Raw genomic sequence first — 57,671 nt, forward strand, 5'->3', positions numbered from 1 at the left:
GTTTGTGTGGGGGTGTATCGCCTTCGGAATTGCGCCCGCGGTTTTGTTTACTAAAAATTTCCCCAAAACGACCCCCCCCACAACCCCCCCGGCCCGGGGGGGGGGGGGGCCCCCCCCCCCCCCCCCCGCGCCGAACCCTCACGAGCTACGCCCAGGGCAGCGGCGGCCCGGTACGGGCCGGGGTCTCGGCCAGCGCCGCGAGGGCGATCCGCACGCCCTCGGCCAGCTGCGGGTCCTCGCCGGCCGCCCAGTGGTGCGGGGCGAACGGCACCTCGACGTCCGGATCGACGCCGTGGTTCTCCACGCCCCAGCCGTAGTTCTCCAGCCAGTACGCGTACTTGGGCTGGGTGACCAGGGTGCCGTCGACCAGCCGGTACTGGCTGTCGATGCCGATCACCCCGCCCCAGGTGCGGGTGCCGACCACCGGGCCGATCCCGAGCGCCTGGATGGCGGCGTTGACGATGTCGCCGTCCGAGCCGGAGAGCTCGTTGGCGAGCGCGACCACCGGCCCGCGTGGGGCGTCCATCGGGTAGGGCACCGGGTGGTCGGTGTCCCGGATGACGTTCCAGCCGACGATCCGGCGGGCCAGCTTCTCGATCACCAGCTGCGAGGTGTGGCCGCCCCGGTTGTCCCGGACGTCGACGATCACGCCCTCCCTGGCCATCTCGGTGCTCAGGTCCCGGTGCAGCTGGGCCCAGCCGGCCGTCTGCATGTCCGGGATGTGCAGGTAGCCGAGCCGGCCGCCGGACAGCTCGCGCGTCGCGGCCCGCCGCCCGGCCACCCAGTCGTGGTAGCGCAGCGCCTCCTCGTCGGCGAGCGGGACGACCACCGGGTGGCGCTGGCCGGTGCCGTCCTTGCCGGCCACGGTCAGCTCGACCGGCTGCCCGGCGGTGCCGGCCAGCAGCGGCGCCGGGCCGGTGACCGGGTCCACCGGGCGGCCGTTGACGGCGAGCACCGCGTCGCCCGGGCGGACCGCGGCGCCGGGCGCGGCCAGCGGCGAGCGGGCCCTCGGGTCGGAGGACTCGCCGGGCAGGATCCGGGCGATCCGCCACTGGTCGCCGTCCTTCACCAGGTCGGCGCCGAGCAGGCCCTGGCGCCGGGCCGGCTCGGTGTAGCGGCCGTACGGGATCACGTAGGCGTGCGAGGTGCCGAGTTCGCCGTGCACCTCCCAGAGCAGGTCGACCAGTTCGTCGTGCGAGCCGACCCGCTCGACCAGCGGCCGGTAACGCTCCAGCACCCCGGCCCAGTCCACGCCGCCGAGGTCGGGGCGCCAGAAGTTGTCCCGCATCAGCCGGCCGTTCTCGGCGTACATCTGCCGCCACTCGGCGGCCGGGTCGACGCTCACCCGCAGCCGGGCGAGGTCGACGGTGGTCTCGTCGTCCTCGCCGCCCGCCTTGTGGTCGGCCGGGACGATCCGCAGCTCGTCCTCGTCCAGCACGGCCACCCGGGTGCCGTCCCCGCTGACCGCGAACCCGTCGACGCCATGCACCAGTTGCTCGGCGCGGCGCTTCCTGAGGTCGAAGCGCTCCAGCACCGGGCGGGGCCGCTCGTCGTCCAGGGAGGCCGCCTCGTCGCCGAGTTCGCCGAGCAGCGGCACCCTGGTCCACAGCACGCCGTCCTTGGCGGCGCACAGCGTGTGGAACCGGCCGCCCTCGACCGGGAACGGGACGATCCGGTCGGCGATGCCGTCCAGGTCCACCCTGGTCGCCGGCGCGGCCGAGGCCGCGCCCTCCTCACCGTCCGCCTTGCGCGGGCCGGGCTCGTCCTCCTCCCCGCCGAGCGGCCGCCCGGCCCGCTGCGGCCCGAACGGGGACGGCGTGTCGGCGGCCAGCGTGATCAGGTACGGACGGCAGCCGTTCGGGAAGGACAGGTCGAAGACATGCGCGTCGTAGACCGGGTCGAAGTTGCGCACCGACAGGAAGGCCAGGTAGCGGCCGTCCGCGGTGAACGCGGGCGAGGTGTCGATGAAGCGCTGCTGGGTGATCTCGCTGACGGTGCGGGTGGCCAGGTCGGCCAGCACGATCTGGCGCAGCGAGTACGGCCCCACCCCGTGCACCGGGCGGGACCAGGCCAGCCAGGCCGAGTCCGGGCTGAACGCCAGTCCGCTGACCTCGCCGTCGGTGCTGCGCTCCAGCTCGTGCACGGCTCCGTCGGCCAGCGCCACCAGCAGCACCCGGCCGTCGTGCACGCCGAGCGCGGCCTGCTTGCCGTCCGGGGAGACCACCAACGAGTTGACCCGGCCGAGCCGCCCGGCGGCCAGCCGGCGCCGCTCGGCGCCATGGACGGCCGGGGCGTACTCCAAGGCGTCCTCGCCCTCGGCGTCGGACACCCACAGCACGCCCTGGCCGCCGTCCTCACCCGGCACCACCCGGGCCAGCCGCGCGCGCACGCCCGGGGTCTCGTCCAGCACCCGGGCCGGGCCCTCGCGGTGGGTCAGCCAGTGCACGCCGCCGCGCACCACCACGGCGCCGGCCCGGCCGGTGCGGTCGGGCGCGACGGACTCCAGCCAGTGCGCGGTGTGCACCGGGCGGGGCCGGCGGCCGGTGCGCGGGCCGGCCAGCCGGATGTCCAGGCGGCGCGGCTCGGCGCCGTCCAGGTCGTCCAGCAGCCAGAGGTCGCCGGCCCGGTGGAGGACCACCCTGGTGCCGTCGGTGGTGGCGTTGCGGGCGTAGAAGCCGTCCGGGTCACCGGTGTGGCGGCGCAGGTCGGAGCCGTCCGGGCGGCTGGACCACAGCTCGCCGACACCCTCGTGGTCGGACAGGAAGGCGATCCGACTGCTTTGCAGCGAACCGGCCACCCACAGCGGGGAGTCGAGCTGCCCGTCCAACTCCTCGTGCACGCGGGTGAACTGGTCCTGCCCCAGCCACAACTTGCCGGCCCGGCCGCCCCGGTAGCGCTTCCACCAGGCCGGCTCGCGGTTGTTGACGGTGACCAGCAGCACGCGGTCCCCGTCCGGCTCGAAGGCGAGCCCGCCGACCGGCCCGTACGGCAGCCGCACCGGCTCGCCGCCGTCCAGCGGCACCGCGTGCGCCCAGCTGCGGCGCACGCTGGCCTCGCCGGCGCTGGTGGTGGCGATCGGGCGGCCGTCGGCCGTCCAGCCCTGCACCCGGGTCTGCTCGCTGCCCCAGTGGGTGAGCCGCCGGGACGGCCCGCCGTCCACCGGCACCACGTGCACCTCGGGGGCGCCGTCCCGGGTGGAGGAGAAGGCGATGTGCCGCCCGTCCGGCGAGAACCGGGGGTGGTGCACCGGAAGGTGATCGGCCGTCAGCCGCCAGGCCCGCCCGCCGTCCAGCGGGGCCAGCCAGACGTCGTCCTCGGCGACGAAGGTGACCAGGTCACCGTGCAGATGGGGATGGCGCAGATAGGCGCCCGCAGAGGTGCTCAGGGAGTCCGTCACTCGGCCAGCGTAGGCAGGTACGGGTACGAGCCGCTCCGTTTTCGGCAAGTCCCCGAGGGCGTGCGGGGGCTACGACCAGCGGGCGTCACGACCAGCGGGCGTCACGACCAGCGGCCGGTGCGCCCCAGCAGCAGCGCCCCGGCGGCCACCCCGGCGGTGGAGGTGCGCAGCACCGACGGGCCCAGCCGGTACGGCTTCGCGCCCGCCTCGGCGAAGGCGGCCAGCTCCTCCGGGGAGACGCCGCCCTCCGGGCCGACCACCAGCACGATGTCCCCCGCCCCGGGCAGCGCGGCGTGCGCCAGCGGCTCGGCACCCTCCTCGTGCAGCACGGCGGCGAAGGAGGCCCGCGCCAGCAGCGGGGCCAGCTGCCTGGTGGTCATCGGCTCGCGTACCTCGGGGAAGCGCAGCCGGCGGGACTGCTTGCCCGCCTCCCGGGCGGTGGCCCGCCACTTGGCGAGCGCCTTGGCTCCGCGCTCGCCCTTCCACTGGGTGATGCAGCGCGAGGCCGCCCAGGGGACCACCACGTCCACGCCGACCTCGGTCATGGTCTCCACGGCCAGCTCGCCGCGGTCGCCCTTGGGCAGCGCCTGGACGACGACGATCCGCGGCGCCGGCTCCGGCTCCCGGCGCACGGCGGCCACCGTGACGTCGATCGCGTCCTTGCCGAACACCTCGGCGACCACCCCGTCCACCCCGAGCCCCAGCCCGTCCGCCAGGGTCACCGCCTCACCGGCCGCCAGCCGCTTCACCGCGGCCGCGTGCCGCCCCTCCGCCCCGTCCAGGCGCACCAGCGCCCCGGGCGCGGCGGCGGCGATCCGCTCGGTCTCGACGACGAAGACGGGGGCGGTCATGGGGTGGTCCTCCGGAGGGTGGGCGGAACGGGAACGCGAAGGGGGTGCCGGGTCAGGACCTGTCTCTCGGGACCTGAACCCGGCACCCCCTCCCGGACGGCTTACCGGCCGTTGAAGGCGTCCTTCAGACGCGAGAACAGGCCCTGCTGGCCCGGCGCGAACTGGCCGGACGGGCGCTCCTCGCCGCGCAGTATGGCGAGCCGGCGCAGCAGTTCCTCCTGCTCGGCGTCGAGCTTGGTGGGCGTCTGAACCTCGACGTGCACTATCAGGTCGCCCCGGCCGCCCCCGCGCAGGTGGGTGATGCCCCGGCCGTGCAGCGGGATCGACTGGCCGGACTGGGTGCCGGGCCGGATGTCGACCTCCTCCAGCCCGTCTAGGGTCTGCAGCGGCACCTGGGTGCCGAGCGCGGCGGCCGTCATCGGGATGGTGACGGTGCAGTGCAGGTCGTCCCCGCGCCGCTGGAAGACGCTGTGGGTGGTCTCGGCGATCTCGACGTACAGGTCGCCGGCCGGGCCGCCGCCGGGGCCGACCTCGCCCTCGCCGGCCAGCTGGATCCGGGTGCCGTTGTCGACACCGGCCGGGATCTTGACGGTCAGGGTGCGGCGGGCGCGGACCCGGCCGTCGCCGGCGCACTCGGGGCACGGGGTCGGCACGACGGTGCCGAAGCCCTGGCACTGCGGGCAGGGGCGGGAGGTCATGACCTGCCCCAGGAAGGAGCGGGTGACCTGGGAGACCTCGCCCTTGCCGCGGCACATGTCGCAGGTCTGCGCGGAGGTGCCGGGGGCCGCGCCCTCGCCGTTGCAGGTGGTGCAGGTGACGGCGGTGTCGACCTGGAGTTCCTTGGTGGCGCCGAAGGCGGCCTCCTCCAGGGTGATCTCCAGCCGGATCATGGCGTCCTGGCCGCGGCGGGTGCGCGAGCGCGGGCCGCGCTGGCCGGCCGCGGCGCCGAAGAAGGCGTCCATGATGTCGGAGAAGCCGAAGCCCGCCGCGCCGGCGCCGAAGCCGCCCGCGCCCCCGCCGCCCGGTGAGAGCGGGTCACCGCCGAGGTCGTAGACCTGGCGCTTCTGCGGATCGGAGAGCACCTCGTAAGCGGCGTTGATCTCCTTGAACCGCTCCTGCGTCTTCGGGTCCGGGTTGACGTCCGGGTGCAGTTCGCGTGCCAGGCGCCGGAACGCCTTCTTGATCTCGTCCTGCCCCGCATCCCGTCGGACGCCGAGTACCGCGTAGTAGTCCGTGGCCACCAAATGCTCCGCTTGTTCCGCCTGTAGTAGTGCGACTGGACACCGCCGTTAGACATCTAACAGCGGTTGCTTGCTACGACTCGGCCAGGATCTGCCCCACGTACCGTGCCACCGCCCGCACCGCCCCCATTGTGCCCGGGTAGTCCATCCGGGTCGGACCGATCACACCGAGTTTGGCCACGCTCTCGTCGCCCGAACCGTAGCCGACCGACACCACCGAGGTGGAATTCAGCCCTTCGTACGCAATCTCCCGCCCGATCCGGACCGTCATTCCGGCGTCCCCGGTCTCACCCAGGAGGCGGAGCAGGACGACCTGCTCCTCCAGGGCCTCCAGGACCGGCTGGATGGTGAGCGGGAAGTCGTGGCCGAAACGCGTCAGGTTGGCCGTGCCGGCCAGCATGATCCGCTCCACGTTCTGCTCGGCCAGCGCCTCGAACAGGGTCGCCAGGACCGTACTGACGGTCGGCCGGTCGATCTGCTCGAACGTGGCCGGCAGCTCCTCCAGCAGCGCCGGGACGTCCGGCAGCCGCTGGCCGGCGGCCCGGACGTTGATCCGCGCCCGCAGGTCCGCCAGGACCGTCTCGCCGACCGTGCCCGGGCAGTCGACCATCCGCTGCTCGACCCGGCCGGTGTTGGTGATCAGGACCAGCATCACCTTCGCCGGGGCCAGCGCCACCAGCTCGATGTGCCGGACGGTGGAGCGGGTCAGCGAGGGGTACTGCACCACGGCGACCTGCCGGGTCAGCTGGGCGAGCAGCCGCACCGTGCGGGCGACCACGTCGTCCAGGTCGACGGCGCCGTCCAGGAAGTGCCGGATCGCCCGGCGCTCCGGGGCGCTCATCGGCTTGACCTCGGCGAGCTTGTCGACGAACAGCCGGTAGCCCTTGTCGGTGGGGATGCGCCCGGCGCTGGTGTGCGGCTGGTGGATGTAGCCCTCCTCCTCCAGCGCCGCCATGTCGTTGCGCACGGTCGCCGGGGAGACTCCGAGGTTGTGCCGCTCCACGAGGGCCTTGGAGCCGACCGGCTCCTCGGTGCCCACGTAGTCCTGGACGATGGCACGCAGAACGGCGAGCTTGCGGTCGTCCAGTTGGCGGACCTCACCGGCCATGGGCACGCACCTCCGTCTTCGCACGTTGTCCGTCTGTGATGCTGCGGGCCGCTCCGGGAGGACCCCGACCCTGGCACTCTGCGCACACGAGTGCCAAAACCGTATCTGCCAGTGTAAGGCCCGGGTCCTGTCCCAGGAACGGCCCGGCCGGAGTGATCCTGCCCGCAGTCCCAGGGCACGGCCCCTTCCGCCGCAACTCGCGGCGCGGGGGTGGTGCCCTGGGGCCGTCCGGGTGGCAGCATCGAAAGCGACGGCGAACGGAGGAGCAAGAGATGTCGAGCTCGGGCCAGCACACCCGTTTCGCGCCCGACCGCGGCCTGACCAGCCGCATGGTCGCGACGATGTTCGTGATCGGGCTGCTGTACGTCGGTTTCACGGGCCTGCTGATCGCGCTGCTGCGCGGGGCCTGGCCGCTGATCGTGCTGATCTCCGGCGGGCTGTTCGTGGCCCAGTTCTGGTTCAGCGACAAGATCACCGAACGGGCGATGGGCGCCCGCCAGGTGACCGAGGAGCAGTACCCCCAGCTGCACGGCACCATCGACCGGCTCTGTGCCCTGGCCGACATGCCCAAGCCCCGCGTGGCGGTCGCCGACAACGACATGCCGAACGCCTTCGCCACCGGCCGCAACCCGCAGAACGCCGTGGTCTGCGTCACCACCGGCCTGCTGCGCCGGCTCGAACCCGAGGAGCTGGAAGGCGTCCTGGCGCACGAGCTGTCGCACGTCGCCCACCGGGACGTCGCGGTGATGACCATCGCCGGCTTCCTCGGCGTGCTCGCCGGGGCGATGACCCGGGTCGCCATGTACGGCGGGTTTATGGGCGGCGGGCGCAACAACAACGACCAGAACGCGGCCATCGCGGCGCTGATCATCCCCCTGGTGTCGATGGTCGTCTACGCGATCAGCTTCCTGCTCACCCGGCTGCTCTCCCGCTACCGCGAGCTGGCCGCCGACCGGGCCGCCGCGCAGCTCACCGGCCGGCCCAGCGCCCTGGCCTCGGCCCTGACCAAGGTGACCGGGCAGATCGCGGCCATCCCCACCGAGGACCTGCGCAAGTCGCAGCCGTACAACGCCTTCTACTTCGCCCCCGCGCTCAGCGCCCGGGAGACCGCCTCCCAGCTGCTCTCCACCCACCCGACGCTGGAGAAGCGGCTGGCGCAGCTGGCGAAGATCTCCGAGCAGCTCGGCCGCTGATTCCCGTTGAGGAAAGGACCACCGTGGGATTCCTGGACGCCCTGTTCGGCCGCAGCAAGCCCGTCAAGCCCGACCTCGACCAGCTGTTCGGCGTGCCGTCCGCCGCGCTCACCCTGGAGGCCGGGGCCGGGTTCCTCCCCACCGGGCTCGGCTCGGTCTGCTTCGCGGCCGTCGAGGGCGCGGCCTTCGTCCAGGTCGAGCAGCAGGTCCGGGCGCTGCTGGACGCCGACACCGAGCGCGGCGGCGTACCGGTGGAGGCCTCCAAGGACGGCTACGGCTACTCCTGGCTGCTCGCCCGGCACCAGCCCGGGGAGCTGCCGGAGCTGGTGAACGACCTGCACGCGGTCAACAGCGAGCTGGAGGCGAACGGCTTCGGGCCGCAGTTGCTCTGCTCGCTGGTCTGCTTCCGGAACGGGCAGGGGCAGTCGCTGGCCCTGGTCTACCTCTACAAGCGCGGCAGCTTCTATCCCTTCGCCCCGATGCCCGGTGGCGGGGAGCGGCGCAACAGTCCGCTGGAGCTGCAGGTCAACGCGATGCTGGGGAACGACCTGCGGCTGGAGAAGGACCTGAGCCGCTGGTTCCCGGTCTGGGGCGCGCCGGGCCTCTGACGGTCCGTCCGCCATCCCTATGATCACCCGTATGCGCAGCCGCCAGTACGGACCCGACCTCACCCCGCCGTGGAAGAAGCAGACCCCCGCACCGGAGGTGCCCGCCGAACGGGACCTGGTGGTCGAGGAGGCCGCCACCGGCTTCTGCGGGGCGGTGGTGCGCTGCGAGAAGACCGCCGAGGGGTTCACCGTCACCCTGGAGGACCGCTTCGGCAAGCACCGGGTCTTCCCCCTGGTCCCGCGCGGCTTCCTGCTGGAGGGCAAGGTCGTCACCCTGGTCCGCCCCACCGGCCCGGCGCCCGCCCGCGCGCCCGGCCGCACCGCCTCCGGCTCGATCGCCGTCCCCGGCGCCCGCGCCCGGGTCGCCCGCGAGTCCCGCATCTACGTCGAGGGCCGGCACGACGCCGAACTGGTCGAACGCGTCTGGGGTGACGACCTGCGCATCGAGGGCGTCGTCGTCGAATACCTGCGCGGCATCGACGACCTCCCGGCGATCGTCGCCGACTTCGCCCCCGGTCCCGGCCGCCGCCTCGGCGTCCTGGTCGACCACCTGCTCCCCGGCACCAAGGAACACCGCATCGCCGCCCAGGTCACCGGCGACTCGGTGCTGGTCGTCGGCCACCCCTACATCGACGTCTGGCAGGCCGTGAAGCCGTCCAGCGTCGGCATCCCGGCGTGGCCTGCCGTCCCCAGGGGAGAGGACTGGAAGGAGGGCACCTGCCGCCGCCTCGGCTGGCCGGTGGACACCCCGGCCGCCTGGAAGCACATCCTGTCGAAGGTGAACAGCTACAGGGACCTGGAGCCCGAGCTACTCGGACGGGTCGAGGAGCTGATCGACTTCACGACCCTGCCGGAGTGAGGTAGGTCAGACGTATCGACCGCCCCGCGTTCGAAGACGACGAGGCCGGGCTGGGGTTCGCTGGCCTGGCCGGGGATCCCCAACCGCCCGGAAGCTGCTGCTGAATCGCCAGGACGATGAGGTTGTGGACCATGTCAGGCCCCGCCGTCATCACGATTTCCCCCCGGATGAGCTCGGCCTTGACGCCTTCCGGCACCTCCAGGTTCTCGAAGATCCCGGTCATCCGATCATCGATGGCGGTCATCGCACGCTCCCTCCGGCGGCTGACACCCACGTCAACGGATGTCAGTCCACCAGGTCACGCACGACCGCGTCCGCCAGCAACCGCCCCTGGAGGGTGAGGGCGGCGCGGCCCGCCTGGTACGGCCCCGGGGCGAGGAGGCCGGCGGCCAGGGCCCGGACGGCGGCCTTGCGGCCGGTGTCGGTCAGCAGGTCCAGCGGGACGCCGTCGACCAGGCGCAGTTCCAGCAGGATGCGCTCGACCCGGCGGTCCTCATCCGACAGGAGTTCGCGGCCCAGCGCCGGGGTGCGGCCCTCGGTGAGGGACTGGGCGTAGGCGGCGGGGTGCTTGGCGTTCCACCAGCGGACGCCGCCGACATGGCTGTGGGCGCCGGGGCCGGCGCCCCACCAGTCGGCGCCGGTCCAGTAGAGCTCGTTGTGGCGGCAGCGGCCCTCGGGGGTGGTGGCCCAGTTGGAGACCTCGTACCAGGAGTAGCCGGCCGCACTGAGCGCCTGCTCGGCGATGAGGTAGCGGTCGGCGTGCACGTCGTCGTCGATCATCGGCAGTTCGCCGCGCTTGACCCGGGCGGCCAGCCGGGTGCCCTCCTCGACGATCAGGGAGTACGCGGAGACGTGGTCCGGTCCGGCGCCGATCGCCGCGTCCAGGGAGGCCCGCCAGTCGTCGTCGGACTCGCCGGGGGTGCCGTAGATCAGGTCGAGGTTGACGTGCTCGAAACCGGCCGCGCGGGCCTCGGCCACGCAGGCCTCGGGGCGGCCCGGGGTGTGGTGGCGGTCGAGCAGCTGGAGGACGTGCGGGCGGGCGCTCTGCATGCCGAAGGAGATCCGGTTGTAGCCGCCCTCGCGCAGCTCGGCCAGGTACGCCGGGTCGACGGACTCCGGGTTGGCCTCGGTGGTGACCTCGGCGTCCGGGGCGAGCCCGAACTCCTCGCGCAGCGCGGCGAGCATCTTCACCAGGTCGCGGGCCGGCAGCAGGGTCGGGGTGCCGCCGCCGAGGAAGACGGTCCGCACCGGGAGGTCCGTATCCCCCAGCACCTTCCGGGCCAGCCGGATCTCGGCGACCACGTTGTCGGCGTAGGTCTCCTGCGTGGCAGCGGCCCCACGCCCAGCCTGGGCACGCAGCTCGGTGGCCGTGTAGGTGTTGAAGTCGCAGTAGCCACAGCGGCTGGCGCAGTACGGCACGTGCAGGTAGAAGCCGAACGGCCGTTGCCCCAGCCCGGTGAGGGCGTGCGCGGGCAGAGAACCGTCGGACGGCACCGGTTCGCCGTCGGGGAGTGCGGAGGGCATGACCCCATTGTCCCGTACGGCCGGCGAACCCCGCGCGGACCGTACGGGAGCCGGGCTCAGGCCTCGTTGGCGCCCGCGTACATCGCGGCCACCGCGTCGGCGTAGGTCTGCTCGACCACCGGGCGCTTGATCTTCAGGCTCGGGGTGAGCTCGCCGTGCTCGATGTCGAGGTCGCGCGGCAGCAGGTGGAACTTCTTGATCGTCTGCCAGCGCTGGAGGTCGGCGTTGACCCGCTTCACGAAGCCCTCGATCAGCTGGCGCACGGCCGGCTCCCCGGCCAGCTCGGCGTAGGTCCGGCCGGCCAGGCCGTGCTCGGCGGCCCACGGCATCAGCACCGACTCGTCCAGGCCGATCAGCGCGGTGCAGAAGTTGCGGCCGTTGCCGATCACCAGGATGTTGCTGACGAACGGGCAGACCGCCTTGAACTTGCCCTCGACCTCGCTGGGCGCCACGTACTTGCCGCCGGAGGTCTTGAACAGGTCCTTCTTGCGGTCGGTGATCCGCAGGAAGCCGTCGGCGCTCAGCTCGCCGATGTCCTCGGTGTGGAACCAGCCGTCCGGCTCCAGGACTTCGGCGGTCTTGTCCGGCAGGTTGTGGTAGCCGCGCATCACGCCGGGGCCGCGCAGCAGGATCTCGCCGTCCTCGGCGATCCGCACCTCGGTGCCGGGCAGCGCGCGGCCCACCGTGCCGATCCGTACGTCCTCCTCGCGGTTGACGCAGGAGCCGGCGCTGGTCTCGGAGAGGCCGTAGCCCTCCAGGATCGGCACCCCGGCGCCGAGGAAGAAGTAGCCGATCTCGGGAGCGAGCGCCGCGCTGCCGGAGACGGCCCCGCGCAGCCGGCCGCCGAAGGCCGCCCGGATCTTGGCGTACACCAGCTTGTCGGCCAGCGAGTGCTGCACCCGCAGGGCCAGCGGGGCGCTGCCGACGCCGGTGGCGACCCGGCTCTCCTGGACCGCCCGGGCATGCTCGCGGGCCACCTTGGCGGCCCACATGAAGATCTTGTACTTGGCGCCGCCCTCGGCCCGGGCCCGGCCGGCGATGCCGTTGTAGACCTTCTCGAAGATGCGCGGCGCGGAGGCCATCACGGTCGGCCGGATGACCGGCAGGTTGTGGACGATCCGGTCGACCCGGCCGTCCACCGCCATCACGTGGCCGGTGGCGATCTGCCCCGAGATCAGCGTCTTGCCGAACACGTGCGACAGCGGCAGCCACATGAACTGGACGTCGTCGGAGCGCAGCAGCCCGCTGGCCTCCTGTGCCCGGCCCTCGTACGCCCAGCAGTCGTGCACCAGGCGCACGCCCTTGGGGCGGCCGGTGGTACCGGAGGTGTAGATGAGGGTGGCCAGCTGCTCCTTGTCGAGCGCGGCCACGGCCTTCTCGATCGCGTCCGGGTGCTGCTCCAGGTACTCCGCGCCGCGCTGCTCCAGCTCGGCGAGGGTGAGCAGTTCCAGCCCGGCCGTCGCGGGGGTCTCCTCGGGGGCGTCGAAGAGGATGACGGTGCGCAGCTCGGGCAGGTGCTCGATCTGCTCGACGGCCTTGGCCAGCTGGGCGGCGTTCTCGGCGAACAGCGCCTTGGAGCCGGAGTTGGAGAGGATGAACGCGGTCTCGTCGGCGTTGGTGCTGGGGTAGACCGTGGTGATGGCGGCGCCCGCGCACATGGCCCCGAGGTCGGCGATGATCCAGTCGAGCCGGGTGGAGGAGGCCAGCGCGACCCGGTCCTCCGCCTGGATGCCGAGCGCCATCAGGCCGGCCGCCACCGCCTTGACCCGTACGGCGGTCTGCGCCCAGGTCAGCGAGCGCCACTGCTCGGCGCCCGGGGCGCCGTCCGCGGCGTGCTCGTCCACCGGAGCGGGGTAGCGGTAGGCCTCGGCGTTCGGGGTGGCGGCGACGCGCTCCAGGAACAGGTGGGCGACGGAGGCGGGACGCCCGGCGACGATGTCGGCACTGCCGGAGTCGATCAGGGACTGCGCGGAACTCAACGAGGACCTCCGGGGGCGGGTGGCCGTCTGAGGGATTGCGGCGCCCGTGGGGGCGGTCGCCGGGCCCCGGTTCACCTGAGCGGTACCGGCTGGTAACAAGGGCGTAGTCAGCAGCCTAGGGGGAAATCGGTCATTCCGTAAGGGGGAGGATCCAGCTGGCACGGCGTCGCGGCGCCGGTGCCCGGGCGCGGGGCCCGCGGACGGCCCGTCCGCACCCGGATCCGTGGGAGGGCTTGGCAAAGGCCCGGCAAACCTCAGCCGGACAGCCCCCGAATCGTCTGTGCGACGCCACAGAACCACGAGAATTGGGATGCGAACCCGACCGGCGACGACAAGAGTGTGCCCGTGCTGATCAGACTCCTCCGGGCGTACCTGCGCCCATATTCCCGACCGATCACCTTGCTGGTGGTACTCCAGCTGGTGTCCACCCTCGCGGCGCTCTACCTGCCGACGCTCAATGCCGACATCATCGACAGCGGCGTGGTCAAGGGAGACACCGGCTACATCATGCGCGTGGGCGCGGTGATGATCGGCGTCACCCTGGTCCAGGCCCTCTGCTCGATCAGCGCCGTCTACTTCGGCGCCCGCACGGCGATGGCCTTCGGCCGGGACCTCCGGGCCGCCGTCTTCGACCGGGTGCAGAGCTTCTCCGCCCGCGAGGTCGGCGAGTTCGGCGCGCCCTCCCTGATCACCCGCACCACCAACGACGTCCAGCAGGTCCAGATGCTGGCCCTGACGAGCTTCCTCCTGATGGTGGCCGCGCCGATCATGTGCGTCGGCGGCATCACCATGGCGCTCAACCAGGACGTCCCGCTGTCCGGCCTGCTGCTCGCCGTCGTCCCCGCGCTCGGCATCGTCGTCACATTGCTGGTCCGCGCGCTGCGGCCCAAGTTCCGCAGCATGCAGAAGAAGATCGACACCGTGAACCGGGTGCTGCGCGAGCAGATCACCGGCATCCGGGTGATCCGCGCCTTCGTCAAGGACGACCACGAGCAGGCCCGCTTCGCCACCGCCAACGAGGACCTCACCCAGGTCGCCCGGCACGTCGGCCGACTGATGTCCGTGATGTTCCCGGCCGTGATGCTGGTCGTGAACCTCTCCAGCGTCGCGGTGCTCTGGTTCGGCGCCCACCGCATCGACAGCCACGACATGGAGATCGGCGCGCTGACCGCCTTCCTCTCCTACCTGATGCAGATCCTGATGAGCGTCATGATGGCCACCTTCATGTTCATGATGGTGCCCCGCGCCGAGGTCTGCGCCGAGCGCATCGAAGAGGTCCTCGGCACCAGCTCCAGCGTCATCCCGCCGTCCGCGCCGATCACCGAGGTGCTGCGCCGCGGCAACCTGGAACTGCGCGACGTCGACTTCCGCTACCCCGGTGCCGAGGCCTCGGTGCTGCGCGGCATCGACCTCACCGCCCGCCCCGGCGAGACCACCGCCATCATCGGCTCCACCGGCAGCGGCAAGTCCACCCTGCTCGGCCTCGTCCCCCGGCTCTTCGACGCCACCGGCGGGCAGGTCCTGCTGGACGGCGTGGACGTGCGCGACCTCGCCCCCGAGGCGATCGCCGAGAGCGTCGGCATCGTCCCGCAGAAGCCCTACCTGTTCTCCGGCACCGTCGCCAGCAACCTGCGCTACGGCCGTCCCGACGCCACCGACGAGGAGCTCTGGCACGCCCTGGAGATCGCCCAGGCCAAGGAGTTCGTCGAGAAGCTGGCCGAGGGCCTGGACGCCCCGATCGCCCAGGGCGGCACCAACATCTCCGGCGGTCAGCGCCAGCGCCTGGCCATCGCCCGCGCGCTGGTGCGCAAGCCCGTCGTCTACCTCTTCGACGACTCCTTCTCCGCGCTCGACTACGCCACCGACGCCAAGCTGCGCAAGGCCCTCGCCCACGAGACCGCCGACGCCACCGTCCTGATCGTCGCCCAGCGCGTGTCCACCATCCGCGACGCCGACCGGATCATCGTCCTCGACGAGGGCGCGGTCGTCGGCGCCGGCACCCATCGTGAACTGATGGCCGACAACCCGACGTACCGGGAGATCGTGCTCTCCCAGCTCACCGAGCAGGAGGCGGCATGACCAGCCCAGGAAAGCCCGCCGGGAAGCCCTCGGGCAAGCCGGAGGACAGACTCCCCAGCGACTCGCAGGCCGCCGCCGCCCGCCGCGGCCCGGCCGGACCGGGTCGCTTCATGGGCGGCCAGGGCGCCGAGAAGTCCATGGACTTCAAGGGCTCCGGCAAGCGCGTGCTCGGCCTGCTGCGCCCCGAGCGCACCCTGCTGATCGGCGTCCTGCTGCTCGGCGTGGTCGGCATCGGCTGCGCCGTCATCGGCCCCAAGATCCTCGGCGAGGCCACCGACCTGATCTTCGCCGGCGTCGTCGGCGCCCGCTTCCAGCCCGGCACCTCCAAGACCGAGGTCATCGCCGGGCTGCGCGCCCACGGCGAGGGCGGCGTCGCCGACCTGCTCTCCGCCGTCGACTTCACCCCCGGCCACGGCATGGACTTCGGCGCCATCGGCTCCATCCTGCTCTGGGTGCTCGGCATCTACGTCGCCTCCGCCGTCCTCGGCATCATCCAGGGCCGCCTGGCCACCAAGGCGATCCAGTCGGCCGGCTACCGGCTGCGCCAGGACGTCGAGGCCAAACTGGCCCGGCTGCCGCTGAGTTACTTCGACAAGCAGCCGCGCGGCGAGGTGCTCAGCCGGGTCACCAACGACATCGACAACATCGGCCAGTCCATGCAGCAGACCATGGGACAGGTGGTCAACTCGCTGCTCACCGTGGTCGGTGTGCTGGCGATGATGTTCTGGATCTCCCCGCTGCTCGCCGTGATCGCGCTGGTCTCGGTGCCGCTGTCGGTGGTCGTCGCCGCCAAGGTCGGCAAGCGGGCCCGGCCGCAGTTCGTCCAGCAGTGGCGGTCCACCGGCCAACTCAACGCCCACATCGAGGAGATGTACACCGGCCACACCCTGGTCAAGGTGTTCGGCCGGCAGCACGAGTCCACCGAGACCTTCCGCGAGCACAACGAGGCGCTCTTCCAGTCCAGCTTCCGGGCCCAGTTCATCTCCGGGATCACCCAGCCCGCGATGATGCTGATCGGCAACCTGCAGTACGTACTGGTCGCGGTCGTCGGCGGTCTGCGGGTGGCCAGCGGCTCGCTGTCCATCGGCGACGTGCAGGCCTTCATCCAGTACTCCCGGCAGTTCAGCCAGCCGCTCACCCAGGTCGCCAGCATCGCCAACCTGGTGCAGTCCGGGGTCGCCTCCGCCGAGCGCGTCTTCGAGCTGCTGGACGCCCCCGAGCAGAGCCCCGAGCCGGCCATGCCCGAGAAGCCGGACGCGGTCCGCGGCCGGGTCGCCTTCCATGACGTGTCCTTCCGCTACGACCCGGACAAGCCGCTCATCGAGGACCTCTCACTCAAGGTCGAGCCCGGCCAGACCGTGGCCATCGTCGGCCCCACCGGCGCCGGCAAGACCACCATGGTCAACCTGCTGATGCGGTTCTACGAGGTCAGCGGCGGGCGGATCACCCTGGACGGGGTGGACATCGCCGCGATGTCCCGCGAGGACCTGCGCTCGGGCATCGGCATGGTGCTCCAGGACACCTGGCTGTTCGGCGGCACCATCGCCGACAACATCGCCTACGGCGCCCAGGGCGCCACCCGTGAGCAGGTCGTCGAGGCCGCCAAGGCCACCCACGTCGACCGCTTCGTCCGCACCCTGCCGGACGGCTACGACACCGTCCTCGACGACGAGGGCACCGGCGTCAGCGCGGGCGAGAAGCAGCTGATCACCATCGCCCGGGCGTTCCTCGCCCAGCCGTCCATCCTGATCCTGGACGAGGCGACCAGCTCGGTCGACACCCGTACCGAGGTACTGATCCAGCGGGCCATGGCCCGGCTGCGCACCGGCCGCACCAGCTTCGTGATCGCCCACCGGCTCTCCACCATCCGGGACGCCGACGTGATCCTGGTGATGGAGAACGGCTCGATCGTGGAGCAGGGCTCGCACGACGAGCTGATCTCCGCCGGCGGCGCGTACGCCCGGCTGTACCAGGCGCAGTTCGCGGAGGCCGTGACCGAGGTCGGCTGACGCGTCCTCATGTGAGGGGCCGGGACGGGACTCACCCGTCCCGGCCCTTCGCGCGCCCAGGTCTTCGCAGAGGGCGGCGGCGTTCGCTACCGTGACCCCCGTGACCGCCCAGCCCGCAGCCCCCGACGCCTTCGAGACGAACCGCCGCTACCTGGGCTCGGTCGCCTACCGGCTGCTCGGCTCCTTCACCGACGCCGAGGACGTCCTCCAGGACGCCTGGCTGCGCTGGCAGGCCGCCGACCGCGCCGCCGTCGCCGACCCGCGCGCCTTCCTCACCACCGTGGTCACCCGGCTCTGCTACGACCAGCTCGGTTCCGCCCAGGCCCGCCGCGAGGCCTACTACGGCGAGTGGCTGCCGGAGCCGTCCGTCTCCTACGCGAGCGTCCCCGACTCCCCCGCCGAGCTGGCCGAACGCGGAGAGTCCGTCTCGCTCGCCCTGCTCGCCGTCCTGGAGCAGCTCAGCCCGGCCGAGCGGGCCGCCCTCGTACTGCACGACGTGTTCGCGGTCGGTTTCGAGGACATCGCCGCCTGCCTGGACCGCACCCCCGACGCCACCCGCCAGCTCGCCTCCCGGGCCCGCCGCCGGGTCAAGGACGGCGGCGGGCACTGCGACGGCGCCGACCCGGCCGAGCACCGCCGGGCCGTCGAGGCGTTCGCCTCCGCCTGCACCGAGGGCGACATCCTGGGCCTGATGGAGGTCCTCGACCCGGACGTGGTCTGGCACGCCGACGGCGGCGGCATCGTCCGCGCCGCCGCCCGCCCGGTGCGCGGCGCCGACAAGGTGGCCCGGCTGGTGGCCGGCCTGGTAGACAAGTGGTTCACCCCCGAGTTCGGTCTCGGCTACGCGACGGTCAACGGCGAGCCGGGCCTGCTCTGGTACGAGAAGGCCACCGGCACCGTCACCGGCGTGGTGGCCTTCGCCCTGACCGACGGGCGGATCACCGAGGCGTACGTCGTGGTCAACCCCGAGAAGCTCACTCGGATCAGCCCGGTCACGGCACCCTGACACGGACCCCCGCGAACCCGTGACGCAGATCACCGTCACATCCTGACCGGCCGCGTCGTCCCCCTCCCGAACAGCGCTCCACCGGAGCGACCTCGCGAGGAGGCGGACGAGATGAGCAGCACCACCAGCACCGGCAAGCGGATCGTCGTACTGGGCGCCGGGTACGCCGGACTCGCCGCGGCCAAGGGCGCCGGACGGCACCACACCGTCACCCTGGTCGCCCCCGAGGAGCGGCTCCTGCACCGCATCCGCCAGCACGAGACCGCGGCCGGCCGCGGCCGCGACTGGCCCGCCATCGGCGAACTGGCCCGCGGCCGCCGGATCGATCACCGCCGGGCCCGGGCCGTCGACGTCGACCCGGCCGGACACGAGGTCGTCCTGGACGACGGCACCACCCTCGACTACGACACCCTGGTCTACGCCCTCGGCAGCCGCACCGCCTGGCACGGCGTCCCCGGCGCCGCCGAGCACGCCCACCCCGTGGAGCGCGCCGCCGAGGTGCGGCGCCTGATCCGCGGGGCCGACCGCCCCGGCACCCTGGCCGTCGTCGGCGGCGGCGCCACCGGCATCGAACTGGCCACCGAACTCGCCGAGGCCCACCCCGAGCGGCGGGTGCGGATCGTCGCGGCCGGGCAGGTCGGCGGCACCTACTCGCCCAAGGGCCGCACCCACATCCGGCGCGTCCTCGACCGGCTCGGCGTCGCCGTCCACGACAACGCCACCGTCACCGAGGTCACCCCGGACGGGCTGCGCACCACCGCCGGCCCGATCGGGGCCGACCTCACCGTGTGGGCGGCCTCGATGGAACCGCACCCGCTGGCGGCCGAGGCCGGACTGGCCGTGGACGAGCACGGCCGGGCCCTGGTCGACGACCACCTGCGGTCGCTCTCGCACCCGGACGTCCACGTGGTCGGCGACGCCGCCGCGGTCACCGTCCCCGGCGTCGGCACCCTGCGGATGGGCTGCGCCACCGCGCTGCCGCAGGGCCAGTACGTCGGCAAGCTGCTCGACGGGCGCACCTCGAAGCCGTTCTCGTTCAAGTACGTCGTGCAGTGCCTGAGCCTCGGCCGGCGGGACGGGCTGCTGCAGCTGGTCCACCCGGACGACTCGATGAAGCCCACCGTCTTCACCGGCACCGCAGGGCGGCTGGCCAAGGCCGGGATCGTCAGCGTCGTCCTCAACGCGCTCAAGTAGCCAGCGGGGCGTCCTACGCGAACGGCGTCCTGCGGGAACGCGGAAGGGCCCGGGCGGGTGCCCGGGCCCTCCTGGTGCCGCTCGCCGCTACTTCTTGTCCTTCGGCGTCTCGGCGTCGGTGGACAGCGCGGCGATGAAGGCCTCCTGCGGGACCTCCACGCTGCCGACCATCTTCATCCGCTTCTTGCCTTCCTTCTGCTTCTCCAGCAGCTTCCGCTTGCGGGAGATGTCACCGCCGTAGCACTTGGCGAGGACGTCCTTGCGGATCGCGCGGACCGTCTCGCGGGCGATCACCCGGGAGCCGATGGCGGCCTGGATCGGCACCTCGAACTGCTGGCGGGGGATGAGCTTCTGCAGCTTGCCGGCCATCATCACGCCGTAGCCGTAGGCCTTGTCCTTGTGCACGATCGCGGAGAACGCGTCCACCGCGTCGCCGTGCAGCAGGATGTCGACCTTGACCAGGTTGGCGCTCTGCTCGCCGATGGGCTCGTAGTCGAGCGAGGCGTAGCCGCGGGTCTTGGACTTCAGCTGGTCGAAGAAGTCGAAGACGATCTCCGCGAGCGGCAGGGTGTAGCGCAGCTCGACCCGGTCCTCGGACAGGTAGTCCATGCCCTGCAGGCTGCCGCGACGGGACTGGCAGAGCTCCATGATCGCGCCGACGAACTCGTTCGGCGCCAGGATGGTGCCGCGCACGACCGGCTCGAAGACGTCCGCGATCTTGCCGGAGGGGAACTCGCTCGGGTTGGTGACGGTGTGCTCGCTGCCGTCCTCCATCACCACCCGGTAGATCACGTTCGGGGCGGTGGAGATCAGGTCGAGATTGAACTCGCGCTCCAGGCGCTCCCGGATGATCTCCAGGTGCAGCAGGCCGAGGAAGCCGCAGCGGTAGCCGAAGCCCAGCGCGACCGAGGTCTCCGGCTCGTACACCAGGGCAGCGTCGTTGAGGCGCAGCTTGTCCAGGGCGTCGCGCAGCAGCGGGTAGTCCGAGCCGTCCAGCGGGTAGAGGCCGGAGAACACCATCGGGCGCGGGTCCTTGTAGCCGCCGAGCGGCTCGGTGGCGCCCTTGTGCTGCGAGGTGATCGTGTCACCGACCTTGGACTGCCGGACGTCCTTCACACCGGTGATGATGTAGCCCACCTCGCCGACGCCGAGGCCGTCGGCGACCTTCGGCTCCGGCGAGATGACACCGATCTCCAGCAGCTCGTGGGTGGCGCCGGTGGACATCATCTGGATGCGCTCGCGCTTGGTGAGCTGGCCGTCCACGACACGGACGTAGGTGACCACACCGCGGTAGGCGTCGTACACCGAGTCGAAGATCATCGCGCGGGCCGGGGCGTCCGCGACGCCGACCGGGGCCGGGATCGTGTTGACGATGTGGTCCAGCAGGTCCTCGACGCCGAGGCCGGTCTTCGCGCTGACCTGGAGCACGTCGGAGGGGTCGCAGCCGATGATGTGGGCGATCTCGGCGGCGTACTTCTCCGGCTGGGCGGCCGGCAGGTCGATCTTGTTCAGCACCGGGACGATCGTGAGGTCGTTCTCCAGCGCCAGGTACAGGTTGGCGAGGGTCTGTGCCTCGATGCCCTGGGCCGCGTCGACCACCAGGATGGTGCCCTCGCAGGCCGCCAGGGAGCGGGACACCTCGTACGTGAAGTCCACGTGGCCCGGGGTGTCGATCATGTTGAGGATGTGAGTCGTCCCGGCGTCCGGCCCGGTCTTCGGGGCCCACGGAAGGCGGACCGCCTGCGACTTGATGGTGATGCCGCGCTCGCGCTCGATGTCCATGCGGTCGAGGTACTGGGCGCGCATCTGCCGCGGGTCGACGACGCCGGTGATCTGCAGCATCCGGTCTGCGAGCGTCGACTTGCCGTGGTCGATGTGGGCGATGATGCAGAAGTTGCGGATCAGCGCCGGGTCGGTACGGCTGGGCTCTGGCACATTGCTGGGGGTCGCGGGCACCTTGGTCCGATTCTCCGTTGGTCCGGGGCCGGGGGTGTCCCGATCATCGCTGACCGGCTATCCCGGGGACCGGACAGTCTCGTCCGATCGAAATAGTTCCTCCCATCTTCCCACGACCGCGGCACCGGACGTCGTTCGGGCACCTCGGAGCCTTCCGCCGCACGCCCGTGAGGCGGCAGGATGGCCGTTCATGATCCTGGAAAGCGCACTGCTCGACGTCCTGCCCGGCCGGGAGGAGGAGTTCCTCGCCGCCTTCGCCGAGGCCCGTCCGCTGATCGCCGTCCAGCGGGGCTTCCGCTCCCTGGAACTTCGCCGCTGCCTCGACGAGGGACGCGGCTCGCGCTTCCTGCTCCAGGTGGAGTGGGAGACGCTCGCCGACCACACCGAGGGGTTCCGCGGCTCGGCCGAGTACCAGCGGTGGCGGGAACTGCTGCACCGGTTCTACCGGCCGTTCCCGGAGGTCGAGCACTACGGGGAGCCGGTGCTGAGCGCCTGACCCGTCCGGGGGAACCCGCGGTCCCGCGCCCGGCCCCGCATCCGGTACAGCGTCCAGTCCCGCGCGGTCCCGCAGCCGGTCCGGTTTGGGGCGGGCGGCGGGCCCCTGGTAGCGTGGGCTGCTGCACCTGGCCTCGGCATGCCCTCTCAGCTGGACCGACGGCCGCTGCGTGCAGCCCGTTCAATCCTTTTAGACAAGACTGAGGCTCCTTCGTGGCGAACATCAAGTCCCAGATCAAGCGCAACAAGACCAACGAGAAGGCGCGCCTGCGCAACAAGGCCGTCAAGTCCTCGCTGAAGACCGCTCTGCGCAAGGCCCGTGAGGCCGCTGCCGCCGGCGAGACCGAGAAGGCCGTCGTGCTGGCCCGCGCCGCCTCCAAGGCGCTGGACAAGGCCGTGAGCAAGGGCGTCATCCACGCCAACCAGGCCGCCAACAAGAAGTCGGCCATCACCAAGCGCGTCAACGCGGCCGCCCAGGCCTGACGCCCCCGGGGGCTCCGGCCCCCACCGCCTCGGACGACCCGGCCCTCTACCCGGAACCCCGAGGCGCGCGATACTCGCACCGCACGCGGCCTGCGTTCGCCACGCGGGTGCGGTGCACACCAGCTGTACGACAGGCGCCGCAGCCGGTCTCTTCCCCAGAGGCCGACTGCGGCGCCTGTCGCGTTCTGCGTGTCTTGGCCGACGACGGCGGGGCGCAGATCTACCCGGGCCCCTCAGGGGCGAGGTGCCGAGGTGCCGAGGTCGGCTGTGCAGTCCGTCGCCCGGGACGGACTGCACGCGATCCGCGCACAGCCGGAGCTGCTCAGTACGCCGGGCGGGAGCCGGCCCGGGCGGCCCTGGCGACGGCGACCACCGCGCGCTCCAGGGCGTAGGCCGGGTCGTCCGAGCCGCCCTTGACGGCGGCGTCGGCCTGGGCGATCGCGGTCAGCGCGGTGGCCACCGCGTCACCGGTCCAGCCGCGCATCTGCTGGCGGACCCGGTCGACCTTCCACGGCGGCATGCCCAACTCGCGGGCCAGATCGGCCGGACGCATGTTCCGCCCGGTGGTCGCCAGCCGCCCGATGCTGCGCACGCCGGAGGCCAGCGCGTAGGTGATGCCGGTCGGCGGCTGCCCGACGGCCAGCGCCCAGCGCAGCCGCTCCAGCGCCTCCTCGGCCCGGCCGGTGACGGCCAGGTCAGCCACCTCGAAGCCGGTCGCCTCGGCCCGGCCGCTGTAGTAGCGGGCCACCACCGTCTCGTCGATCGTGCCCTCGACGTCCGAGGTCAACTGGCTGCACGCGGCCGCCAGCTCGCGCAGGTCACTGCCGAGCGCGTCCAGCAGCGCCTGGCAGGCCTCCGGGGTCGCGGAGCGGCCCAGCGTGCGGAACTCGCCCTTGACGAAGGCCAACCGCTCGCTCGCCTTGGCCAGCTTGGCGCAGGCCACCTCGCGCCCGCCCGCCTTGCGGCCGGCGTCCAGCAGGCCCTTGCCCTTGGCGCCGCCGGCGTGCACCAGCACCATGATCACTTCTTCGGCCGGGGCCTCGATGTACGCCTTGACCTCCTTCACCGAGTCGGCGGAGAGGTCCTGGGCGGCCCGGATCACGATCACCTTGCGCTCGGCGAACAACGACGGCGTGGTCAGCTCGGCCAGGCTGCCGGGCTGCAGCCCGCCGGGCGGCAGGTCCCGTACATCGGTGTCCGGGTCCGCCGCCTTCGCCGCGGCCACCACCTGGGCGACCGCGCGGTCCAGCAGCAGCTCCTCCTGGCCGACCGCGAGGGTCAGCGGGGCGAGCAGGTCGTCGGGTGCACTCTTCCTGGCCATCGCCTACCAGCATCCCACGCGCCGCGGACACTCCAGGCCGCCCGACCAGCCACACGACCGGCCACACGACCGGCCACACGACCGACCGACCGGCCACCCGGGCCGACCGACCGCCCTGCCCGACCTGGACAATGGCCCGGTGACCGAGAACCACACCACCGACCTCCCGGACGTCAACGACCCCTTCGTCCGCCAGCTGCTCGTCCTGCCCGACCGCGACGCCGCCGACGAGGCCGCCGAGGAACTCCGCGCCGACCTCCCGGACCTCGGCGAGCTGGAGATCGTCCGCGACGCCCTGGCCGGCGAGGACGACGCCGAGGACGCCCAGTGGCTCGTCGTCCTCGACCCCCCTGCCGACGGCTGGACCCCCGCCCTGCTCCACGCCCTCGACACCCTCGCCACCTCCTACGAGGGCTGGCGCGAGGAGGCCTGACCGGCGGCCCCTTCGACGCCTCCCAGCCGACCGTCTCCCACCGCCTCAAGGTGCTCCGCGAGGCCGGCCCGGTCGACTCCGAGCCGGGGCGCCGGCCGGGCCGGCGGCCGGCGCCCCGGCCGCCGACCCGCTCCCCCTGCCCTCGACCAAGGATCTCCCCATGAGCACTCCCGCCGTTCCGTCGGTGCTGTTCGTCTGCGTCCACAACGCCGGCCGCTCCCAGATGGCCGCCGCCTTCCTCACCCACCTCGGCGGCCCCCGGGTGCAGGTACGATCCGCGGGCTCCGCCCCCGCCGAGTCCGTGAACCCCGCCGTCGTCGCGGCCATGGCCGAGACCGGCATCGACATCTCCGCCGAAACCCCCAAGGTCCTGACCACCGAAGCCGTCCAGACCTCCGACGTGGTGATCACCATGGGCTGCGGCGACGCCTGCCCGTACTTCCCCGGCAAGCGGTACCTGGACTGGCAGCTCGCCGACCCCGCCGGCCAGGGCCTCGAAGCCGTCCGCCCGATCCGCGACGAGATCGAATCCCGCATCCGCCACCTCCTCACCGACCTCGGCATCACCCCGCGGCCCTGACCCTGGCGCCACGCTCCGGCGCGGGCCCCACCGCCGCCGTTCCATTGGCTGCGTATGCACACCAGTCCCCGTGGCGGGGCGTCCAGTTGATGAGATTCGGCGAATTCCCGGATCTCTCCGCACAGGGGTTGGGCACTGTTCATGTCTCCGCCGCCGCCGGTATACCGAGCCCTCTGAACCTAGGACGGCACCGCCGCAGCCACTTCCCCTCCGCAGGAGTCTCTGTGACCCGTCGTTATGTCCGGCTGGCCGCCACCCTCGGCGCCGCCGGTGTGCTGGCCGGATCCACCGTCGCCCAGGCGGCCGCCGCCGAGGAGGGCCGCGGCGCCCACGCGAAGCACGTGCTGCTGGTCTCCGTCGACGGCCTGCACCAGTCGGACCTGGCCTGGTTCGTGGCCGAGCACCCGCAGTCAGCACTGGCCCGGCTGGTCCGCGGCGGTGTCGAGTACACCCACGCGAGCACCACCAACCCCTCGGACTCCTTCCCCGGCATGGTCGCCCAGCTGACCGGCGGCGGCCCGGGCACCACCGGCGTCTACTACGACGACACCTACAACGCCGCGCTGCTCCCGGCCGGCACCACCGACTGCAAGGGCGTCAAGCCCGGTGTCGAGGTGGACCTCACCGAGGACCTGGACAAGAACCAGGACGCGCTCGACGCCGGCCAGGGCCTCGCCGGCCTGCCCGGCTCCATCCTGCAGATGACCGGCCGGCCGCAGACCCTGCTCAACCCGGCCAAGCTGCCGGTCGACCCGCACACCTGCAAGCCGGTCTACCCGCACTCCTACCTCCAGGTGAACACCGTCTTCGAGGTGGCCCGCCAGGCCGGTCTGCGCACCGCGTGGTCGGACAAGCACGCCGCCTACGACATCCTCAACGGCCCCTCGGGCGAGGGCATCCAGGACCTCTTCACCCCAGAGATCAACAGCAACGCGACCGGGTACAACGGCGACTGGACCAAGGACAACAAGGCCACCGAGCAGTACGACTCGTACAAGGTGCAGGCCGTCCTCAACGAGATCGACGGCTACGACCACAGCCGTTCGGAGCAGGTCGGCACCCCGGCCGTCTTCGGCCTGAACTTCCAGTCGGTCTCCACCGCGCAGAAGCTCAAGAGCTCCCAGGGCCTCCAGGGCGGCTACGTCACCAAGGGCGTGCCCGGCCCGCTGGTCGAGAAGAACCTGGAGTTCGTCGACCAGCAGCTCGGCGCGCTGACGGAGGAGCTGCGCAAGCGGCACCTGGACGGCTCCACCACCGTCATCCTCTCGGCCAAGCACGGCCAGTCCCCGATCGACCCGACCGCGCTCAACCGGATCGACGACGGCCCGCTGCTGGACGGCCTCAACGCCGCCTGGAAGGCCGCCCACCCGGGCGCCGGCGACCTGGTCGCCCACGCGGTCGACGACGACGGCGTGCTGCTCTGGCTGAACGACCGCTCCGCGGCCGCCACCGAGTTCGCCAAGAACTACCTGCTGGCGCAGAGCGGCAACGGTGTCGACATCAACGGCAAGGCCCGCCCCTTCACCCACAGCGGTGTCGAGAAGATCTACGCCGGCGAGGAGGCCGCCGACTACTTCCACGTCACGCAGGGCGACGCCCGCGTGCCGGACGTCTTCGGCGTCGCGCAGTACGGCGTCGTCTACACCGGCGGCAGCAAGATCGCCGAGCACGGCGGTGCCCACGCCGACGACCTGAACGTGCCGCTGGTCGTCTCCGGCGCCGCCACCCCGGACGGTGTCCGCCAGGACGAGAGGGTCGAAACCAAGCAGATCGCGCCGACCGTCCTGAAGCTCCTCGGCCTCAACCCCAACGCGCTCCAGGCTGTCCGCGAGGAGCACACCCGGGTGCTGCCGACCCGCTGACGACCGGTGGATCGGTGGGCCGGTGGATCGGTGGATCGGTGGATCGGTGGATCGGTGGGCCCGTCGACCCGCTGACCGGAGAACCGACCCGAGCGGCCGTACGCGCGTGGCGTACGGCCGCTCGGCCACAATCCGACGAGACGGTCGGACGGCGCGACATTTGCCACCTCTCCCCCACCCCGGCCGGTGACGCTGGTTTGCGGCGCGCTCCGGGCCCGCCCGGAGCGCGCCGCAATCGCTTTCCCCGGGCCCCCACCCCCACCCCCACCCCTCCCTCCACCTCCACCTCCACCACCCCCGCCCCTACCCCTTCCCTGCCCCACCTTGTGGAGGAAGGAGGAGAGCGGGGGTCACAGGGGCGGGGCGCGGGGCTTGGCGGCGGAGTGGGCCTGGCGACTGGAGCGAGCGGAGTGGGCGCCGTGGGCGGGCTGGGGGTGGACGGCGACAGCGAGACTGGACGGGGAGTCACCGACCACGGCGATGTCGCCCGCGCGGTCGGTGCGCAGGACGGTGGCGCCCAGCGCGCGCAGCCGCTCCACCGTGCGCGGGGACGGGTGACCGTACGCGTTGCCCTCACCGCAGGAGATCAGGGCCAGCCGCGGCCGCAGCGCCGCGGTCAGGTCCCAGTCCTGGTGCGCCGAGCCGTGGTGCGCCACCTTCAGCACGTCGACCCGACCCAGACGGCCCAACAGGGCGGACTGCGCGGGTGGTTCGAGGTCACCGAGCAGCGCCATCCGCAGACCACCGGCCAACGAGACCAGCAGCGCCACACTCGCGTTGTTCGCGCCGGGCGCCTCCACGGCCGCCACGGGATCGGGCCACACCACGTCCCAGGCCAACCCCGCACCCGCCGACCGCCGTTCACCACGACCCGCCCGCAGCAACGGCACCCCGGCCCCGGCCACCCAACCGGCCACCCGGGCCACCTCTCCCGGCGGCTCGTCCAGTACCGTGCCCTCGGCCGCACCGACCTCACGACCCCGCAACACCCCCGGCACGCCCTCGACATGGTCGGCATGAAAATGCGTCAGCAGCAGAAGCGGCACCCTCGTGATCCCGAGGTCGCGCAGGCACCGGTCCGCGGCGCTCGGGTCCGGCCCCGTGTCGATCACCACCGCACTGTCCGACGCATCGCCCCGAAGGACCAACATGTCTCCCTGCCCGACATCGCACATCGCCAGCCGCCACCCCGGCGGCGGCCAGCCGGTGGCGATCCGGGCGAGCTGCGGCGGGCGCAGCAACACGGCCAGCAGTACCACCAGCAGGGCGCCCGTCACCAGCGCCCGGGCCCAGCGGCGCCGGGTTCGGGCCCGCCGGCCGGGCTCCGCCCGCCGGGGCAGCAGGAGAGGCGCCGCCCAGCAGACGGCCAGGGTGGCGAGGGCGACCGTCACCGTCCCGAACCAGCCCCCCGGCCAGGAGAGTTGGCCGCCCGGCAGCTCGGCTCCGCGGCGCGCCACCAAGGCGAGCCAGCTGGCCGGCACTCCGGCCGGTTCGGCGAGCAGGCGGGCCAGGGACGGGAGGAACGGCTGCAGGACGAGCACCCCGAAGCCGAGCAACGTCGCCGGGGCCACCGCCAGTTCGGCCAGCAGATTGCACGGGATCGCCACCAGGCTGATGTGTCCGGACAGCACCACCGTCACCGGCGCGCACAGCGCCTGTGCGGCCGCCGTCGCGGCCAGCGCGCCCGCCAGGTGGTGCGGCCAGCGTCGGGCCCGCAGGGCCTCGGCCCAGTGTGGCCCGAGGACGAGCAGCCCCGCGGTGGCGAGCACCGAGAGCAGGAAGCCGAAGGAGCGGGCCAGGAACGGGTCCAGCAGGACGAGGACCAGCACGGCTCCGGCGAGCGCGGGTACGGCCTGGCGGGGGCGGCCGGTGGCCAGGGCCAGCATGCCGATCAGTCCCGTTCCCGCCGCCCGCAACACGCTGGGCTCGGGTCGGCAGACGGTGACGAAGGCCAGCGTCAGCGCCGTGCCCAGCAGGGCGCTGACGCGCAGCGACAGCCCCAGCACCGGGGCCAGCCCGCGCCGTTCCGCGGTGCCGGCCTGGCCGGGTGCGCCGATCAGCACGCCGAGGACGACGGCCAGGTTGGCCCCGCTGACGGCCACCAGGTGCACCAGGTCGGTGGCCCGGAAGGCGTCCACCAGATCGTCGGGCAGTCGGGAGGTGTCGCCGACCACGAGCCCCGGGAGCAGCCCGCGCGCGTCCGAGGGGAGCCCGTCGGATGCCGTGCGCAGGCCCTCGCGCAGCCGCCCGGCGATCCGCTGCGGCAGGCTCGGCGGCGCGAGCTGCCGGGGCGGGCCGTGGACGGCCAGCAGCGCCGCGGACTCGGTGCCGTGGCCCTCCCCCGCCGGCCGGACTTCGGCCTCCGCGGCCAGCCGCTCGGACGGGAGCAGCCGCAGCCAGCGCTCGCTCTCCGGTCCTCGGACCATGACGGTCACCGGGGTGTGGGTGCGGGTGGCCCGCCCGTCCGGGAGGACCGTGACGCGGTCGGCCACGGCCTCCACGGTGAGCAGGGTCTGCCCGCCGGTGGTGGTGCCGCGGGAGGTGTGGACCTTCGGGTCCCCCTCGACGGTCAGCTCCACCTCCACCGCCGGGGCGGGCGTGCCCGCGGATCGCGGCAAGGCGTGCTCGGCCGCACGGGCGAGCTCCGGCAGCGGCCCCCGGTGCAGGTCGGCGGTGTGCAGCGGGGTCGCGATCGCGGCCGCCGCTCCGGTGAGCAGGACGGCGGCGAGGGTCACCGCGGCCCCGCGCCGACGCAGGAGGCCCGGTCGGACGAGCAGCGGGACGGCCGCGAGCACGGCGACGCCCGCGAGCGAGCGGAGCAGGACCTCGGACCCGGGTTCCAGGGGTAGCAGCGCCGCCGTGACCACCCAGGCCGAGACGGCGGGGAGCAGCAGCCGGAAGTCGGCAGCCGAGGAGCGAGGGCGCGGGAGCGCTGCGGTGACGGCGGACATGGCGGTGCCTCCCTTCGGCGGTCAGCGAGTTCATGCATCGGGAACGGAATGAGCGTCAAGGAGTCAGAGCGTCAGCAACGGGCGGAGCTCCGCGAACGTACGGGTCCCGATCCCGCTGACCTGCCGGAGCTGGTCGACCGTGCGGAACAAGCCGTGCGAGGTGCGGTAGGCGAGGATGCGCTGGGCGAGGGTCGGGCCGACGCCCGGGAGGGCGTCGAGCTGTTCGAGGGTGGCGCGGTTGAGGCTGACGGGTGGTCGGGGCGTGCCGGCCCCGGGAGGCCCGTTGGCGCCTCCGGAGAGCGGGACGGGAGCCGGCGCCTGCTCGCCGACCAGGATCTGCTCACCGTCCGTCAGCACGCGGGCCAGGTTGAGGCCCCTGGTGTCCGTCTCCGGCAGCGGACCGCCCGCCGCCCGCAGGGCGTCGGCCACCCGCGAGCCGCCGGGCAGGGTGTGCAGGCCGGGCAGGTGGACCCGTCCGCCGACGTCGATCACGACGGCGGCCTCCGCGCCCGGGCCCGCGGGGGCCTCGGGCGGCCCGGCCCCGGAGGCGGCCGGGGCGGGGGCGGAGGGCATGCCCGGCTCCGACGGCGCCGAGGCGACCGCGAGCGCCGGGACTGCCACCGCCTCCGGTCTGGCCAGCCAGAAGTGCTGCACGGCGTAACCCACCGCGAACAGCAGCAGGATCACCAACCCGGCCACCGCCCGCCGGTCGAGCGCCAGCGCCGTGGCGAACCGCAGCCGCGCCCGGTCACCCGATGCAGAGCCGGCGAGGTCGACCGCTCCCGGCGGCGCCGCCTCGGCCGGCAACGGTGGAGCGGCCCCCGGGGGCGGGGCAACACCCGCGGAAGGGCCACCCACCGGTTCCTCGCCCGCCGGTTCCTCGCCCGCCGGCAGCAGCGCCGCCATCCGCAGCCGTACCGTCTCGTTGATCGCTTGGCGCTTAGCCGCGCCCAGGCCCAAGGTCGTCATGGCGAGGACGCTAGGAGGCCGACGGCCGGCCCGCGGAAATTACCGAAACCCTGTGGATAACCCGGGGGTTGTGGATAAAAAACGTCACTCACACGAGTGGGAGGAAGCCGCGAAAGTTGACCGAGCCGCCGCCTCAGCGAGGCGCGACCACCACCGCGAGCAGCCCCGGCCCGACGTGCGCGCCGATCACCGCCCCCACCTCGCCCACGTACAGCTCCCGCAGCCCCGGCACCCGCGCCCGCAGCCGCTCCGCGAGCGGCTCGGCCCGGTCCTCGGCCGCCAGGTGGTGCACGGTGATGTCCACCTCGCCCTCCCCCGAGCGCTCGACCGCGATCTCCTCCAGCCGGGCGATCGCCCGCGAGGCCGTCCGCACCTTCTCCAGCGGTTCGATCCGCCCCCCGTCCAGGTGCAGCAGCGGCTTGACCGCCAGCGCCGACCCGAGCAGCGCCCGCGCCGCACCGATCCGTCCGCCCCGGCGCAGGTGCTCCAGGGTGTCCACGTAGAAGAACCCGCTGGTCCCGGCCGCCCGCCGCTCCGCCGCCCCGGCCGCCTCCGCCAGGCCCTGCCCGGCCGCGATCGCCTCGGCGGCCGCCAGCACCCCGTACCCGAGGGCCATGCCGACCAGCCGGCTGTCCACCACCCGCACGGGTACGGGTGCCTCGGCGGCCGCAAGCCGGGCGGCCTCGACCGTGCCGGAGAGCTCGCCGGAGATGTGAACCGAGACGATCCCCTTCGCCCCGGCCTCGGCGGCCGCCCGGTAGACGGCGGCGAAGGCCTCCGGGTTGGGCCGGGAGGTGGTCACCCGCTGTTTGGCGTGCAGCGCCTCGGCGACGTCCTTCGGGGAGATCTCCACGCCCTCGCTGAGGACCGAGTCACCGACCGCGACGCTCAGCGGGACCACCGTGATCCCGTGCCGGTCAAGGCTCTCCTGCGGCAGATAGGCCGTGGAATCGGTGACAAGTGCGAGGTCGGAGGGCATGAGCCGGAGGTTACTCCCCGTTCGTCCGGGAGGACAGCGCACTCCCGGACGCACCGGAAGGACCCGGGAAATCAGCCCGCCGAGGGCCCTGCCGAGGGCCCCGCCGACGGCTTCCGCAGCCGCTGCGCCAGCTTCACCAGCGGATCGGCCAGCCCGAGCAGCTCCTCCGCGCTCGGCCGCCCCTTCCCGTCCGTCAGCCCGGCCCGGGCCGCACCGGCACCACCGGCACCGGCACCGGCACCGGCACCGGCACCGGCACCAGACGAAGCACCAGGCACAGCACCAGGCACAGCACCAGCGGAGCCGCCCCCCGCGGTGTCCCAATGCCGCAGCGCCCCCGCCTCGCTCTCGCACTCCTGGCTCAGCCGGCTCAGCTCGTCGTCCGCGAACCGGTGCATCCGGTCCTGCGCCGCCCACCGCATGGTCTCGGCCGAATGGACGATCCGCTCCGCCCGCTCCCGCAGCTCCGGCAGCTTGGCCGCGATCCGCGCGGTGTCCGGCTCGCGCTCCAGCATCCGCAGCTCACCGTCCAGCTCCACCGCGTGGGCGTCGAGCCGGGTCAGCAGCGCGAGGGCCTCGCCGAGCTGGCCGTCCTGCGGCAGCCCGCTCTCCAGCACCTGCCGGGTGCCGTCCAGGGAGGTCCGCAGCTTGAGCCGGACGGTGGCGATCTGCGCGGGCGGGCCGACCTTGGTGTACGTCTTCGCCTTGAGGGTGGCGGTCTCGACGGCGCGCCGGGCGTTGGCCTCGTGCTTCTCGACCTTCGCGGCGACGGCCTTGGCCGCCTTGACCGTGCCGACCACGGCCAGGACGAGCACCGCGATCCCGAAGAGCAGGACCAAGCCGATCATCACGCCGAACACGTCCATCGCGCGTCACCTTCCGCCACCGGGTCGGCCCCACCGGGCCCAACGCGGGCCGCACTGCCGAGGGTTCCACCGTAGCCGCCGCACCCGGCCCGGAGACGGTCCGAACGGGCCCGACGGGCGGAGATCAGGGACGGATCCGGGATCTCCCCGAGGGCCCGGGACGCACCGGCGGCACCACAGCACCACCGCGCACCACCGCGCACCACCGCGCACCACCGCCCGAACGCACCGGGCGGGCGCCCCGAAGGACACCCGCCCGCTCAAGCCGGTCCCGGCCGCAGGCCCAGCCGAGAACTCAGCCGACCCCTCAGCCCGTCACGATGTTCACCAGCTTCGGCGCCCGCGCGATCACCTTGCGCACCGTCGCGTCACCGATCGCCGCGACCACCGCCGGGTCCGCCAGCGCCAGCGCCTCCAGCTCGGCGTCGGTGATGGTCGGCGCGACCTCCAGCCGGGCCTTCACCTTGCCCTTGATCTGCACCACGCAGGTCACCGCCTCGTCGACCACGTACGCCGGGTCGGCGACCGGGTAGTCGGCGTGCGCCAGCGACTCGCCGTGGCCCAGGCGGCGCCACAGCTCCTCGGCGATGTGCGGGGCCAGCGGCGCGACCATCAGCACCAGCTGCTCGGCGACCGCCCGCGGCGTGGAGCCGCGCTTGACCAGGAAGTTGTTCAGCTCGATCGCCTTGGCGACGGCCGTGTTGAAGCGCAGCCCGGCCATGTCGCCGCGGATGCCGTCGATCGCCTTGTGCAGGGCGCGCAGGGTCGCCTCGTCCGGCTGCTCCTCGGTGACGACCAGTTCGCCGGTGGTCTCCGAGACGATGTTGCGCCACAGCCGCTGCAGGAAGCGGTACGAGCCGACGACGGCCCGGGTGTCCCAGGGGCGGGAGACGTCCAGCGGGCCCATGGACATCTCGTACAGGCGCAGGGTGTCCGCGCCGTACTCGTCGGCGATGTCGTCGGGGGCGACGGCGTTCTTCAGGGACTTGCCCATCTTGCCGGCCTCGCGCTTGACCGGCTCGCCCTGCCAGGAGTACGTGCCGTCACGCTCCTCGACCTCGGCGGCGGGCACCGGGAAGCCGCGCTCGTCGCGGTAGACGTCCGCGGTGATCATGCCCTGGTTGAACAGCTTGTGGAACGGCTCGACGGAGGAGACGTGGCCCAGGTCGTGCAGCACCTTGTGCCAGAAGCGCGCGTACAGCAGGTGCAGCACGGCGTGCTCGGCGCCGCCGACGTACAGGTCGGCGCCGCCGGCCGGCTTGTCCGCGGTGGGGCCCAGCCAGTAGCGCTCGTTGGCCGGGTCGGCGACGGCCTCGGTGTTGGTCGGGTCGACGTAGCGCAGGTCGTACCAGCACGAGCCCGCCCAGTTGGGCATGGTGTTGGTCTCGCGGCGGTACTTCTTGACGCCGTCGCCGAGGTCCAGCTCGACGTTGACCCAGCCCTCGTTGCGCGACAGCGGGGTCTCCGGCGAGGAGTCCGAGTCGAAGGGGTCGTAGGTGCGCGGCGAGTAGTCGTCGACCTCGGGGACCTCGACCGGCAGCATCGAGTCGGGCAGCGCGTGCATCACGCCGTCCTCGTCGTAGACGATCGGGAAGGGCTCGCCCCAGTACCGCTGGCGGCTGAACAGCCAGTCACGCAGGCGGTAGTTGACGGTGCCCTCGCCGATGCCGCGCTCGGCCAGCCACGCGGTGACGGCGGCCTTGGCGTCGATGACGCTCAGCCCGTTCAGCGACAGGTCGCCTTCGGAGCGCGCGGAGTTGACGATGACCGAGTCGTAGGTGTCGAAGGCGTCGTCCCAGGCCGCCGGGTCCTCGCCGCGCCCGTCGGTCGGCTCGACGACGCAGCGCATCGGCAGGCCGAAGGCGCGGGCGAAGGCGAAGTCGCGGTGGTCGTGGGCGGGGACGGCCATGATGGCGCCGGTGCCGTAGCCCATCAGCACGTAGTCGGCGATGAACACCGGGACGGACTCGCCGCTGACCGGGTTGACGGCGTAGGCGCCGGTGAAGACACCGGTCTTGACCTTGGCCTCGACCTGCCGCTCGACGTCCGACTTGGCGGCGGCCGCAGCGCGGTAGGCGGCGACGGCCTCGGCGGGGGTGGCGGCGCCGCCGGTCCACTCGGCGGGCACGTCCTGCGGCCAGGCGGCGGGGACGATCGAGTCGACCAGGCCGTGTTCGGGCGCCAGCACCATGTAGGTGGCGCCGAACAGGGTGTCGGGCCGGGTGGTGAAGACGGTGATCTCGCCGGAGTCGACGGCGAAGTCGACCCGGGCGCCCTCGGAGCGGCCGATCCAGTTCCGCTGCTGCAGCTTGATGGCCTCGGGCCAGTCCAGCAGGTCCAGGTCGGCGATCAGGCGGTCGGAGTACGCGGTGATGCGCATCATCCACTGGCGCAGGTTGGACTTGAACACCGGGAAGTTGCCGCGCTCGGAGCGGCCGTCCGCGGTGACCTCCTCGTTGGCCAGCACGGTGCCCAGGCCCGGGCACCAGTTGACCGGCACCTCCTTGGCGTAGGCCAGGCGGTACTCGCCCAGGACCTCGTCGCGCTCGGCGGCCGACAGCTCGGCCCAGGCGCGCCCGCCCGGCACCTCACGCGAGCCGGACTCGAACTGGCCGACCAGCTCGGCGATCGGACGGGCCTTGCGGGCGTCCTCGTCGTACCAGGAGTTGAAGATCTGCAGGAAGATCCACTGGGTCCAGCGGTAGTAGTCCGGGTCGATCGTGGAGATCGAGCGGCGCGGGTCGTGGCCCAGGCCCAGCCGGCGCAGCTGCTGGCGCATGTTGGCGATGTTGGCCTCGGTGGAGACCCGCGGATGGGTGCCGGTCTGCACCGCGTACTGCTCGGCGGGCAGGCCGAAGGCGTCGTAGCCCAGCGTGTGCAGCACGTTGTGGCCGGTCATCCGCTGGTAGCGGGCGAAGACGTCGGTCGCGATGTAGCCCAGCGGGTGGCCGACGTGCAGGCCCGCGCCCGAGGGGTACGGGAACATGTCCATGATGAAGCTGTGCGGCTTCGCGGCGACGTCACCCGCGGACGGGTCGGCCAGCGCACCGGTGGGGTTGGGGGCGTGGAAGGTGCCCTCCTTCTCCCAGAGGTCCTGCCAGCGGGACTCGATGTCCGCCGCCAGCGCGGCGCTGTACCGGAACGGCTCGGTCGCGGTCTCGGCCGCGCCGGACGCAGGGGTCGTCTCGCTCATGGTCCTTCAAGCTCCATCGGTGTCAGTTGGCGAACCGCGCGACGCGGCCGGCCCGTGGACCCGGCCCATGACGCGGGCGGGGGCGGAAAACAAAAAATCCCCTCGCAGGAGGGGACGCCACGCCGACTCCGGCACCGCCCGAGGGCGCGGCCGGTCCTGGTCAGCGCGGCCGGCTAAGGAGCAGGCGCACGGTTCGCATGGGCTCAGGGTACCGCAAGCAGGTCAGGGCGCTTCCGGGGATACCGCACGGCGGACGGCACGCAGGGGCCCGGATCACCGCACCGCGAACGGCACGCAGGGGCCCGGATCACCGCACCGCCGCCCGCCCCGCCGCATCGAAGTCCCGCAGCGCCTTCGCCAGCCGCTCCGACTGCATCCCCGCCGCCAGTGAGCGCGCCTGCGCCACCGTGCGGGCCGCCTCGCGCTGGTCGCCGAGCCGCCGGTGGGTCTCGGCGAGCCGGACCATCAGCAGCGCCTTGGACCGGGCCCGCCCCGGCCCGAGCCCGGCGACGGCCTCGGCGAGCAGCGGCTTGGCCATCCGGCACCGGCCGAGCGCCAGCCGCCCCTCCCCCACCATCCCGGCGAGGTCGGCCCGGGCCTCCTCGGTGCCGGGCAGGCCGTCCAGTTCGGCGAAGGCCCGGGCGGCGACGGCCTCGGCCTGCTCGGCCTCGCCGCGGCGGCCGTGGGCGCGGGAGATCCGGCCGAGCTGGCGGGCCCGGGAGGTGGGGCTGAGCGCGGGGCCGTGGGTGTCCAGGGCGGTGCGCAGCGCGGAGACGGCGTCCAGGCCGCGCCCGCCGGCGCCCTGGGTGGCGAGCACCACCAGCGCGCCGAGCCCGGCGACGCCGAGCCTGGGGTCGCCGCTGACGTGGGCGGCGCGCAGCGCGGCGACGAAGGCCCGCTGGGCGGCGGCGTCGTGGCCGAGGTCGTAGGCGGCCCAGCCGGCCAGCCGGGCGAGCCTGCTGGCCGTTCCGTACAGCTCGCGGCCCAGCCGTTCGTCGTACGCGCCGAGCTCCAACAGCTTGGCCAGCATGGCGAGTTCGGCCCTGGCGGGGCCGAGGACGAGGCCGCCGCCGCAGGAGCGTTCGAGTCGCTGCTTGCTTCGGCAGGACAGGCCGAGCTCGCCGACCAGCCCGGGGTCGACGCGCAGCGCGCCCTCGCCGCCCCCGACCGGCGGCGGCGAGGAGGCGAGCCGTTCGGCGGCGTGGTCGAGGTCGGCGCTGCGGAACAGGTCGGTGAGGCGGACGGGTCCGGCGTCCGTGGCGGCCTCGCGCAGCGCGGTCTGGGCGGTGTCCGCGGTCCACGGGTCGGTGAGCAGCCGGGGCGAGAGGATCTTGGCACCGCGGTGGCCACCCATCCGTCCCCAGAGTTGCTCATAGGTGACGGCTATGCCCAGGGTGCGGCTGAGCACCTCGCAGACCGCCTGGTCGTGCGGGCTGCGCGGCACCATCCCGCGGTCGCGCCACTTGTACGGGGCGGTGGAGCTGATGGCCAGGCCCGGCGGCAGGGCGAGGCTCACCTCGCGGGCCAGCCGTTCCGGACTCCAGCCGAGCTGGTGCAGTATCCGGGCCAGCTCCTCGTTCCGCCTTCGCTGCAGATCGGCCATGGCACGACGGTAGCGGTCTTTCCCGCCCGCCCGCCGGTGGCATGGACACAACGGCGAAGAGCCGCCCCCCGTGACGGGAGGCGGCTCTTGATCACTGTGGAGCTATGGGGAATTGAACCCCAGACCTCTTGCATGCCATGCAAGCGCTCTACCAACTGAGCTATAGCCCCTTGACCTGCGATGTCACCGGGTTCCTCGGCCGTTTCCGTCCGTTTCCCTCGGCGACATCGACTACTTTACACGGTCCGGGGGGTGCTCCAGAAATCCGTTTCCCGAGGTGCGGCCGACACCCGCGGCCGCACCTCGAAAACCCGTCCTGCCACAAGCGCGTCCTGCCGCCGGCGCGGCCCGCCTCCGCCGCGCCCTACCGCGAACGCGCCTACCGCGCCGCCCGCCGGCTCCGCGCGGCGAAGCCAGCCCCGGCGAGCACCCCGACGGCGTTGACCACGAGGGTCACCTCCAACGCGTGCCCGGACTCGGCGGCCGGCGCCGGCAGGGCCACCTGCCCGAGGAACACCGAGCCGAGCACCGCGACCCCGATCACCTGCCCGAGCTGGATGACCGTCACCATCACCCCGCTGGCATCGGCCGCGTCCTCGGGCGCCATCCCCGCGAGCGCCCGGGCGAACAGCGGCGCGTAAGCGCACCCGGCGACCAGGCCGAGCGCGGCCATCTCCACCAGCGGTGCCGCCCCGATCTCGGCGCCGCCGCCGAGCAGCACCCCCAGCAGCAGGTAGCCGCCCCCGAGCAGCACGGCGGCGAACACCGGCAGCAGCCCGTGCAGCCGGCCCGGCAGCCGGTGCCAGTGCAGGCTGGACAGCCCGAAGCCGACCGCGACGGGCGCCGAGCAGAGCCCGGCGCGCAGCGCGCTGTGGCCGAGCGCGGCCTGCTGGTGCAGGGCGAAGGCGAACATGAAGCCCGAGAAGGCCGCCATGATCGCGAACAGTCCGGCCGCCGCCGGGCGCAGCCCGGGGGCGCGCAGCACCCGTCCGGAGATGAGCGGCTGTCCGCCGCGCCGGGCGACGCCCCGCTCGACCACCGTGAACGCGCCGAACAGCAGCACGCTGCCCGTGATCATCACCCAGCCCCAGGCCGGCCAGCCGAGTTCGTGGCCGAGCACCAGCGGCACCACCAGCAGGCCGAGCGCGGCGCCCAGCACCACCAGGCCGGGGACGTCGAAGCCGCGCGAGGCGTCGCCGGGCAGCCGCGGCAGCAGCCGGGCGCCGGCCGCCAGCAGCACCATCCCGATCGGCACGTTGACCAGGAACACCGGCCGCCACCCGGTGCCGAACAGGTCGGCGCTGACCAGCACCCCGCCGAGCACCTGCCCGAGCGCCATCCCGACGGCCAGCACCGCCGAGTAGAGGCCGAGTGCCCGGGTACGGGCGGCGCCGGTGAAGGTGCGCTGCAGCAGGCTCATCACCTGCGGCACCATCAGCGCCGAGCCCGCGCCCTGGAGCAGCCGGAAGGCGATCAGCCAGCCGGTGGCCGGGGCGAGGCCGCAGGCCAGCGAGGTGGCGGTGAAGGCGGCCAGGCCGAGCTGGAACAGTCGGCTGTAGCCGTAGCGGGCGCCGAGCCGGGCGCCGGTGATCAGCAGGACCGCGTAGGTGATGGTGTAGCCGGCGATCACCAGTTGCAGGGCGGCGCCGGAGGCGCCCAGGTCGGTGCGGATGGTGGGCACCGCGACGTTGACGATGGAGACGTCGAGCACGGCCATGAACTGCCCGCACAGGACGAGCGCGAGGAGGAGCCCCGGCCGTACCGCCGGGACCCGGGTGGTGCCTCCGGCCACGCTGGGCCGGATCTGAAGGTCCGTCATGGCGACCAGCCTGGGGCCGTGCCGGTACTGGTGGTTAGAGCCTGCTGATCCTGGTACTGGCAGCACCTGTATCGCCGGCGCGCGCTGCGGCACGATGGACGGCATGACCGTGCTTCAGGACCTGCCCACCGCGACGGGCGGCCGCGACCGCCGTCGGACCGAGCTGGCCCGCTTCCTGAAAGCCTGCCGGGCGCGAGTCACCCCCGAGGACGTCGGCCTGCCGCCGGGGCTGCGCCGCCGTACGCCGGGCCTGCGGCGCGAGGAGGTCGCGCAGCTCGCCGGGGTCGGGGTCACCTGGTACACGTGGTTGGAGCAGGGCCGTCCGATCAACGCGAGCGAGCAGGTGCTGCTGGCGGTGGCCCGGGCGCTGCGGCTGGACGGCACCGAGCGCCAGCACCTGTTCCGGCTGGCCGGTCTGGCCCCCTCGCCGCTCGCGCAGCCGGCGCCGCCGGAGCTGAGCCCGTCGATCCAGGTGATCCTGGACTCGCTCGCCCCGCTGCCGGCGGCGGTCTCCAACACCCGGTTCGACGTGCTGAGCTTCAACCGGCCGTACCGCTCGCTGTTCGGCACCGAGCGGATGCGCCCGTCCCACGGGGTCTTCTTCAACAGCCTCTGGTGCATGCTGACCACGCCGTCGTGCTGCAACCCGTGCGAGAACCCGGACGAGACCCTGCCGCGGATGGTGGCGGTGCTGCGCTCGGCGTACGGCAAGCACGTCGGTGAGCCGGCCTGGGAGGCCCACGTGCAACGGCTGTCGGCGCGCAGCGAGCTGTTCCGGGAGCTGTGGGCCCGCCAGGAGGTGGCCCCGCCGAAGACCCTGCTGCGGATCTTCCGCCACCCGGTGCTCGGCGTGGTGCGGCTGAACGCCACCTACCTGACGATGCCGGGCGTACCGGAGTGCTACATCGTGGTGTACGTCCCGGAGAGCCCGGACGACCGGGAGCTGGTCGAGCGGCTGAACTCCCTGCCGCCGGGCGGCTGGAGGCACACCTGCGAGCCGTAAGGGGCCGCAGGAAAGCCGAGGGAAGCCGTGGAAGGCCTTGGAAAGCCTTGGAAAGCCAGTGGAAAGCCGGCAAAACCCGAGAGGCCGCCACCCGGTGGGTGACGGCCTCTCGAACTACTGTGGAGCTATGGGGAATTGAACCCCAGACCTCTTGCATGCCATGCAAGCGCTCTACCAACTGAGCTATAGCCCCGCGACACGGACGACCCGGCCCCGGAATCCCGACTGCCACGACCGCCGATGCGGAGTGGAGCTATGGGGAATTGAACCCCAGACCTCTTGCATGCCATGCAAGCGCTCTACCAACTGAGCTATAGCCCCGCACTCACCGGATCTCCCGCTTCCCTTCCGGGCCGCGTTCCCTCCGTGCGAACGAGGAAGACTCTAGCTGGTCAGGCCCGGAACTGCGAAATCCGCCCTCTCCGGGCCCCAGCGAAGCCCCCGTCGCCCGAGTGCCGGCGCGCCCCGGCCGTCGGGACCCAACCGTCGGGACCCAACCGTCGGGACCGAGCCGTCGGGACCGAGCCTCAGGTGTCGTCGCCGATGACCGGCTGCGGGAGCGTGCCCGCGTTGTGCTCCAGCAGCCGCCAGCCGCGCGCCCCCTTGCCGAGCACCGACCAGCAGCAGTTCGACAGCCCGCCGAAGCACTCCCACAGCGCCGGCTCCAGGCCCAGCAGGCGCCCGAGCATGGTGCGGATGGTGCCGCCGTGGCTGACCACGACCAGCGTGCCGCTCTCCGGCAGCTTGGCGACGGCCTCCAGCACCACCGGCACCGAGCGGTCGGCGACCTCGGTGGACAGCTCCCCGCCGCCGCGCCGCACCGGCTCCCCGGCCGCCCAGGCCGCGTACTCCTCCGGGTAGCGCTCACGGATCTCGGCGTTGGTCAGGCCCTGCCAGGAGCCCGCGTAGGTCTCCCGAAGGCCCTCGTGGTGCCCCACGTCGAGCCCGGTGACCGCGGCCAGCTCCTCGGCGGTGCGCCGGGCGCGCTTGAGGTCCGAGGAGATCAGCAGGTCCGGGCGCAGGCCGGAGAGCAGCCGGGCCGCCCGCTGGGCCTGCAGGACGCCCTGACCGGTCAGTTCGATGTCCGTGCTGCCCTGGAAGCGCGACTCGAGGTTCCAGGAGGTCTGGCCGTGCCGCCAGAAGACTATGCGCGGGCCGCGCGCCTCCCGGGTCAGTGCAGGTCCTCGGGCTTGCCGAAGTCGTCGGCCGGGGCGACGGCGTTGCCGGCCTGGTCGGTGATGGCGTCGGGGCGGTTGCGCGAGGCCATGGCGTCCTCGGGCAGCGGGAGCTCGGGGCAGTCCTTCCAGAGCCGGTCCAGCGAGTAGAAGGAGCGCTCCTCGGAGTGCTGGACGTGCACGACGATGTCGAGGTAGTCGAGCAGGATCCAGCGGCCCTCGCGCTCGCCCTCGCGGCGCACCGGCTTGATGTCCAGCTGCTCGCGCAGCTGGTCCTCGATCTCCTCGGCGATCGAGCGGACCTGGCGGTCGTTGTTCGCGGAGGCGATCAGGAAGGCGTCGGTGATCGACAGCACCTCGCTGACGTCGAAGGCGATGATGTTGTGCGCGAGCTTGTCGGCCGCCGCCTGGGCGGCGACGGTGATGAGCTGCTGGCTGTGGTCGGTGACGGTCACGGTGTTCTTCCGGCTCGGCGGCTTGGGGCGAACCCCGGCGTGCGGCCGGGGGTCGCCTTCCAGGATCTCACGCCGCCCCGGCGGCCCCGGAACCGTTTTCCGGGGCCGCCGACGCCGGGCGCGGCCGAACCGGGCCCGGCCGCCGACGCCGGGCGCCGGCCGGAGGGGCCGGGCCCGACCGCCGGCCTACTGCTTCGGCGGCTGGTAGTCCTTGCCGAGCACGACCACCAGGTCCGCGTTCTGGGCGTCGCCCACCTTCTTCACCGCCGAGTCCGGCAGCCCCAGGCTGGTCGCCAGCGACTTCGCCGCGGCCTGCCGGGCGTCGTCGGTGTAGCGGATCTCACTGGCGGCCTGCGCGGCGGTCTTGGCGCCGCCCGGGATGAAGGTCAGGCCCGAGTTGACGATCTGGACCTGCGCGGCGGCCGCGGCCGCGTCGTTGCCGCTGGCGTCCTGCAGCGAGACCCGGGCCGCGGTGTCGCCGGCCGCCGTGGACTTCACGGTGCCGCCGAGCACGTCCTTGACCTGCTTGCCCGCGGTCGCCTCGTCCAGCCCGCCGTCCGGCTTGACGGTCAGCGCGGCGGTGCCGAAGTGGCCGTCCTTGGCCTGCTGGGCGAGCTGGGCGAGCACCCCGGCGAGGGCGTCCTCGGGCAGCGAGGGGTCGAGCACCGCGTTCATCCGGTGCACGTCGTCCTTGGCGTCCTTGAACTCGGTCGGCATGGTGCGCACCACCGCGTCCATCACCTGCCCGAACCGGGCCAGCTGGGCGTCCCGGTTCTCGCCCGGCGCCTGCAGGGTGGCGTACGCGACCGCGGCCTTCCCGCTGAGCAGGGTGTTCTTGCCCGCCGCGGACAGCAGCTTGCCGTCCGGCTTGCCGCCCTCGTGGGTCTCGGCGTTGGTGTCCACCCGGACACCGCCGAGCTGGGAGACCAGCATCTCCAGGTACGGGGTGTCCAGCCGCCAGGTGCCCGCCACCGGGGCGCCGAGCACGGTGGCCAGGCCGTCGCGGGTCGCCGAGGCGCCGATCGCGTCCATGGCCTGGCCGACGGTGGTCACCGGCGGATCGCCCGGGCCGGGCAGCCGCAGGTTGTCGGGCAGCAGCAGCACCGTGCCCTTGTGTCCGGAGGCGTCGTTGACCAGCAGCGCGCTGGACGTCTTGCCCTGCAGGTCGCGCAGGTGGACGACGTTGACCTGGCGCCCGCCGGCCGCGGCGGCCGCGGTCGGCTTGTCGCCGGTGAACCACAGGTAGCCGCCGACGCCGCCCGCCGCGAGCGCCAGCACCACACCGAGACCGACCAGGCGGTTGCGCAGCTTGCGGCGGCGCTCGGCACGCACCTCGCTGCGCGACTCGGCGAACTTCAGCCAGTCGATGACGTCCTCGGACTCCTCCGCCTCCTCGTCGACGAAGGTGAACTCGCCCGTGGTGTAGCTGTCCTTGGGCGCCCGGGAGCCGGCCTTGCCGGAGCGGGCCCCGGCGACCTGCTCGGAGGGCGCCTCGGGCTTGTCAGGGGCCGCCTCGGCGGCCGGCCGGGGGGTGCGCGGGCGCGGCGGCGGCACGGCGGCGGGAGCCGCGGGCTCGGCGGGAGCGGGCGCGGCCGCGGCGGCCGGGCCACCGGCCTCGGGCTGCGGCGGCTGCTGCGGCTCGGCGACCACCGGCGCGGCCTGGTACGGCCGCTGGTACCCCTGGTGGTACGCCTGCTGCTGGTAGCCGCCGTACGGGTCCTGGGTGTACACCGGCTGCCCGTACTGGTCGTACTGCGCCGACTGCTCGTACCCCTGCTGCTGCTCGTACCCCTGCTGCGGGTACCCCTGGTAGCCCTGCTGGTAGCCCGGCTCCTGCTGGTACCCCTGCGGCTGGTGGCCGACGTAGGTGCCCTGCCCGTACACCGGCTGCCCGTACTGGTCGTACTGCGCCGACTGCTCGTACGGCTGGTGCTGGTACCCCTGGTACGGCTGCTGGTACTGCCCGGTGGACCACTCCTCCGGCGTTTGCTGGCCGTTGCGCTCGCTCATGCGCCCACCTCGCTGCGCTCGGCGGCCGCTTCGCGAAACGCGCACCCTTCGATCGTTCGCTCGCTGCGCTCGCTCATGCGCCCACCTCGCTGCGCTCGGCGGCCGCTTCGCGAAACGCGCACCCTTCGATTGTTCGCTCGCTTCGCTCGCTCACTGACGCTCCCGGCTCAGGTCCCGTGCGGCGCGTACAGCGCCCGCTTGTCGATGTAGCGCACCACGCCGTCCGGGACGAGGTACCAGACCGGCTCGCCCTTGGCGACCCGGTTGCGGCAGTCCGTGGAGGAGATGGCCAGCGCCGGGACCTCCACCAGGGAGACCCCGCCCACCGGAAGTCCGGCGTCCGACAGAGTGTGCCCCGGGCGGGTGCATCCGATGAAGTGGGCCAGCGAGAAGAGTTCGTCGGAGTCGTGCCAGGTCAGGATCTGGGCGAGCGCGTCGGCTCCGGTGATGAAGAACAGGTCGGCGTCCGGGTGCAGGGCGTGCAGGTCGCGCAGGGTGTCGACGGTGTACGTCGGGCCCTCGCGGTCGATGTCGATCCGGCTGACCGAGAACTGCGGGTTCTCGGCCGTGGCGATGACCGTCATCAGGTAGCGGTCCTCGGCCGAGGTGACCTGCCGGTCGCACTTCTGCCAGGGCTGCCCGGTCGGGACGAAGACCACCTCGTCCAGGTGGAACGCGCTCGCCACCTCACTGGCGGCGACCAGGTGGCCGTGGTGGATCGGGTCGAAGGTGCCGCCCATCACGCCGAGGCGCTTCTTCACCGGTTCCGGTCCGCCGGGAATCCCGGCCTGCTCTCCCATGCCGCCACACCTTACGCGACGCCCGTTACGGTGCGGGAACGCCCGTGTGGGGGTTGCCCGCAGATGCGTGAGGGAGCGGCCGGCCTGATGGACGGACGCTCCCCTGGCGGTCCGTGGACCAGGCTCAGCGGTCCCGGTTGAAGCGGGTGGTGATGAAGAGCAGGAGCAGCAGGATGAACAGCGCGGCGCCACCCGTCAGGGCCGGGTTCAGGCTGTCGTGGTTGCCCCCCTCGCCCTCGGCGAGCAGGTTCAGAACGGGGAGTGCGGCAGCAGTGCTCATGGTCGGCGGGACCTTCTCGGCTCGGTGAACGGACCTGGGGGTTGTTCCGGGCCGGTGAGGGCCCACCCGTCATCGTACGGGGGGTTACACGGCAACCGCTCGGCGGCCCACCGCCACTGACCGGGCGTGAGCGGGCGAGGCGGACGGGCCGTCGAGAGGGGCGCGTGGGCGAACGCCCCGGCCGAGCTGCGAGGCGGCCGCGTGAGCGAGCACGGGGAACGCGGCGACCTACTGACCGCGGAAGGCGCGGGCCATGATCCAGACCAGCAGACCGATCCCCACGAGGGACGCGATCACGATGATCCGCAGGAACAGGCCCGGGCCGGCTTCGTCGGAGATGGGGGCGGCCAGGCTGACCAGCGTGTCGGTGGACATCTGAGGGGCTCCTCGAACTGCTCGGTACCGCGGCCGGATCCGGTCTCGGTTCTCCAGGGCATTCAGGGTAAACCCGCCTCACACCGGCGCCGCCCACCGGCCCCTGTGACCCACCCGCTCGCGCCCCGGAGGCGCGGGGCGGGCCGCGCGGCCCGCCCCGCGCGTACGCTGGCCCCGGGGACGAGTACGCAACCACGGACGTTGCACAGACAGTCGTTGCAGGCGAAGAGCAGCGGGGGGCCGGCACCGCGCCGGGGCCGCCGTCGACCAGGAGGTACTCAGACCATGACCGACACGTTCGAGAAGAGCCCGAGCCGGCGCCGCCAGCGCTTCCCCGAGATCTCCACCCGGGCCTGGGAACACCCCGCCGACCGCTCGGCCCTGGTCGCTCTGCGCAAGCTGTCGGGCTTCGACGACGTCCTGAAGAAGCTCGCCGGGCTGGTATCCGAGCGCGCGATCCGGCTGATGTTCCTGGCCACCGCGGTGAAGACGTCCGAACGTCAGTTCCCCGAGCTGTACGACATGGTGCGCGACGCCGCCTACGTGCTCGACCTGGACCAGGTACCGGACCTGTACGTCACCCAGGACCCGACGGTCAACGCGTACACCATCGGCATCGACACCCCGATCATCGTGATCACCAGCGGCCTGGTCGAGCTGCTGGACGAGGAGGAGCTGCGCTCCGTCATCGGCCACGAGGTCGGCCATGCGATGTCCGGCCACGCCGTCTACCGGACGATGCTGATGATCCTCACCAACATCGCCACCCGGATCGCCTGGGTGCCGCTCGGCAACCTGGCGATCATGGCCCTCGTCACCGCCCTCAAGGAGTGGTTCCGCAAGGCCGAGCTGTCCAGCGACCGGGCCGGCCTGCTGGCCGGGCAGGACCTCCAGGCGTCCATGCGGGCACTGATGAAGCTGGCCGGCGGGCACAACCTGGCCGAGATGAACGTCGACGCCTTCCTGGAGCAGGCGGAGGAGTACGAGAGGGCCGGCGACCTGCGCGACGGCGTGCTCAAGCTGCTCCAGCTGCTGCCGCAGACCCACCCGTTCGCGGTGGTCCGGGTCGCCCAGCTGAAGAAGTGGGCGGAGAGCGACGAGTACCGCTCGATCCTGGCCGGTGCCTACCCGCGCCGCTCGGACGACCGGGACACCTCGGTCGGCGAGCAGTGGAAGGCCGCCGCCGACCACTACACGACCTCGGTGAAGGAGAGCAAGGACCCGCTGATGGGCCTGCTGCGGGACGTGGCCGGCGGCGCCGCCACGGTCGGCGGAAAGCTGCGCGACACCTTCACCGGCGCCAACCGCGGCTCCGCCACGGACCGCGACGACAGCTGAACCGGCACGCGGACCACGACCATGGCTGAACCGGCGCGCGGACCACGGCGGCCGGTGACCCGGACGGGATCACCGGCCGCCGCGCCGTTCCGGGGGTCCTCGATCCGGGGCCCGCAACCCGCCCCCAGCGCCCTCAGTCCCTTCCCAGGAGTCCTCAGCCGCCCGCCAGCACCCCGCACACCTGCCAGGCCGGCCGCGCGTGGTTGCCCGGGTCGACCGGCGCGGGCGGCGCCACCGCGGTGCCCTGCACGGTGGCCAGCACCGGCTGCAGGAAGCCCGCCATCGAGGCGGCGCACGGCGCCGGCCCGGCCTGCACCACCGAGTCCACCAGCCGCAGCTGCGCCGAGGCCAGGTCCACCCGGTCGAACCGGAAGGTCAGCTCGCGCCGCACGGTCTCCAGGGTGACCGGCGCCCCGGCGGGGGCCCCGGCCGACTTCAGCGCGTAGACGAAGGTGTGGTCGGTGGTGATCTGCAGCGTGCCGCTGTCCGCCTCGTCGATCCGCATCGCGCCGGCCACCTTCACGGTGTCGGAGGCCAGCGCGACCTGCGCCGGGTCGAAACGGACCACCCAGCCGGTCAGCGCGTGGTGCCGGTCGTCCACCGGCTGGGCGACGCTCTCGTCGAACCCGGCCTGCTCACCGGGCGTGACGAAGGCCCTTATGTCCGCGGTGGCGCCCTGCACCAGCGCGGCCGGGGCCAGCGAGGAGGCGACCAGGTAGCGCTGCACGGTGTCCAGCGCCTTGGTCACCTCGACCCGGCTGAAGTGCTCCGTGGCGGCCCCGGTCGGGGTGTTCAGCCCGACCGTCCCGTTGCCGTACCCGGGCGGCAGCGCGGCGAACGGATTCGCCGGGTCGGCCACCGGGTGGACGGCCGTGGCCGGGCTCAACGCGACCAGGCTGACGGTCACTTGGCTGCCCTCGGGCCGCGCCGGGATGCCCTTCGGCGAGTTCACCCCGAAGTACACCGCCGCCCCGAAGGCCAGCAGGATGAGCAGCAGCAGGGCCAGCGCCTGGCGCGGGACGGTACCCAGCGGCCCGAGCCGCACCCGGGCCCGGGTGGCCTTGCCGAAGGAACCCGCGAGCCGCTCCCGGGCGGACAGCTCCTGGATCCGGGCAGCCCGCACGAACGATTCGTCGAACACGACGGACCGGAATTCGTCCTCGTTTCCGGAACCGCCCTCGGGCGTACCCTCAGGAGGCTCTCGCGGGTCACCCATGACACCAGGGTAGGCGTACACCCGTCCCGCTACGAGGGCCCCTGCGCAGATTGCCGGGAACGCTCCGCGGCCACCCGCCCCGGGCGTGCGCCCCCGGCTCCGGCTAGCCCGCCGGCGCCGTGACCACCGGCGACGGTTCGGCCGGCGCGGGCCGCGGGTCCACCCCCGCGCTGCTGCTGCCGGACTCCGGGCGCCGGGGCGCGCCGGAGGTACCGCCCACGCCCTGGTAGATCGCCGCGACCGCCACCGCCACCAGGCTCACACCCATGATCACCGCGAGCACCCAGGCCACCGGCCGGTGCCAGCGCTGCTGGGCCACGTACCGGCCGCGGGCGCGCACCGGATCGTAGCGGCGCCACCGCCGCCGGGTCTGGCGGCCGGTCGCCCTGCCCGGGCCCGACCACGGGTCGGGGTACAGGTGGTCCTCGTCGAGTCCGCTCGGGTACGGGCGCAGCTCCAGCGGCAGCCCGTCACCGGCCGGGACGTCATGGCCCCAACCCGGTCCCGCGGTGTCCGGCTCGAACCGCGCCTCGACCGCGGCGAGCTGCCGCTCCTTGGCCGTCGGCTCGTGCACGGCGGCGGACCGGACGAAGGCCTCATCGAAGACCACGGTGGCGAACTCGTCGTCCGCACCACCGTGGTCGGCGCCGTCGGGGTACGGCGAGCCCCCCACATCCTCAGCCACGGATTCAGCGTATTACCGGCCGGGCGATTTGTCTGTGGCTCCCGGCAGTTGGTCCGTCACACGTGTGCCGGACGCCCCGCACGCCGCGTTCAGCGGGCGTCCGCGTCCCCGCCCACGGTCCGCGTCGCCTCACCGCGGACATGCCCGTCACCAGTGACGATGTACTTGGTGCTGGTCAGCTCGGGCAAGCCCATCGGACCACGGGCGTGCAGCTTCTGGGTGGAGATGCCGATCTCCGCGCCGAAGCCGAACTCACCGCCGTCGGTGAACCGGGTGGAGGCGTTGACGGCCACCGTGGTCGAGTCGACCAGCTGGGTGAAGCGGCGGGCGGCGGCCTGCGAGGTGGTGACGATCGCCTCGGTGTGGCCGGAGGACCAACGGCGGATGTGCTCGACGGCCGCGTCCAGCGAGGGCACCACGGCCGCCGCCAGGTCGTACGAGAGGTACTCGGCTCCCCAGTCCTCGTCGGTGGCCGGCACCACGGTGGCGGCGCTGCCCTCGGCGGCCTTGAGCACCGCCTCGTCGCCGTGCACGGTCACCCCGGCCTCGGCCAGGGCGGCCAGCGCCAGCGGCAGGAAGTCGTCCGCGACGTCCTGGTGCACCAGCAGGGTCTCGGCCGCGTTGCAGACGCTGACCCGCTGTGCCTTGGAGTTCAGCAGGATGCCGACGGCCATCGCCAGGTCGGTCCGCGCGTCCACGTACACGTGGCAGTTGCCGGTGCCGGTCTCGATCACCGGGACGGTCGAGCCCTCGACCACGGTGCGGATCAGCGAGGCGCCGCCGCGCGGGATCAGCACGTCGACGAGGCCGCGGGCGCGCATCAGCTCCTGCACGGAGTCCCGGCTCTCCCCCGGCACCAGCTGGATCACGTCGGCGGGCAGCCCGGCCGCGGCGACGGCGTCCCGCAACACCGCGACCAGCGCGGTGTTGGAGCGGTAGGCCGATGCGGAACCGCGCAGCAGCACCGCGTTGCCGGACTTCAGGCAGAGCGCGGCGGCGTCCGCCGTGACGTTCGGCCGGGCCTCGTAGATGATGCCGACCACGCCCAGCGGCACCCGCACCTGGCGCACGTCCAGGCCGTTCGGCAGGGTGTAGCCGCGCACCACCTCGCCGACCGGGTCGGGCAGGCCGGCCACGTCGCGCACGTCGGAGGCGATCGCGGCGATCCGCTCCCCGGTCAGCGTCAGCCGGTCGATCACCGACTCCGCCGTGCCCGCCTCGCGGGCCCGGGCCACGTCCTCGGCGTTGGCCGCGACGATCTCGGCGGCGCGGGCGACCAGCGCGTCCGCGATCGACAGCAGCGCGGCGTCCTTGGCGCTGCGCGGCAGCGGGGCGAGCGCGGCGGCGGCCTCCCGGGCACGGCGCGCTACGGCGAGGACGGGGCTGTCGGCGGTGGCGAGGTCGCTGGTCATGCCGCCAAGGGTAGCGACTGCGCCCGTCCCGCCCGTCGCCGTTTCGGCATCCGAACAGGGCCGGTCAGTAGGGGTGCACGCCGCCCAGGTGCGGTGGCGGATCGCCGAAGCCCTCCGCCACCCGCTTGTGGTACGTCGCCCGGTCGACCACCTCCAGCCCGACGATCTCCCACGGCGGCAGGTTCGCGGTGACCTTGTGCTCGCCCCACAGCCGCAGCGCTATCGCCGCCGCGTCGTGCAGGTCCCGGGCCTGCTCCCAGTACCGGATCTCGGCGTGGTCGGCCGCGTAGCGCGCGGTCAGGAAGAACGAGTGGTCGTGCGCCAGCCGCTCCAGCGAGGCACGCAGGGCGGACAGCGGGGTGACCTGCCCGGCCACGCTCAGCACCACGTGCCACAGCCGCGCCTGCTCGGGCACGCTGGGCGGGTCCGCCGCCTCCGCGCGCTGCGGCCGCAGCCTGCGCACCCCGCCGGGCCTCTGCGGTGGCGGACCGGCCGGCTCGGCGGGGCCGTCCCCGCGGACGCCGTCGATACTGGTCAGCCGCCGGCCCGCCGTCCCTCCGGTCAGCGCTGCCTCGCGCCTGCGTTCCACCGGCGGCCTCCTGTTCGGCGATGTCGTGTCGTCCCCACCGGCCCCGTCGGCCATCGGCCGACCGGTACGGCTGCGCCCCTCCTCGCCCGCGGCCGGGCCGCTCCTGTACGGAGCGGCCCGCCGGCCGCGCTCCGCCGATCGGCCGACGCCGGGTGATCGGCCGGTCAGCCGGGCAGAACGACCAGGTCGTCGCGGTGGACGACCTCGCGCTCGTACGCGGCGCCGAACTCCTGGGCCAGGTCTCGGGTGGACCGGCCGAGCAGGCGGGGCAACTCCCTTGCATCAAAGTTGACCAGTCCGCGAGCCACGATGTGGCCGTTTTCGGCAAGAAGGTCCACCGGATCACCCGCGGTGAACTCCCCGTCGACCTTGGTGACCCCGGCCGGCAGCAGCGAGGCGCCGCCGGAGACGACCGCCTCCACCGCGCCCGCGTCCAGGTGCAGGGCACCGCGCGGGCTGCTCGCGTGGGCCAGCCAGAGCATCCGGTCGGAGGTGCGGCTGCCGGTGCGCAGGAAGAGCGTTCCGGTGGGCCGTCCGGCCAGCGCGTCGGCGGCGTGGCTGGCCGCGGTGAGCACCACGGGGATGCCCGCGCCGGTGGCGATCCGGGCCGCCTCGACCTTGGTGACCATGCCGCCGGTGCCGACGCCCGCCTTGCCCGCGCTGCCGATCTCGATGCCGTCCAGGTCGTGCGGGCCACGCACCTCGGCGATCCGGCTGGTGCCGGGCCTGGCCGGGTCGCCGTCGTAGAGGCCGTCCACGTCGGAGAGCAGGACCAGCAGGTCGGCCCGGACCAGGTGGGCGACCAGGGCGGCCAGCCGGTCGTTGTCCCCGAACTTGATTTCGGCGGTGGCGACGGTGTCGTTCTCGTTGACGATCGGCATCGCGCCCATCGCCAGCAGCTGGTCCAACGTCCGGTAGGCGTTGCGGTAGTGGGCGCGCCGGCTGGCGTCCTCGGCGGTGAGCAGCACCTGGCCGACCCGGATGCCGTACCGGGCGAAGGAGGCGGTGTAGCGCGCGACCAGCAGGCCCTGGCCGACGCTGGCGGCGGCCTGCTGGCGGGCCAGGTCCTTGGGGCGCTTGTCCAGGCCGAGCGGGGCGAGCCCGGCGGCGATGGCGCCGGAGGAGACGAGGACGACCTCGGGGGCTTCCGGGCGGGCGCGCACCTTGGCGAGCGCGTCCACCAGGGCGTCGACCCGGTCGGCGTCCAAGCCGCCGGCCGCCGTGGTGAGTGAGGAGGAGCCGACCTTGACCACGATCCGCCGTGCGGTCAGCACCTCCTCCCGCAGTGAGTCCTCGCTCATCTCGCTGTACGCCCTTCCGGTGTGGTGCGGGTACGGCGGGCGCCGCCCGGCCGTCAACCCCGAAATCTACGCGATCCGCGCAGGTCTCCCGCAGGGTGTTTCACCGGCTGGACCCGGCCTGGTCACGGCCTCGCCACAGCCCGGCTGCCAATCCGCATGGCTGGTATGGTCCCTGACCGAAAGCCAGATCGGGGGACGGCTTCTTGCCCGCTGTACCCACTCGTCTTCGACCTTCCTGTCATCGGGCGGCGCCGCACTGGGCAGGCCGGCAACGGTTCGCGGCCGCATGCCCAGGAGAAAAGCGCACCATGCGTTCGTACACCGCGAAGCTCACCGTCGCCGCCCTGGCGGCGACCACCGCCCTCTCGCTCGCGGCCTGCGGCCCGGACAACTCGGACCCGGCCGCCACCGGCGCGACCCCGGCCCAGACCGGCGCGGCCACGGGTGCCGCCGCCGGCGGTGCGGCCGGCGGCTCGACCGCCGCCCCGTCGGGCGCTGCCACCGGCGGTGCCGCCTCGGGCGGTGCCGCGGCCGGTGGTGCCGCCAACGGCGGCGCGGCCACAGGCGGCGCCGGTACGGCCGGCGCGGCGGGCGGCGGCGCCGGCGGCGGGAAGCTCCCGCAGGCCGGAACCTCGGTGAAGTTCGGCCAGCCGGCCAGCATCGACTTCAACGACAAGATGTCGAACACCGCCGCCAAGCTGCAGTGGACCGTCACCGGGATCGAGCCGGGCTCGCTCAAGGACTTCCAGGACGCCAAGGCCAACACCGCCGGCCTGGACGGCCGCGCGCTCTTCTACGTCAACTGGACCATGACGAACCTCAGCGACACCAAGCTGACCTTCAGCGACCCCAGCTCCAAGCTCAAGGTCTACGACGCCGCGGGCAACACGGCCATGTTCGCCAACCCGGTCGGCTCGACCCAGATCGCCAAGTGCACCACCCCGAGCTGGTCCGGCGCCACCAAGGGCGTCGCCTTCAAGGGCTGCGACATCGTCAGCTTCCCGGCCGGCACCACCCCGGTCATGGTCGGCTACGGCGACTCGACCGACATCACCAAGGTCCAGGCCGCCTGGACGAAGTGACGTCCAGTCACAACGGAACAGCTGAACAAGCGGACGGCCCCGCCACCTCGACAGGTGGCGGGGCCGTCCGCTTCGAGCAGGTCGACTCAGTAGTCCTCGTCGTCGCCCTCGATGGCGGCCTGGCGGCCGCTGGAGAGCGCCTCGAAGGCGAGGAACTCGGCCTCGGCCGCGTCCCGGCCCTTCTGCTTCTCGCGGCGGCGGTCGACCGCCGGGCGCGGGCTCTCGAAGCGGTGGTCCTCACCGCGGCGGCCGAGCATCTCGGCGCCGGCGGCCATGGTCGGCTCCCAGTCGAAGACGACGGCGTTCTCCTCGGGGCCGATGATGACGGTGTCGCCCTCCTGCGCCCCGACCTTCCACAGCTGCTCCTCGACACCGAGGCGGGCCAGCCGGTCGGCGAGGTAGCCGACGGCCTCGTCGTTGGCGAAGTCGGTCTGGCGGACCCAGCGCTCCGGCTTGACGCCGCGGATGCGGTAGGCGCCGTCCTCCTCGGTGATGGTGAAGCCCGCGTCGTCCACGGCCTTGGGCCGCAGCACGATCCGGGTGGACTCCTCGGCCGGCTTGGCGGCGCGCGCCTCGGCGACGATCTTCGCCACCGCGAAGCTCAGCTCGCGCAGGCCCTTGCGGGAGGCGGCGGAGACCTCGAACACCTGGTAGCCGCGCTCCTCCAGCGAGGCCCGGGTGAGGTCGGCGATGTCCTGGCCGTCCGGCACGTCCACCTTGTTGAGCGCGACCAGGCGCGGGCGGTCGTCCAGGCCGCCGTACTCGGCGAGCTCGGCCTCGATGGTCTCCAGGTCGGTCAGCGGGTCGCGGCCGGGCTCCAGGGTGGCGCAGTCCAGCACGTGCACCAGCACCGAGCAGCGCTCGACGTGCCGCAGGAACTCCAGGCCGAGGCCGCGGCCCTGGCTGGCGCCCGGGATCAGACCGGGCACGTCCGCGATGGTGTAGACGGTGTCACCCGCGGTGACCACCCCGAGGTTGGGGATCAGGGTGGTGAACGGGTAGTCCGCGATCTTCGGCTTGGCGGCGGAGAGCACCGAGATCAGCGAGGACTTGCCGGCGCTCGGGTAGCCGACCAGGGCCACGTCGGCGACGGACTTCAGCTCCATCACGATGTCGCGGGCCTCGCCGGGCTCGCCGAGCAGCGCGAAGCCGGGGGCCTTGCGACGGGCCGAGGCCAGCGCGGCGTTGCCGAGACCACCGCGGCCGCCCTGGGCGGCGACGAAGCTGGTGCCGTGCCCGACCAGGTCGGCCAGCACGTTGCCCTTGCGGTCCAGCACCACGGTGCCGTCCGGCACCAGCAGGACGAGGTCCTCGCCGTCGGCGCCGGTGCGGTTGCCGCCCGCTCCGGGCTTGCCGTTGGTGGCCTTGCGCTTGGGCGAGTGGTGGTACTCGAGCAGCGTGGTGACCTGCGAGTCCACGGTGAGGACGACGCTGCCGCCCTCGCCGCCGTTGCCGCCGTCCGGTCCGCCGAGCGGCTTGAACTTCTCGCGGTGCACGGAGGCGCAGCCGTGGCCTCCGTTACCCGCGGCGACGTGGAGTTCGACGCGGTCCACGAAGGTGGTCATGGGATGTGCCTCCAGTGCGGATGAGTCTTGCTTGTTGCGTAAAGCCGAAGGGTGGACCGGAACATTCCGGCCCACCCTTCAGTGTGAGTCTGACGCGACTCGTGAGTCCGCTCGGACTCAGGCCTCGACGGCCACGATGTTGACGACCTTGCGGCCACGACGGTTGCCGAACTGCACCGCACCGGCGGTCAGCGCGAACAGGGTGTCGTCGCCACCACGGCCGACACCGGCACCCGGGTGGAAGTGGGTGCCGCGCTGGCGGACGAGGATCTCGCCGGCGGAGACGACCTGGCCGCCGAAGCGCTTCACGCCGAGGCGCTGGGCGTTCGAGTCACGGCCGTTGCGGGTAGAGCTTGCGCCCTTCTTGTGTGCCATATCTCGCTATCCCCTTACTTGCTGACCGAGTCGATGCTGGTGATGCGCACCGCGGTGTGCTTCTGACGGTGACCCTGACGACGGCGGTAGCCGGTCTTGTTCTTGTAGCGCAGGATGACGATCTTGTCGCCCTTGGTCTGGTCGACCACCTCGGCGTGAGCCTTCACGCCGGCCAGGACCCACGGGTCGGAGGTGACGGCGTCACCGTCGACGACCAGAATGGTCGAGAGCTCCACCGAGTCACCCGGCTTGGCCTCGATACGGTCGATCTCCAGCACGTCGCCGACGGCGACCTTGTGCTGGCGGCCGCCTGCGCGAACGATCGCGTACATGCGGTACCTACTTTCCCAACTCGGTCGGAACTCCCGACGCCAGCCACCTGGGTACGGACACAAGGGCCTCCTCCCGTTCGCTCCGCGCGGACGCGGGGCTTCGGGAAGGTGATGTGCTCGGGAGCATGGCGTAGACACGCCGATGTTCAAGAATACGGACCGGCCGCCCGAGGGGCAAACCGGCTCGTACGGCCCGGGGCGAAGATGGCTCCCGCCCCGGGCACGGGCACTACTCGGCCGCCGTATCACCCTCGGCGGCCGCGGCCTTCTTGGCCGCCGCGCTCGTCCGCTTGGTCGCGGTCTTGCGGGCGGTGGTCTTCTTGGCCGCCGTGGTCGTCTTCTTGGCGGCGGTCTTCTTCGCGGCGGTCTTGCGGGCGGCCCGCTTCTTCGGCGCCGGGGCCTCCTCGACGGGCACCTCCTCCGCGGCCAGGGCCTCGGCGGGCTCGGCGGCCGGGGTCTCGACGACCACGGCCTCCGTAACCACGGCCTCCGCGACGACGGCCTCCTCGGCGGCCTCGGGCTGCGCCTGCGCGACGGCCTCCACGACCGCCTCGGCGGCGGTCTCCGCGGCGGCCTCGACGGCCGGGGCTGCGGCGGCCAGGGCCGCCTCCAGCGCCGCGTCCGCCTTCGCCTGCAGCACCACGATCTCGGCGGCCTGGGGCGCGCCGGCCGGAGCCGTCGCCTTGCGCACCGCGCGGCGGCGGGTACGGCCCGCCGGAGCGGCGGCCGGGGCCTCGGCCACCGGCGCGGCCTCTACCGGCGCGATCTCGGCAGCCGGGACCTCGACGCCCGGGACCTCCAGGGCCAGCTGGCCCTCGATCTCCTCGCGCACCGGCTCGGCGGCCTCCAGCACGGCCTCAGCGGCCTCCACGACCGCCTCGGCCACCGCGGCCTCGACGGCCTGCGGCTCCTCGTGGCCGGCCCCGCCCTTGCCCCGGCGACGGCGCTTGCCGCCCGAGACCTCGCCCGCGGCCGCGGCCGGGGCGTGGACGTGGGTGCTCGGCTGCTCCATGTGCACGATCACACCGCGGCCGTTGCAGTGCACGCAGGGCTCGGAGAAGGACTCCAGCAGGCCCTGGCCGACCCGCTTGCGGGTCATCTGGACCAGGCCCAGCGAGGTGACCTCGGCCACCTGGTGCTTGGTCCGGTCCCGGCCCAGGCACTCCAGCAGGCGGCGCAGCACCAGGTCGCGGTTGGACTCCAGGACCATGTCGATGAAGTCGATCACGATGATGCCGCCGAGGTCGCGCAGCCGCAGCTGGCGCACGATCTCCTCGGCCGCCTCGATGTTGTTCCGGGTGACCGTCTCCTCCAGGTTGCCGCCCTGGCCGACGAACTTCCCGGTGTTGACGTCGATGACGACCATCGCCTCGGTGCGGTCGATCACCAGCGAGCCGCCGCTGGGCAGCCAGACCTTGCGGTCCAGCGCCTTCATCAGCTGCTCGTCGATCCGGTAGGTGGCGAACACGTCCACCTCGGAGGTCCACCGCTGGAGCCGCTCGGCGAGGTCCGGGGCCACGTTGGAGACGTACTCGTGGATGGTCTTCCACGCCTCGTCGCCGGAGACGATGACCTTGGTGAAGTCCTCGTTGAAGATGTCGCGGACGACCCGGACGGTCATGTCCGGCTCGCCGTACAGCAGCGCCGGGGCGTTGCCGGTCGCGGCCTTCTTCTGGATGTCCTCCCACTGCTGCTGGAGGCGCTGGACGTCGCGTGTCAGCTCCTCCTCGGAGGCGCCCTCGGCGGCGGTGCGCACGATCACGCCCGCGTCGTCCGGGACGATCTTCTTGAGGATCTGCTTCAGACGCGCGCGCTCGTTCTCGGGGAGCTTGCGCGAGATGCCGGTCATCGAGCCCTCGGGCACGTACACCAGGTAGCGGCCGGGCAGCGAGATCTGGCTGGTCAGGCGGGCGCCCTTGTGGCCGATCGGGTCCTTGGAGACCTGCACCAGCACGGACTGGCCGGACTTCAGCACCGACTCGATCCGGCGCGGGCCGCCGTGGCCCAGCGCGCCGAAGTTGACCTCACCGGCGTACAGCACCGCGTTGCGGCCCTTGCCGATGTCGACGAACGCGGCCTCCATCGACGGCAGCACGTTCTGGACCTTGCCCAGGTAGACGTTGCCGACGTACGAGGTGGCCTGCTCCTTGTTGACGTAGTGCTCGACCAGCACGCCGTCCTCGAGCACGCCGATCTGGGTCCGCTGGCCGTTCTGGCGCACCACCATGACGCGCTCGACCGACTCGCGGCGGGCCAGGAACTCGGCCTCGGTGATGATCGGCACCCGGCGGCGGCCCAGCTCACGGCCCTCGCGGCGGCGCTGCTTCTTCGCCTCCAGACGGGTCGAGCCCTTGATGGACTGCACCTCGTCCGGGTCGAAGGACGGTTCGGTGGAGCGGCGGCGCGGCTCGCGCACCTTCACCACCGTGCGGACGCCGTCCTCGGTGGTCTCGGCGGCCTCGACGGCACCGGCCTCACCGCTGCGGCGGCGACGGCGGCGACGGCGACGCGACGAGGACAGGCCGGCGGCCAGGTCGTCGTCCTCCTCGTCCTCCTCCTCGGCGACGGCCTCGGCCGGCTCCTCGGCGGCGGGCTGCACGGTCTCGACGGCCTCGGCGGCCTCGAACTCCTCGGCCTCGCCACGGCGACGACGACGGCCGCCGCGACGGCGACGGCGGGACGGACGACCGTCCTCCTCCCACTCGCCCTCGGTCTCGGGAGCGGCGGCGGGGGCCTCCGCGGCGGGCGCCTCGACGGCCGGGGTCTCGACGGGGGCCTTGACCGGCGCCTCGGCGACCGGCGCTGCGGCGACCGGCTTGCGGCGGGCCGGCTCGACCCGGGTACGGACCCGGCGACGGCGGCCGACACCGCTGTACTCGTACTCGTCCTCTTCGCCGCGCTCGGCGGCGGCCGGGGCCTCGACCGGCGCCGGGGCGGCGGCGGGCCGCTGCGGCGCGGACGGCGCGACGTAGGGGGCGGGCTCCTGGAAGACCGGGGCCTGGAAGATCGCGGTGGCCGGGCGGACCGCGCGGCGGCGCACCCGGTGGGGCGGCTCGGCCTCGGCGGCCGGAGCGGGGGCGGCGGCCGGCTCGGCGGCAGCGGGCGCCTCGGCGGCGGGGG

At 73.0% G+C, this 57,671-nt stretch carries 46 protein-coding genes and 3 tRNA genes (1 of these 49 running past the window's edge); 15 read left to right on the plus strand and 34 right to left on the minus strand.

The annotated features are described in order from the left end of the window. Positions 1-145: 145 nt before the first annotated feature. The 4 genes from ACZ3UD_RS26605 to hrcA all read right to left on the minus strand — a co-directional run bounded on the left by ACZ3UD_RS26605 (position 146) and on the right by hrcA (position 6,597). Complete coding sequence (locus tag ACZ3UD_RS26605) at positions 146-3,397, minus strand: S41 family peptidase (protein WP_465592671.1); 3,252 nt, start codon at positions 3,395-3,397, stop codon at positions 146-148. 101 nt (positions 3,398-3,498) lie between these two features. Continuing rightward, on the minus strand, positions 3,499-4,248 hold the full coding sequence (locus tag ACZ3UD_RS26610; RefSeq protein WP_465592674.1) for a 16S rRNA (uracil(1498)-N(3))-methyltransferase: 750 nt from the start codon (positions 4,246-4,248) through the stop codon (positions 3,499-3,501). A gap of 101 nt (positions 4,249-4,349) precedes the next feature. Next, complete coding sequence (dnaJ, locus tag ACZ3UD_RS26615; protein WP_465592677.1) at positions 4,350-5,489, minus strand: molecular chaperone DnaJ; 1,140 nt, start codon at positions 5,487-5,489, stop codon at positions 4,350-4,352. Positions 5,490-5,562: 73 nt separating this feature from the next. Further along, positions 5,563-6,597, minus strand: coding sequence for a heat-inducible transcriptional repressor HrcA (hrcA, locus tag ACZ3UD_RS26620; protein WP_465592680.1), 1,035 nt, complete (start codon positions 6,595-6,597; stop codon positions 5,563-5,565). A gap of 272 nt (positions 6,598-6,869) precedes the next feature. Here hrcA and htpX point away from each other — a divergent pair, with 272 nt between their 5' ends. Genes htpX through ACZ3UD_RS26635 form a run of 3 tightly spaced genes read left to right on the plus strand, consistent with a single transcriptional unit; the run spans position 6,870 to position 9,257 of the window. After that, a complete protein-coding gene (htpX, locus tag ACZ3UD_RS26625; protein WP_465592683.1) occupies positions 6,870-7,790 on the plus strand; it encodes a zinc metalloprotease HtpX in 921 nt (306 codons plus the stop codon). Positions 7,791-7,813: 23 nt separating this feature from the next. Next, positions 7,814-8,398, plus strand: coding sequence for a PspA-associated protein PspAB (gene pspAB / locus ACZ3UD_RS26630; protein WP_465592686.1), 585 nt, complete (start codon positions 7,814-7,816; stop codon positions 8,396-8,398). 31 nt (positions 8,399-8,429) lie between these two features. Beyond that, positions 8,430-9,257, plus strand: coding sequence for a DUF3097 domain-containing protein (locus ACZ3UD_RS26635; RefSeq protein WP_465592689.1), 828 nt, complete (start codon positions 8,430-8,432; stop codon positions 9,255-9,257). On the opposite strand, the gene ACZ3UD_RS26640 is transcribed toward ACZ3UD_RS26635, so the two are convergent. Genes ACZ3UD_RS26640 through ACZ3UD_RS26650 form a run of 3 tightly spaced genes read right to left on the minus strand, consistent with a single transcriptional unit; the run spans position 9,238 to position 12,760 of the window. Beyond that, positions 9,238-9,501, minus strand: coding sequence for a hypothetical protein (locus tag ACZ3UD_RS26640; RefSeq protein WP_465592692.1), 264 nt, complete (start codon positions 9,499-9,501; stop codon positions 9,238-9,240). The genes ACZ3UD_RS26635 and ACZ3UD_RS26640 overlap by 20 nt on opposite strands. Before the next feature lie 41 nt (positions 9,502-9,542). Then, positions 9,543-10,781 (minus strand): radical SAM family heme chaperone HemW, encoded by a 1,239-nt coding sequence (gene hemW, locus ACZ3UD_RS26645; protein WP_465592694.1) that lies wholly within the window; start codon positions 10,779-10,781, stop codon positions 9,543-9,545. A 56-nt stretch (positions 10,782-10,837) separates the two neighbouring features. Further along, the gene (locus ACZ3UD_RS26650) at positions 10,838-12,760 is read right to left on the minus strand and encodes an AMP-dependent synthetase/ligase (protein WP_465592697.1); all 1,923 of its coding nucleotides are present in this window, start codon (positions 12,758-12,760) and stop codon (positions 10,838-10,840) included. Between the two features lie 345 nt (positions 12,761-13,105). On the opposite strand from ACZ3UD_RS26650, the gene ACZ3UD_RS26655 reads away from it, so the two are divergent. The 4 genes from ACZ3UD_RS26655 (at position 13,106) to ACZ3UD_RS26670 (ending at position 19,048) form a co-directional block, all read left to right on the plus strand. Further along, on the plus strand, positions 13,106-14,839 hold the full coding sequence (locus ACZ3UD_RS26655) for an ABC transporter ATP-binding protein (RefSeq protein WP_465592700.1): 1,734 nt from the start codon (positions 13,106-13,108) through the stop codon (positions 14,837-14,839). Continuing rightward, a complete protein-coding gene (locus ACZ3UD_RS26660; protein ID WP_465592703.1) occupies positions 14,836-16,848 on the plus strand; it encodes an ABC transporter ATP-binding protein in 2,013 nt (670 codons plus the stop codon). The genes ACZ3UD_RS26655 and ACZ3UD_RS26660 overlap by 4 nt, the downstream gene beginning before the upstream one ends. Before the next feature lie 100 nt (positions 16,849-16,948). After that, positions 16,949-17,854, plus strand: a complete 906-nt coding sequence (sigJ, locus tag ACZ3UD_RS26665) for an RNA polymerase sigma factor SigJ (RefSeq protein ID WP_465592706.1) — start codon at positions 16,949-16,951, stop codon at positions 17,852-17,854. Between the two features lie 111 nt (positions 17,855-17,965). Further along, positions 17,966-19,048: an NAD(P)/FAD-dependent oxidoreductase gene (locus ACZ3UD_RS26670; RefSeq protein ID WP_465592709.1), complete on the plus strand. Its 1,083-nt coding sequence runs from the start codon at positions 17,966-17,968 to the stop codon at positions 19,046-19,048. Between the two features lie 87 nt (positions 19,049-19,135). Here ACZ3UD_RS26670 and lepA read toward each other — a convergent pair whose 3' ends face one another. Next, positions 19,136-21,004 (minus strand): translation elongation factor 4, encoded by a 1,869-nt coding sequence (gene lepA / locus ACZ3UD_RS26675; protein WP_465592712.1) that lies wholly within the window; start codon positions 21,002-21,004, stop codon positions 19,136-19,138. A 190-nt stretch (positions 21,005-21,194) separates the two neighbouring features. Here lepA and ACZ3UD_RS26680 point away from each other — a divergent pair, with 190 nt between their 5' ends. After that, positions 21,195-21,500, plus strand: a complete 306-nt coding sequence (locus ACZ3UD_RS26680) for an antibiotic biosynthesis monooxygenase family protein (protein ID WP_465592715.1) — start codon at positions 21,195-21,197, stop codon at positions 21,498-21,500. A gap of 212 nt (positions 21,501-21,712) precedes the next feature. Beyond that, complete coding sequence (rpsT, locus tag ACZ3UD_RS26685; protein ID WP_196951699.1) at positions 21,713-21,982, plus strand: 30S ribosomal protein S20; 270 nt, start codon at positions 21,713-21,715, stop codon at positions 21,980-21,982. A 322-nt stretch (positions 21,983-22,304) separates the two neighbouring features. On the opposite strand, the gene holA is transcribed toward rpsT, so the two are convergent. Continuing rightward, a complete protein-coding gene (gene holA, locus ACZ3UD_RS26690; RefSeq protein ID WP_465592719.1) occupies positions 22,305-23,303 on the minus strand; it encodes a DNA polymerase III subunit delta in 999 nt (332 codons plus the stop codon). Between the two features lie 139 nt (positions 23,304-23,442). Here holA and ACZ3UD_RS26695 point away from each other — a divergent pair, with 139 nt between their 5' ends. The 3 genes from ACZ3UD_RS26695 to ACZ3UD_RS26705 all read left to right on the plus strand — a co-directional run bounded on the left by ACZ3UD_RS26695 (position 23,443) and on the right by ACZ3UD_RS26705 (position 26,178). After that, positions 23,443-23,736: a hypothetical protein gene (locus ACZ3UD_RS26695; RefSeq protein ID WP_465592722.1), complete on the plus strand. Its 294-nt coding sequence runs from the start codon at positions 23,443-23,445 to the stop codon at positions 23,734-23,736. Between the two features lie 160 nt (positions 23,737-23,896). After that, on the plus strand, positions 23,897-24,316 hold the full coding sequence (locus ACZ3UD_RS26700) for an arsenate reductase ArsC (protein WP_465592725.1): 420 nt from the start codon (positions 23,897-23,899) through the stop codon (positions 24,314-24,316). 224 nt (positions 24,317-24,540) lie between these two features. Continuing rightward, on the plus strand, positions 24,541-26,178 hold the full coding sequence (locus tag ACZ3UD_RS26705) for an alkaline phosphatase family protein (protein WP_465592728.1): 1,638 nt from the start codon (positions 24,541-24,543) through the stop codon (positions 26,176-26,178). A gap of 350 nt (positions 26,179-26,528) precedes the next feature. Here the strand turns inward: ACZ3UD_RS26705 and ACZ3UD_RS26710 are convergent, their stop codons facing one another. The 8 genes from ACZ3UD_RS26710 to ACZ3UD_RS26745 all read right to left on the minus strand — a co-directional run bounded on the left by ACZ3UD_RS26710 (position 26,529) and on the right by ACZ3UD_RS26745 (position 38,558). After that, positions 26,529-29,129: a ComEC/Rec2 family competence protein gene (locus ACZ3UD_RS26710; RefSeq protein ID WP_465592731.1), complete on the minus strand. Its 2,601-nt coding sequence runs from the start codon at positions 29,127-29,129 to the stop codon at positions 26,529-26,531. A 63-nt stretch (positions 29,130-29,192) separates the two neighbouring features. Continuing rightward, positions 29,193-30,098 (minus strand): ComEA family DNA-binding protein, encoded by a 906-nt coding sequence (locus ACZ3UD_RS26715; protein ID WP_465592734.1) that lies wholly within the window; start codon positions 30,096-30,098, stop codon positions 29,193-29,195. A gap of 133 nt (positions 30,099-30,231) precedes the next feature. Beyond that, entirely contained in the window at positions 30,232-31,077 is an 846-nt protein-coding gene (locus tag ACZ3UD_RS26720; RefSeq protein ID WP_465592737.1) for a DegV family protein, read from the minus strand. Between the two features lie 71 nt (positions 31,078-31,148). Then, a complete protein-coding gene (locus tag ACZ3UD_RS26725) occupies positions 31,149-31,943 on the minus strand; it encodes a hypothetical protein (RefSeq protein WP_465592740.1) in 795 nt (264 codons plus the stop codon). A 307-nt stretch (positions 31,944-32,250) separates the two neighbouring features. Then, entirely contained in the window at positions 32,251-35,136 is a 2,886-nt protein-coding gene (leuS, locus tag ACZ3UD_RS26730) for a leucine--tRNA ligase (protein WP_465592743.1), read from the minus strand. Between the two features lie 307 nt (positions 35,137-35,443). Then, positions 35,444-36,739, minus strand: coding sequence for a hypothetical protein (locus ACZ3UD_RS26735; RefSeq protein WP_465592746.1), 1,296 nt, complete (start codon positions 36,737-36,739; stop codon positions 35,444-35,446). A 97-nt stretch (positions 36,740-36,836) separates the two neighbouring features. Then, a tRNA-Ala gene (locus ACZ3UD_RS26740) sits at positions 36,837-36,909 on the minus strand. Between the two features lie 209 nt (positions 36,910-37,118). Then, the gene (locus ACZ3UD_RS26745; RefSeq protein WP_465592749.1) at positions 37,119-38,558 is read right to left on the minus strand and encodes an MFS transporter; all 1,440 of its coding nucleotides are present in this window, start codon (positions 38,556-38,558) and stop codon (positions 37,119-37,121) included. Between the two features lie 103 nt (positions 38,559-38,661). On the opposite strand from ACZ3UD_RS26745, the gene ACZ3UD_RS26750 reads away from it, so the two are divergent. Continuing rightward, positions 38,662-39,561 carry a helix-turn-helix transcriptional regulator gene (locus ACZ3UD_RS26750; RefSeq protein ID WP_380613786.1) on the plus strand — a complete coding sequence of 300 codons (900 nt, stop codon included), beginning with the start codon at positions 38,662-38,664 and terminating at the stop codon, positions 39,559-39,561. 120 nt (positions 39,562-39,681) lie between these two features. Here the strand turns inward: ACZ3UD_RS26750 and ACZ3UD_RS26755 are convergent. From ACZ3UD_RS26755 to ACZ3UD_RS26790, 8 genes are all read right to left on the minus strand, one after another. Beyond that, a tRNA-Ala gene (locus tag ACZ3UD_RS26755) sits at positions 39,682-39,754 on the minus strand. Between the two features lie 55 nt (positions 39,755-39,809). Further along, positions 39,810-39,882, minus strand: a tRNA-Ala gene (locus tag ACZ3UD_RS26760). Between the two features lie 206 nt (positions 39,883-40,088). Then, positions 40,089-40,736, minus strand: coding sequence for a histidine phosphatase family protein (locus ACZ3UD_RS26765; RefSeq protein ID WP_465592929.1), 648 nt, complete (start codon positions 40,734-40,736; stop codon positions 40,089-40,091). Continuing rightward, entirely contained in the window at positions 40,733-41,191 is a 459-nt protein-coding gene (gene rsfS, locus ACZ3UD_RS26770) for a ribosome silencing factor (protein ID WP_387630898.1), read from the minus strand. The genes ACZ3UD_RS26765 and rsfS overlap by 4 nt, the downstream gene beginning before the upstream one ends. Before the next feature lie 186 nt (positions 41,192-41,377). After that, positions 41,378-43,201 carry a LytR C-terminal domain-containing protein gene (locus ACZ3UD_RS26775; protein ID WP_465592753.1) on the minus strand — a complete coding sequence of 608 codons (1,824 nt, stop codon included), beginning with the start codon at positions 43,199-43,201 and terminating at the stop codon, positions 41,378-41,380. 167 nt (positions 43,202-43,368) lie between these two features. Further along, positions 43,369-44,001: a nicotinate-nucleotide adenylyltransferase gene (gene nadD / locus ACZ3UD_RS26780; RefSeq protein ID WP_380613789.1), complete on the minus strand. Its 633-nt coding sequence runs from the start codon at positions 43,999-44,001 to the stop codon at positions 43,369-43,371. A 124-nt stretch (positions 44,002-44,125) separates the two neighbouring features. Continuing rightward, positions 44,126-44,281 (minus strand): hypothetical protein, encoded by a 156-nt coding sequence (locus ACZ3UD_RS26785; RefSeq protein WP_355669510.1) that lies wholly within the window; start codon positions 44,279-44,281, stop codon positions 44,126-44,128. 228 nt (positions 44,282-44,509) lie between these two features. After that, positions 44,510-44,656 (minus strand): hypothetical protein, encoded by a 147-nt coding sequence (locus ACZ3UD_RS26790; protein WP_465592757.1) that lies wholly within the window; start codon positions 44,654-44,656, stop codon positions 44,510-44,512. Positions 44,657-44,941: 285 nt separating this feature from the next. Between ACZ3UD_RS26790 and ACZ3UD_RS26795 the strand changes: the two genes are divergently transcribed. Then, the gene (locus ACZ3UD_RS26795) at positions 44,942-45,994 is read left to right on the plus strand and encodes a M48 family metallopeptidase (protein WP_465592760.1); all 1,053 of its coding nucleotides are present in this window, start codon (positions 44,942-44,944) and stop codon (positions 45,992-45,994) included. A 154-nt stretch (positions 45,995-46,148) separates the two neighbouring features. Here the strand turns inward: ACZ3UD_RS26795 and ACZ3UD_RS26800 are convergent, their stop codons facing one another. The 5 genes from ACZ3UD_RS26800 to proB all read right to left on the minus strand — a co-directional run bounded on the left by ACZ3UD_RS26800 (position 46,149) and on the right by proB (position 51,197). Further along, on the minus strand, positions 46,149-47,210 hold the full coding sequence (locus ACZ3UD_RS26800) for an SCO2583 family membrane protein (RefSeq protein WP_465592763.1): 1,062 nt from the start codon (positions 47,208-47,210) through the stop codon (positions 46,149-46,151). Positions 47,211-47,313: 103 nt separating this feature from the next. Beyond that, on the minus strand, positions 47,314-47,895 hold the full coding sequence (locus ACZ3UD_RS26805; protein WP_465592766.1) for an SCO2584 family spore wall biosynthesis protein: 582 nt from the start codon (positions 47,893-47,895) through the stop codon (positions 47,314-47,316). A gap of 89 nt (positions 47,896-47,984) precedes the next feature. After that, positions 47,985-49,307, minus strand: coding sequence for a glutamate-5-semialdehyde dehydrogenase (locus ACZ3UD_RS26810; protein WP_465592769.1), 1,323 nt, complete (start codon positions 49,305-49,307; stop codon positions 47,985-47,987). Between the two features lie 64 nt (positions 49,308-49,371). Further along, positions 49,372-49,896, minus strand: a complete 525-nt coding sequence (locus tag ACZ3UD_RS26815; RefSeq protein WP_465592772.1) for a hypothetical protein — start codon at positions 49,894-49,896, stop codon at positions 49,372-49,374. A 164-nt stretch (positions 49,897-50,060) separates the two neighbouring features. Next, positions 50,061-51,197 carry a glutamate 5-kinase gene (gene proB / locus ACZ3UD_RS26820; RefSeq protein WP_465592775.1) on the minus strand — a complete coding sequence of 379 codons (1,137 nt, stop codon included), beginning with the start codon at positions 51,195-51,197 and terminating at the stop codon, positions 50,061-50,063. Positions 51,198-51,505: 308 nt separating this feature from the next. Between proB and ACZ3UD_RS26825 the strand changes: the two genes are divergently transcribed. Beyond that, positions 51,506-52,279 carry a hypothetical protein gene (locus ACZ3UD_RS26825; RefSeq protein WP_465592778.1) on the plus strand — a complete coding sequence of 258 codons (774 nt, stop codon included), beginning with the start codon at positions 51,506-51,508 and terminating at the stop codon, positions 52,277-52,279. 86 nt (positions 52,280-52,365) lie between these two features. Here the strand turns inward: ACZ3UD_RS26825 and obgE are convergent, their stop codons facing one another. The 4 genes from obgE to ACZ3UD_RS26845 form a co-directional block, all read right to left on the minus strand. Beyond that, positions 52,366-53,844 carry a GTPase ObgE gene (obgE, locus tag ACZ3UD_RS26830; protein ID WP_465592781.1) on the minus strand — a complete coding sequence of 493 codons (1,479 nt, stop codon included), beginning with the start codon at positions 53,842-53,844 and terminating at the stop codon, positions 52,366-52,368. Between the two features lie 117 nt (positions 53,845-53,961). After that, positions 53,962-54,219, minus strand: a complete 258-nt coding sequence (gene rpmA / locus ACZ3UD_RS26835; protein ID WP_030058248.1) for a 50S ribosomal protein L27 — start codon at positions 54,217-54,219, stop codon at positions 53,962-53,964. Between the two features lie 14 nt (positions 54,220-54,233). Beyond that, entirely contained in the window at positions 54,234-54,551 is a 318-nt protein-coding gene (gene rplU / locus ACZ3UD_RS26840; RefSeq protein WP_030233759.1) for a 50S ribosomal protein L21, read from the minus strand. Between the two features lie 229 nt (positions 54,552-54,780). Then, on the minus strand, positions 54,781-57,671 hold the 3' portion of the coding sequence (locus tag ACZ3UD_RS26845) for an Rne/Rng family ribonuclease (protein ID WP_465592786.1). It continues 655 nt past the right edge of the window; only the last 2,891 of its 3,546 coding nucleotides appear in the window; its start codon lies off the right edge, out of view; its stop codon occupies positions 54,781-54,783.

Source organism: Kitasatospora sp. NPDC023118 (assembly GCF_055560875.1).

Coding starts and splice junctions, on each gene's coding strand:
- ACZ3UD_RS26610 (WP_465592674.1), bottom strand. CDS start 4,248: ATGACCGCCCCCGTCTTCGTCGTCGAGACCGAGCGGATCGCCGCCGCC.
- hrcA (WP_465592680.1), bottom strand. CDS start 6,597: ATGGCCGGTGAGGTCCGCCAACTGGACGACCGCAAGCTCGCCGTTCTG.
- htpX (WP_465592683.1), top strand. CDS start 6,870: ATGTCGAGCTCGGGCCAGCACACCCGTTTCGCGCCCGACCGCGGCCTG.
- ACZ3UD_RS26635 (WP_465592689.1), top strand. CDS start 8,430: ATGCGCAGCCGCCAGTACGGACCCGACCTCACCCCGCCGTGGAAGAAG.
- ACZ3UD_RS26640 (WP_465592692.1), bottom strand. CDS start 9,501: ATGACCGCCATCGATGATCGGATGACCGGGATCTTCGAGAACCTGGAG.
- hemW (WP_465592694.1), bottom strand. CDS start 10,781: ATGCCCTCCGCACTCCCCGACGGCGAACCGGTGCCGTCCGACGGTTCT.
- ACZ3UD_RS26660 (WP_465592703.1), top strand. CDS start 14,836: ATGACCAGCCCAGGAAAGCCCGCCGGGAAGCCCTCGGGCAAGCCGGAG.
- ACZ3UD_RS26670 (WP_465592709.1), top strand. CDS start 17,966: ATGAGCAGCACCACCAGCACCGGCAAGCGGATCGTCGTACTGGGCGCC.
- ACZ3UD_RS26680 (WP_465592715.1), top strand. CDS start 21,195: ATGATCCTGGAAAGCGCACTGCTCGACGTCCTGCCCGGCCGGGAGGAG.
- holA (WP_465592719.1), bottom strand. CDS start 23,303: ATGGCCAGGAAGAGTGCACCCGACGACCTGCTCGCCCCGCTGACCCTC.
- ACZ3UD_RS26700 (WP_465592725.1), top strand. CDS start 23,897: ATGAGCACTCCCGCCGTTCCGTCGGTGCTGTTCGTCTGCGTCCACAAC.
- ACZ3UD_RS26710 (WP_465592731.1), bottom strand. CDS start 29,129: ATGTCCGCCGTCACCGCAGCGCTCCCGCGCCCTCGCTCCTCGGCTGCC.
- ACZ3UD_RS26715 (WP_465592734.1), bottom strand. CDS start 30,098: ATGACGACCTTGGGCCTGGGCGCGGCTAAGCGCCAAGCGATCAACGAG.
- ACZ3UD_RS26720 (WP_465592737.1), bottom strand. CDS start 31,077: ATGCCCTCCGACCTCGCACTTGTCACCGATTCCACGGCCTATCTGCCG.
- ACZ3UD_RS26725 (WP_465592740.1), bottom strand. CDS start 31,943: ATGGACGTGTTCGGCGTGATGATCGGCTTGGTCCTGCTCTTCGGGATC.
- leuS (WP_465592743.1), bottom strand. CDS start 35,136: ATGAGCGAGACGACCCCTGCGTCCGGCGCGGCCGAGACCGCGACCGAG.
- ACZ3UD_RS26735 (WP_465592746.1), bottom strand. CDS start 36,739: ATGGCCGATCTGCAGCGAAGGCGGAACGAGGAGCTGGCCCGGATACTG.
- ACZ3UD_RS26745 (WP_465592749.1), bottom strand. CDS start 38,558: ATGACGGACCTTCAGATCCGGCCCAGCGTGGCCGGAGGCACCACCCGG.
- ACZ3UD_RS26750 (WP_380613786.1), top strand. CDS start 38,662: ATGACCGTGCTTCAGGACCTGCCCACCGCGACGGGCGGCCGCGACCGC.
- ACZ3UD_RS26775 (WP_465592753.1), bottom strand. CDS start 43,201: ATGAGCGAGCGCAACGGCCAGCAAACGCCGGAGGAGTGGTCCACCGGG.
- nadD (WP_380613789.1), bottom strand. CDS start 44,001: ATGGGAGAGCAGGCCGGGATTCCCGGCGGACCGGAACCGGTGAAGAAG.
- ACZ3UD_RS26785 (WP_355669510.1), bottom strand. CDS start 44,281: ATGAGCACTGCTGCCGCACTCCCCGTTCTGAACCTGCTCGCCGAGGGC.
- ACZ3UD_RS26790 (WP_465592757.1), bottom strand. CDS start 44,656: ATGTCCACCGACACGCTGGTCAGCCTGGCCGCCCCCATCTCCGACGAA.
- ACZ3UD_RS26795 (WP_465592760.1), top strand. CDS start 44,942: ATGACCGACACGTTCGAGAAGAGCCCGAGCCGGCGCCGCCAGCGCTTC.
- ACZ3UD_RS26800 (WP_465592763.1), bottom strand. CDS start 47,210: ATGGGTGACCCGCGAGAGCCTCCTGAGGGTACGCCCGAGGGCGGTTCC.
- ACZ3UD_RS26810 (WP_465592769.1), bottom strand. CDS start 49,307: ATGACCAGCGACCTCGCCACCGCCGACAGCCCCGTCCTCGCCGTAGCG.
- proB (WP_465592775.1), bottom strand. CDS start 51,197: ATGAGCGAGGACTCACTGCGGGAGGAGGTGCTGACCGCACGGCGGATC.
- ACZ3UD_RS26825 (WP_465592778.1), top strand. CDS start 51,506: ATGCGTTCGTACACCGCGAAGCTCACCGTCGCCGCCCTGGCGGCGACC.
- obgE (WP_465592781.1), bottom strand. CDS start 53,844: ATGACCACCTTCGTGGACCGCGTCGAACTCCACGTCGCCGCGGGTAAC.
- rpmA (WP_030058248.1), bottom strand. CDS start 54,219: ATGGCACACAAGAAGGGCGCAAGCTCTACCCGCAACGGCCGTGACTCG.
- rplU (WP_030233759.1), bottom strand. CDS start 54,551: ATGTACGCGATCGTTCGCGCAGGCGGCCGCCAGCACAAGGTCGCCGTC.